General features: G+C 61.4%; 50 protein-coding genes and 1 pseudogene (2 of these 51 running past the window's edge). 16 read left to right on the forward strand and 35 right to left on the reverse strand.

What is annotated here, in order from left to right:
- The 5 genes in view from surE to IB249_RS05650 are tightly spaced (at most 54 nt apart) and all read right to left on the reverse strand, a layout consistent with a single transcriptional unit that may run on beyond the window.
- On the reverse strand, positions 1-56 hold the 5' end (the start) of the coding sequence (surE, locus tag IB249_RS05630; RefSeq protein ID WP_192302499.1) for a 5'/3'-nucleotidase SurE. The gene continues 694 nt to the left of window position 1, outside the view; the window shows 56 of its 750 coding nt (coding positions 1-56); the start codon lies at positions 54-56; the stop codon falls past the left edge of the window.
- A complete protein-coding gene (gene truD / locus IB249_RS05635) occupies positions 44-1,102 on the reverse strand; it encodes a tRNA pseudouridine(13) synthase TruD (protein WP_192302500.1) in 1,059 nt (352 codons plus the stop codon). The genes surE and truD overlap by 13 nt, the downstream gene beginning before the upstream one ends.
- On the reverse strand, positions 1,099-1,572 hold the full coding sequence (gene ispF / locus IB249_RS05640) for a 2-C-methyl-D-erythritol 2,4-cyclodiphosphate synthase (RefSeq protein WP_192302501.1): 474 nt from the start codon (positions 1,570-1,572) through the stop codon (positions 1,099-1,101). Before ispF ends, truD begins: the two co-directional genes overlap by 4 nt.
- A gap of 54 nt (positions 1,573-1,626) precedes the next feature.
- Entirely contained in the window at positions 1,627-2,472 is an 846-nt protein-coding gene (fghA, locus tag IB249_RS05645) for an S-formylglutathione hydrolase (protein ID WP_192302502.1), read from the reverse strand.
- 8 nt (positions 2,473-2,480) lie between these two features.
- Positions 2,481-3,593, reverse strand: a complete 1,113-nt coding sequence (locus tag IB249_RS05650; RefSeq protein ID WP_192302503.1) for an S-(hydroxymethyl)glutathione dehydrogenase/class III alcohol dehydrogenase — start codon at positions 3,591-3,593, stop codon at positions 2,481-2,483.
- 106 nt (positions 3,594-3,699) lie between these two features.
- Between IB249_RS05650 and IB249_RS05655 the strand changes: the two genes are divergently transcribed.
- Entirely contained in the window at positions 3,700-4,596 is an 897-nt protein-coding gene (locus IB249_RS05655) for a LysR substrate-binding domain-containing protein (RefSeq protein ID WP_192302504.1), read from the forward strand.
- Between the two features lie 119 nt (positions 4,597-4,715).
- Here the strand turns inward: IB249_RS05655 and ispD are convergent, their stop codons facing one another.
- The 23 genes from ispD to rpsB all read right to left on the reverse strand — a co-directional run bounded on the left by ispD (position 4,716) and on the right by rpsB (position 30,896).
- On the reverse strand, positions 4,716-5,423 hold the full coding sequence (gene ispD / locus IB249_RS05660; protein ID WP_192302505.1) for a 2-C-methyl-D-erythritol 4-phosphate cytidylyltransferase: 708 nt from the start codon (positions 5,421-5,423) through the stop codon (positions 4,716-4,718).
- Entirely contained in the window at positions 5,420-5,698 is a 279-nt protein-coding gene (gene ftsB / locus IB249_RS05665; RefSeq protein ID WP_008028992.1) for a cell division protein FtsB, read from the reverse strand. Before ftsB ends, ispD begins: the two co-directional genes overlap by 4 nt.
- A 170-nt stretch (positions 5,699-5,868) precedes the next feature.
- Complete coding sequence (eno, locus tag IB249_RS05670) at positions 5,869-7,158, reverse strand: phosphopyruvate hydratase (protein WP_192302506.1); 1,290 nt, start codon at positions 7,156-7,158, stop codon at positions 5,869-5,871.
- A gap of 157 nt (positions 7,159-7,315) precedes the next feature.
- The gene (gene kdsA, locus IB249_RS05675; protein WP_192302507.1) at positions 7,316-8,161 is read right to left on the reverse strand and encodes a 3-deoxy-8-phosphooctulonate synthase; all 846 of its coding nucleotides are present in this window, start codon (positions 8,159-8,161) and stop codon (positions 7,316-7,318) included.
- A 5-nt stretch (positions 8,162-8,166) separates the two neighbouring features.
- Positions 8,167-9,798 (reverse strand): CTP synthase, encoded by a 1,632-nt coding sequence (locus IB249_RS05680; RefSeq protein WP_192302508.1) that lies wholly within the window; start codon positions 9,796-9,798, stop codon positions 8,167-8,169.
- Positions 9,799-10,072: 274 nt separating this feature from the next.
- Positions 10,073-11,401 (reverse strand): tRNA lysidine(34) synthetase TilS, encoded by a 1,329-nt coding sequence (gene tilS, locus IB249_RS05685; protein ID WP_192302509.1) that lies wholly within the window; start codon positions 11,399-11,401, stop codon positions 10,073-10,075.
- A 138-nt stretch (positions 11,402-11,539) separates the two neighbouring features.
- Positions 11,540-12,487, reverse strand: coding sequence for an acetyl-CoA carboxylase carboxyltransferase subunit alpha (locus IB249_RS05690; RefSeq protein ID WP_192302510.1), 948 nt, complete (start codon positions 12,485-12,487; stop codon positions 11,540-11,542).
- A gap of 139 nt (positions 12,488-12,626) precedes the next feature.
- Positions 12,627-16,148: a DNA polymerase III subunit alpha gene (dnaE, locus tag IB249_RS05695; protein ID WP_192302511.1), complete on the reverse strand. Its 3,522-nt coding sequence runs from the start codon at positions 16,146-16,148 to the stop codon at positions 12,627-12,629.
- 145 nt (positions 16,149-16,293) lie between these two features.
- Positions 16,294-16,920, reverse strand: coding sequence for a ribonuclease HII (gene rnhB, locus IB249_RS05700; protein WP_192302863.1), 627 nt, complete (start codon positions 16,918-16,920; stop codon positions 16,294-16,296).
- Between the two features lie 11 nt (positions 16,921-16,931).
- Positions 16,932-18,062 (reverse strand): lipid-A-disaccharide synthase, encoded by a 1,131-nt coding sequence (gene lpxB / locus IB249_RS05705; protein ID WP_192302512.1) that lies wholly within the window; start codon positions 18,060-18,062, stop codon positions 16,932-16,934.
- A gap of 2 nt (positions 18,063-18,064) precedes the next feature.
- A complete protein-coding gene (gene lpxA / locus IB249_RS05710; protein WP_192302513.1) occupies positions 18,065-18,841 on the reverse strand; it encodes an acyl-ACP--UDP-N-acetylglucosamine O-acyltransferase in 777 nt (258 codons plus the stop codon).
- Positions 18,838-19,278 carry a 3-hydroxyacyl-ACP dehydratase FabZ gene (fabZ, locus tag IB249_RS05715; RefSeq protein WP_110966659.1) on the reverse strand — a complete coding sequence of 147 codons (441 nt, stop codon included), beginning with the start codon at positions 19,276-19,278 and terminating at the stop codon, positions 18,838-18,840. Before fabZ ends, lpxA begins: the two co-directional genes overlap by 4 nt.
- Positions 19,279-19,386: 108 nt before the next feature.
- The gene (gene lpxD / locus IB249_RS05720; RefSeq protein WP_192302514.1) at positions 19,387-20,442 is read right to left on the reverse strand and encodes a UDP-3-O-(3-hydroxymyristoyl)glucosamine N-acyltransferase; all 1,056 of its coding nucleotides are present in this window, start codon (positions 20,440-20,442) and stop codon (positions 19,387-19,389) included.
- Between the two features lie 2 nt (positions 20,443-20,444).
- Positions 20,445-20,948, reverse strand: a complete 504-nt coding sequence (locus IB249_RS05725) for an OmpH family outer membrane protein (protein WP_008000031.1) — start codon at positions 20,946-20,948, stop codon at positions 20,445-20,447.
- Positions 20,949-20,992: 44 nt separating this feature from the next.
- The gene (bamA, locus tag IB249_RS05730; RefSeq protein ID WP_192302515.1) at positions 20,993-23,368 is read right to left on the reverse strand and encodes an outer membrane protein assembly factor BamA; all 2,376 of its coding nucleotides are present in this window, start codon (positions 23,366-23,368) and stop codon (positions 20,993-20,995) included.
- A gap of 74 nt (positions 23,369-23,442) precedes the next feature.
- Positions 23,443-24,795 carry a sigma E protease regulator RseP gene (gene rseP / locus IB249_RS05735; RefSeq protein WP_192302516.1) on the reverse strand — a complete coding sequence of 451 codons (1,353 nt, stop codon included), beginning with the start codon at positions 24,793-24,795 and terminating at the stop codon, positions 23,443-23,445.
- Between the two features lie 41 nt (positions 24,796-24,836).
- Positions 24,837-26,027, reverse strand: coding sequence for a 1-deoxy-D-xylulose-5-phosphate reductoisomerase (gene ispC, locus IB249_RS05740; protein WP_192302517.1), 1,191 nt, complete (start codon positions 26,025-26,027; stop codon positions 24,837-24,839).
- A complete protein-coding gene (locus IB249_RS05745) occupies positions 26,024-26,830 on the reverse strand; it encodes a phosphatidate cytidylyltransferase (protein WP_192302518.1) in 807 nt (268 codons plus the stop codon). Before IB249_RS05745 ends, ispC begins: the two co-directional genes overlap by 4 nt.
- The gene (gene uppS, locus IB249_RS05750) at positions 26,830-27,585 is read right to left on the reverse strand and encodes a polyprenyl diphosphate synthase (RefSeq protein ID WP_192302519.1); all 756 of its coding nucleotides are present in this window, start codon (positions 27,583-27,585) and stop codon (positions 26,830-26,832) included. The genes IB249_RS05745 and uppS overlap by 1 nt, the downstream gene beginning before the upstream one ends.
- A 13-nt stretch (positions 27,586-27,598) precedes the next feature.
- A complete protein-coding gene (gene frr / locus IB249_RS05755; protein WP_192302520.1) occupies positions 27,599-28,156 on the reverse strand; it encodes a ribosome recycling factor in 558 nt (185 codons plus the stop codon).
- Positions 28,153-28,896, reverse strand: a complete 744-nt coding sequence (gene pyrH / locus IB249_RS05760; protein WP_192302521.1) for a UMP kinase — start codon at positions 28,894-28,896, stop codon at positions 28,153-28,155. Before pyrH ends, frr begins: the two co-directional genes overlap by 4 nt.
- Before the next feature lie 208 nt (positions 28,897-29,104).
- Positions 29,105-29,968, reverse strand: coding sequence for a translation elongation factor Ts (tsf, locus tag IB249_RS05765; RefSeq protein ID WP_192302522.1), 864 nt, complete (start codon positions 29,966-29,968; stop codon positions 29,105-29,107).
- A 190-nt stretch (positions 29,969-30,158) separates the two neighbouring features.
- A complete protein-coding gene (gene rpsB / locus IB249_RS05770) occupies positions 30,159-30,896 on the reverse strand; it encodes a 30S ribosomal protein S2 (protein ID WP_192302523.1) in 738 nt (245 codons plus the stop codon).
- A 373-nt stretch (positions 30,897-31,269) separates the two neighbouring features.
- Between rpsB and map the strand changes: the two genes are divergently transcribed.
- From map to dapC, 3 genes are all read left to right on the forward strand, one after another.
- Positions 31,270-32,052, forward strand: a complete 783-nt coding sequence (map, locus tag IB249_RS05775; protein ID WP_192302524.1) for a type I methionyl aminopeptidase — start codon at positions 31,270-31,272, stop codon at positions 32,050-32,052.
- Positions 32,053-32,111: 59 nt separating this feature from the next.
- The gene (locus tag IB249_RS05780) at positions 32,112-34,814 is read left to right on the forward strand and encodes a [protein-PII] uridylyltransferase (protein WP_192302525.1); all 2,703 of its coding nucleotides are present in this window, start codon (positions 32,112-32,114) and stop codon (positions 34,812-34,814) included.
- A gap of 148 nt (positions 34,815-34,962) precedes the next feature.
- Positions 34,963-36,162 carry a succinyldiaminopimelate transaminase gene (dapC, locus tag IB249_RS05785; RefSeq protein ID WP_192302526.1) on the forward strand — a complete coding sequence of 400 codons (1,200 nt, stop codon included), beginning with the start codon at positions 34,963-34,965 and terminating at the stop codon, positions 36,160-36,162.
- Between the two features lie 48 nt (positions 36,163-36,210).
- On the opposite strand, the gene IB249_RS05790 is transcribed toward dapC, so the two are convergent.
- On the reverse strand, positions 36,211-37,842 hold the full coding sequence (locus IB249_RS05790; protein ID WP_192302527.1) for a Na+/H+ antiporter: 1,632 nt from the start codon (positions 37,840-37,842) through the stop codon (positions 36,211-36,213).
- Positions 37,843-38,054: 212 nt separating this feature from the next.
- On the opposite strand from IB249_RS05790, the gene IB249_RS05795 reads away from it, so the two are divergent.
- The 4 genes from IB249_RS05795 to IB249_RS05810 all read left to right on the forward strand — a co-directional run bounded on the left by IB249_RS05795 (position 38,055) and on the right by IB249_RS05810 (position 41,221).
- Positions 38,055-38,417 (forward strand): ArsC family reductase, encoded by a 363-nt coding sequence (locus tag IB249_RS05795; RefSeq protein WP_225606816.1) that lies wholly within the window; start codon positions 38,055-38,057, stop codon positions 38,415-38,417.
- A 33-nt stretch (positions 38,418-38,450) separates the two neighbouring features.
- On the forward strand, positions 38,451-39,485 hold the full coding sequence (gene dapD / locus IB249_RS05800) for a 2,3,4,5-tetrahydropyridine-2,6-dicarboxylate N-succinyltransferase (protein ID WP_192302528.1): 1,035 nt from the start codon (positions 38,451-38,453) through the stop codon (positions 39,483-39,485).
- Positions 39,486-39,614: 129 nt separating this feature from the next.
- A complete protein-coding gene (locus tag IB249_RS05805; protein ID WP_192302529.1) occupies positions 39,615-40,820 on the forward strand; it encodes an aminotransferase class V-fold PLP-dependent enzyme in 1,206 nt (401 codons plus the stop codon).
- On the forward strand, positions 40,817-41,221 hold the full coding sequence (locus IB249_RS05810; RefSeq protein WP_192302530.1) for a SufE family protein: 405 nt from the start codon (positions 40,817-40,819) through the stop codon (positions 41,219-41,221). The genes IB249_RS05805 and IB249_RS05810 overlap by 4 nt, the downstream gene beginning before the upstream one ends.
- A 90-nt stretch (positions 41,222-41,311) precedes the next feature.
- On the opposite strand, the gene tcdA is transcribed toward IB249_RS05810, so the two are convergent.
- The gene (gene tcdA, locus IB249_RS05815; RefSeq protein WP_192302531.1) at positions 41,312-42,124 is read right to left on the reverse strand and encodes a tRNA cyclic N6-threonylcarbamoyladenosine(37) synthase TcdA; all 813 of its coding nucleotides are present in this window, start codon (positions 42,122-42,124) and stop codon (positions 41,312-41,314) included.
- Positions 42,125-42,350: 226 nt separating this feature from the next.
- Between tcdA and IB249_RS05820 the strand changes: the two genes are divergently transcribed.
- The 4 genes from IB249_RS05820 to IB249_RS05835 all read left to right on the forward strand — a co-directional run bounded on the left by IB249_RS05820 (position 42,351) and on the right by IB249_RS05835 (position 47,563).
- Positions 42,351-44,942, forward strand: a complete 2,592-nt coding sequence (locus IB249_RS05820) for a glycosyltransferase (protein ID WP_192302532.1) — start codon at positions 42,351-42,353, stop codon at positions 44,940-44,942.
- Between the two features lie 209 nt (positions 44,943-45,151).
- Positions 45,152-46,303 (forward strand): succinyl-diaminopimelate desuccinylase, encoded by a 1,152-nt coding sequence (gene dapE / locus IB249_RS05825; RefSeq protein WP_192302533.1) that lies wholly within the window; start codon positions 45,152-45,154, stop codon positions 46,301-46,303.
- Positions 46,303-47,112: a putative RNA methyltransferase gene (locus IB249_RS05830; protein ID WP_192302534.1), complete on the forward strand. Its 810-nt coding sequence runs from the start codon at positions 46,303-46,305 to the stop codon at positions 47,110-47,112. The genes dapE and IB249_RS05830 overlap by 1 nt, the downstream gene beginning before the upstream one ends.
- Before the next feature lie 73 nt (positions 47,113-47,185).
- Positions 47,186-47,563: a hypothetical protein gene (locus IB249_RS05835; RefSeq protein WP_192302535.1), complete on the forward strand. Its 378-nt coding sequence runs from the start codon at positions 47,186-47,188 to the stop codon at positions 47,561-47,563.
- A 68-nt stretch (positions 47,564-47,631) separates the two neighbouring features.
- Here IB249_RS05835 and IB249_RS05840 read toward each other — a convergent pair whose 3' ends face one another.
- Complete coding sequence (locus IB249_RS05840) at positions 47,632-47,841, reverse strand: cold shock domain-containing protein (RefSeq protein WP_192302536.1); 210 nt, start codon at positions 47,839-47,841, stop codon at positions 47,632-47,634.
- 240 nt (positions 47,842-48,081) lie between these two features.
- Here IB249_RS05840 and plsB point away from each other — a divergent pair, with 240 nt between their 5' ends.
- The 3 genes from plsB (at position 48,082) to IB249_RS05855 (ending at position 51,826) form a co-directional block, all read left to right on the forward strand.
- Positions 48,082-50,583: a glycerol-3-phosphate 1-O-acyltransferase PlsB gene (plsB, locus tag IB249_RS05845; protein ID WP_192302537.1), complete on the forward strand. Its 2,502-nt coding sequence runs from the start codon at positions 48,082-48,084 to the stop codon at positions 50,581-50,583.
- A 129-nt stretch (positions 50,584-50,712) separates the two neighbouring features.
- A complete protein-coding gene (locus tag IB249_RS05850; protein ID WP_192302538.1) occupies positions 50,713-51,111 on the forward strand; it encodes a YbaY family lipoprotein in 399 nt (132 codons plus the stop codon).
- A 25-nt stretch (positions 51,112-51,136) separates the two neighbouring features.
- A complete protein-coding gene (locus IB249_RS05855) occupies positions 51,137-51,826 on the forward strand; it encodes a DUF4197 domain-containing protein (protein ID WP_192302539.1) in 690 nt (229 codons plus the stop codon).
- A gap of 96 nt (positions 51,827-51,922) precedes the next feature.
- On the opposite strand, the pseudogene IB249_RS29710 reads toward IB249_RS05855, so the two are convergent.
- The 3 genes and pseudogenes from IB249_RS29710 to IB249_RS05865 form a co-directional block, all read right to left on the reverse strand.
- A pseudogene (locus tag IB249_RS29710) lies at positions 51,923-52,084 on the reverse strand (Fic family protein); the annotation flags it as partial.
- A 31-nt stretch (positions 52,085-52,115) separates the two neighbouring features.
- Positions 52,116-55,181, reverse strand: coding sequence for an efflux RND transporter permease subunit (locus tag IB249_RS05860; RefSeq protein WP_192302540.1), 3,066 nt, complete (start codon positions 55,179-55,181; stop codon positions 52,116-52,118).
- Between the two features lie 6 nt (positions 55,182-55,187).
- On the reverse strand, positions 55,188-56,288 hold the full coding sequence (locus tag IB249_RS05865; protein WP_192302541.1) for an efflux RND transporter periplasmic adaptor subunit: 1,101 nt from the start codon (positions 56,286-56,288) through the stop codon (positions 55,188-55,190).
- A gap of 94 nt (positions 56,289-56,382) precedes the next feature.
- Here IB249_RS05865 and IB249_RS05870 point away from each other — a divergent pair, with 94 nt between their 5' ends.
- Positions 56,383-57,027, forward strand: coding sequence for a TetR/AcrR family transcriptional regulator (locus IB249_RS05870; protein WP_192302542.1), 645 nt, complete (start codon positions 56,383-56,385; stop codon positions 57,025-57,027).
- A gap of 79 nt (positions 57,028-57,106) precedes the next feature.
- Here IB249_RS05870 and IB249_RS05875 read toward each other — a convergent pair whose 3' ends face one another.
- Positions 57,107-57,671 carry the 3' portion of a class I SAM-dependent methyltransferase gene (locus IB249_RS05875; protein WP_192302543.1) on the reverse strand. It continues 218 nt past the right edge of the window, so the window shows 565 of its 783 coding nt (coding positions 219-783); its start codon lies beyond the right edge, outside the window; it ends in the stop codon at positions 57,107-57,109.

Genomic DNA, 57,671 nt, shown 5'->3' on the forward strand with positions numbered 1-57,671 from the left:
AGCGCGGCGAGACCGGGTGCGGTTACCCCATCGTCGTTAGAAATCAGAATACGCATGGGCTGTCCGTCTGCCCTCCCGGCACCAGATCGACGAGTTCACGCACCAATACGGTGGCGAAGCATCCGGCCGGCAGGACGAATTCCAGTTGCAGAATGTCAGGCTCGGGATAATGCCACGTCAACCCGCCAATGGGCAGCCGCAGGATGCGACGTTCGTGGCTCATACCAGCGTTAATCAACCAATCGCGCAGATCCGCTTCGCGCGCCGCGACGGCTTGTTCCAGTTCATGGACAGCGCCCGTCGCCGGCGAGTCACCTTCGCCCCACTGTGGGCCGGTCGGGTGCAGGTCGAGAATGGCCAGGCGCGGGTCGCTGCACTCGGCTTCACCGGCCGGAAAGAAACTGCGGCTGTCGGTGAACGCCAGCAGGTCGCCAACCTGCGCCTGCTGCCAGGTGCCATCGACCACCCGCGCCGCCAGCACCTGGTTGAACAGAAAACTGCGGGCTGCCGAGAGCAGGCGCGAACGGACGTTGCGCTGCTCCGGCAACGCCTTGCGCGCCGCCCAGGCACGGGCGTCGACCACGTTGCCGCCGTCGAAGCCAAACCGCTGGGCACCGAAGTAATTGGGAATGCCCTGTTTGGCGATCCGTTGCAGGCGCTCTTCAAGGGCGGCCTTGTCGCCAGCGAATTGCGTCAGGCGCAAGGTAAAGCCGTTGGCCGAATGCGCGCCGCGCTGCAGCTTGCGTTTGTGCCGGCGGGTCGTGAGAACTTTCAGGGTATCGTTTTCGGCCGCCGACAAATCAGGGTCGGCCTTGCCCGGCAGTTGCACGCTGAACCATTGGCGCGTCAGCGCCTGACGGTCCTTGAGCCCGGCGTAGCTGACCGTACGCAAGGGCACACCGGCCGCCTTGGCAATGCGCCGTGCCGCCTCTTCGGTGTTCAGGCCGCGCTTTTCCACCCAGATCCACAGGTGTTCACCGTCACCGCTGAGGGGAATGTCGAGGACTTCATCGACCTGGAAATCCTCGGCGATGGCTTTCAACACCGCGGTGCCCAAGGCGTCGCCATAGGCCCGCGGGCCGAGCAATTGCAGTTCGTTCATGCGCGCAGCAACAAGGCAACGGAGTGCACGGCAATGCCCTCCTCACGACCGACGAAGCCGAGTTTTTCAGTGGTGGTCGCCTTCACGTTCACTTGATCCAGCTCGACTTGAAGGTCTGCCGCAATCAGGGCGCGCATCGATTCGATATGCGGGGCCATTTTCGGCGCCTGGGCGACGATGGTGTTGTCGACGTTGCCCACCTTCCAGCCCTTGGCCTGGACCAATGCGACAACGTGCCGCAACAGCACGCGGCTGTCGGCCCCCTTGAAGGTCGGATCGGTGTCGGGGAAATGCTTGCCGATATCGCCCAGCGCCGCGGCGCCGAGCAAGGCATCGCTCAAGGCGTGCAGCAGGACGTCACCGTCGGAGTGAGCGAGCAGACCGAAGCCGTGTGCGATACGCACGCCGCCCAGTGTAATGAAATCGCCTTCAGCGAAACGGTGCACATCATAGCCGTGGCCAATACGCATAAAAAAAACGCCCCGATTTTTGTCAGGGCGTGATTCTACCTGCTTTGTCAGACATTAGGCGCCTAGAGCGCGCCCATGATGTTGCAAGTGGTCGTCGATGAAACTGGCGATGAAGAAATAGCTGTGGTCGTAGCCCGGTTGCAGGCGCAGCGTCAGCGGATGTCCAGCCAGCTTCGCCGCCTGCTGGAGGGCTTCAGGCTTGAGCTGGGTGGCCAGGAAATCGTCGCGATCGCCCTGGTCGACCAGCAGTGGCAGCTTCTCGTCGGCTTCGGCAATCAACGCACAGGCATCCCATTCACGCCACTTCGAGCGGTCTTCACCCAGGTAGCGGGAAAAGGCCTTCTGGCCCCAGGGACAATCCATCGGATTATTGATCGGCGAGAACGCCGATACCGACCGATAACGCCCCGGATTGCGCAACGCACACACCAACGCGCCGTGGCCGCCCATGGAGTGGCCGCTGATCCCGCGCTTGTCGGAGGCCGGGAAATGGGCCTCGACCAGCGCCGGCAATTCCTGCACGACATAGTCGTGCATCCGATAGTGGCGCGACCAGGGTTCCTGCGTGGCATTCAGATAGAACCCGGCGCCCAGGCCAAAGTCCCAGGCGCCGTCCGGATCACCCGGCACATCGGCGCCACGCGGACTGGTGTCCGGCGCGACGATGATCAGGCCCAGTTCGGCCGCCATGCGCATGGCGCCGGCCTTCTGCATGAAGTTTTCGTCAGTGCAGGTCAGCCCCGACAACCAGTACAACACCGGCAGTTTGCCGCCCTGCTCCGCTTGCGGAGGCAGGTACACGGCAAACACCATGTCGCAGCCGAGGATTTCCGAGCGATGGCGATAACGCTTGTGCCAGCCGCCGAAGCTTTTCTGGCAGGAGATATTTTCCAGGCTCATGGCAAACCTCAGAAATGGATGACGGTACGGATGCTTTTTCCTTCGTGCATCAGGTCGAACGCCTTGTTGATATCTTCCAGGCCCATGGTGTGGGTAATGAAGGTATCCAGCGGGATCTCGCCGGTTTCGGCCATCTCCACGTAGCTAGGCAATTCGGTACGGCCACGCACGCCGCCGAACGCCGATCCGCGCCAGACGCGACCGGTCACCAGCTGGAACGGACGGGTGGAAATCTCCTGGCCAGCACCGGCCACGCCGATGATCACCGACTCGCCCCACCCCTTGTGGCAGCACTCGAGCGCGGCGCGCATCAATTGGACATTGCCGATGCACTCGAAGGAAAAGTCGACGCCGCCGTCAGTCATGTCGACGATGACTTCCTGGATCGGACGGTCGAAGTCCTTGGGGTTTACACAATCGGTTGCACCCAGTTGTTTGGCGATTTCGAACTTGGCTGGGTTGATGTCGATGGCGATGATACGCGCCGCCTTGGCCTTGACCGCGCCGATCACGGCCGACAGACCGATGCCGCCGAGGCCGAAAATGGCCACGGTGTCACCGGGTTTCACCTTGGCGGTGTTCAATACCGCACCGATGCCGGTAGTGACGCCGCAGCCCAGCAGGCAGACCTTTTCCAGGGGCGCTTCCTTGGCAATCTTGGCCACGGAAATTTCCGGCAGCACGGTGTATTCGGAGAAGGTCGACGTGCCCATGTAATGGAAAATCGTCTCACCCTTGTAGGAAAAACGCGAAGTGCCATCCGGCATCAAGCCTTTGCCCTGGGTGGAACGAATCGCTTGGCACAGGTTGGTTTTGCCCGACAGGCAGAATTTGCATTGACGGCATTCCGGGGTGTACAGCGGAATCACATGGTCGCCAACGGCGACGGAGGTCACGCCCTCGCCAATGGCCTCGACCACCGCGCCACCTTCATGGCCGAGAATAGACGGGAAGATGCCTTCAGGATCAGCACCGGACAGGGTGTAGGCATCGGTATGGCAGACACCGGAGGCCACGACACGCAGCAACACCTCACCGGCCTTGGGCAGGGCGACATCGACTTCAACGATTTCAAGGGGCTTCTTGGCCTCGAAGGCAACAGCGGCGCGCGACTTGATCATGGGAATTCTCCAACGAATAAAAACGAGACAGGGAGTGTAATACAGCGCATCACAGTGAATAATCAGGACAAAAGCAAAACATTATTGCCACACAGGGACAATCCCAATGTCTGAGAATCGCTGGGAGGGCATAGACGAGTTCGTTGCCGTTGCCGAATGCAGCCAGTTCACGGCGGCGGCGCAAAGACTGGGCGTGTCTTCCTCCCATATCAGCCGCCAGATCGTACGCCTCGAAGAGCGCCTGCAAACACGACTGCTGTATCGCAGCACCCGCCGGGTCACGCTGACCGAGGCCGGGCAAACCTTCCTGCAGCACTGCCAGCGCTTGCAGGATGGGCGCGAAGAAGCGCTGCGCGCGGTCGGCGACCTGACCAGCGAGCCCAAGGGCATGCTGCGCATGACTTGCGCCGTGGCCTATGGCGAACGCTTCATCGTTCCCTTGGTGACGCGGTTCATGGGGCTCTATCCGCAACTGCGCATCGACATCGAGCTGAGCAATCGCCAGCTCGATCTTGTGCATGAAGGGCTGGACCTGGCGATCCGCCTCGGTCGATTACAGGACTCGCGACTGGTGGCGATGCGACTGGCGCCGCGGCGCATGTATCTGTGCGCCTCGCCGTCCTACGTGGAACGCTATGGCCGTCCGCACAGCCTGTCGGAATTAAGCCGCCACAACTGTTTGATCGGCAGTTCGGACCTCTGGCAACTGGAACAGAACGGTCGGGAGTTTTCCCAGCGTGTACAGGGAAACTGGCGCTGCAACAGTGGGCAAGCCGTACTGGATGCGGCCCTGCAGGGTGTGGGCTTGTGTCAGTTGCCAGACTACTACGTGCTCGAACACCTCAAGAGCGGCGCGCTGATTCCGCTGCTCGAAGCGCATCAACCCCCCAACACGGCAGTTTGGGCGCTGTACCCGCAGCAACGACACCTGTCGCCGAAGGTGCGCAAGCTGGTGGATTACTTGAAGGAGGGGTTGGCCGAGCGACCGGAGTATCGAACTTGAAAAACGGCGTGTCCGCAAAACATCCGTTGCCGCAACACCGCTATCGCGAGCAGGCTCGCCCCCACAGGTCAGCACAAGCGAGCCTGCTCGCGATGACGATGGAAAAGCACAAAAGGCATTCAGCGGCGATTGGCCCAACGCTGGCGCAACCACTCCAGGTCTTCGGGACGAGTGACCTTGAGGTTATCGGAACGGCCTTCGATCAGGCGCGGTGCCTGCCCTGCCCATTCCATGGCCGACGCCTCATCGGTGATCACCGCGTCTGCCACCAGACTGTCGGCCAAGGCCCGATGCAACGCGCCCAGACGAAACATCTGCGGCGTATACGCTTGCCAGATCACACTGCGATCCACGGTTTCAACCACGCGACCCTGCTTGTCGACGCGCTTGAGCGTATCGCGAGCGGGAACCGCCAGCAGACCACCGACCGGATCTTCAGACAGTTCGAACAACAACTTGTCCAGGTCATCCCGGCTCAGATTGGGCCGCGCCGCATCGTGCACCAGCACCCAGTCCTCATCGTCGGCCCCCAGGGCATGCAGATGCAGCAAGGCGTTGAGCACTGACCCGGAACGCTCGGCGCCGCCCTCGACGCGTTGAATGCGCGAATCGCCGGCACACGCCAGGTTGGGCCAGTAAGGATCGTCAACAGCAAGACTGACCACCAGCCCCTTGAGGGCAGGATGATCGAGAAAACAGCCGAGGCTGTGTTCGAGAATGGTGCGCCCGCCCAATTGCAGATATTGCTTGGGACGGTCTGCGGCCATACGGGCACCGACGCCCGCGGCAGGAATCACGGCCCAGAAGGCCGGCAACGCGGTGTTCATTGGGCCAACTGGTAAAGGGTTTCACCGTCCTTGACCATGCCCAGCTCATGGCGAGCCCGCTCTTCAACGGTCTCCATGCCCTTTTTCAACTCACTGACTTCGGCGTCCATCACCCGATTGCGCTCCAGCAATCCTTCGTTCTCAGCGTGCTGATCCGCGATCTGCTGAGTCAGCTCGGCCACTTGCGCCAGGCTGCCATTACCCACCCACAGGCGGTATTGCAGGCCAGCCAGCAGCAAAAGCAGGACGAGGAACAACCAATTGGGACTGCGCATCGAATATCGGGTATCCAGTGAAAAAAGACAGCCATGCCAAAACTGTGAACGGCTGATAGCACGAAGCCTGGAAGAACCAGGCTTGTGCTCTCAAGGCATCAGATTAGTGGTAAATCCATCGCTGTCGCGATTTTTCCGACACAATCCGCTGCTTTTTTATCAGCCAACGATCAGCCGCGGAACTCGCTGCGGCCATTGTATTTGGCTTTGCCGTTCAACTGCTCTTCGATACGCAGCAGTTGGTTGTACTTGGAAACGCGATCGGAACGGCACAGCGAGCCGGTCTTGATCTGGCCAGCCGACGTGCCCACGGCCAGGTCGGCAATGGTCGAATCTTCGGTTTCGCCGGAGCGGTGCGAGATCACGGCAGTGTAACCCGCAGCCTTGGCCATCTGAATGGCTTCCAGGGTTTCGGTCAGGGTGCCGATCTGGTTGAACTTGATCAGGATCGAGTTGGCGATCTTCTTGTCGATGCCTTCTTTCAGGATCTTGGTATTGGTCACGAACAGGTCGTCGCCAACCAACTGGGTCTTCTCGCCGATCTTGTCGGTGAGGATCTTCCAGCCAGCCCAATCGGACTCGTCCAGGCCGTCTTCGATGGAGATGATCGGGTAACGCTCGGTCAGGCCCTTGAGGTAGTCGGCGAAACCTTCAGCGGTGAACACCTGGCCTTCGCCGGACAGGTTGTACTTGCCGTCTTCGTAGAATTCGCTGGCAGCGCAGTCCAGGGCCAGGGTCACGTCGGTGCCCAGCGTGTAACCGGCGTTGGCCACGGCTTCGGAGATCACTTTCAACGCGTCTTCGTTGGACGCCAGGTTAGGCGCAAAACCACCTTCGTCACCCACCGCTGTGCTCAGGCCACGGGCCTTCAGCACGGCTTTGAGGTGATGGAAAATCTCGGTGCCCATGCGCAGGCCTTCCGAGAAGGACTTGGCGCCCACCGGCTGAACCATGAATTCCTGGATGTCGACGTTGTTATCGGCGTGCTCGCCACCGTTGATGATGTTCATCATCGGAACCGGCATCGAGTAGACACCCGGGGTGCCGTTCAGGTTGGCGATGTGCGCGTACAGGGGCAGGTCCTGGTCCTGTGCTGCTGCCTTGGCCGCAGCCAGGGAGACGGCGAGGATCGCGTTGGCGCCCAGGGTGGCTTTGTTGTCGGTACCGTCGAGCTTGATCATCGCCAGGTCCAGTGCTTTCTGGTCGCTTGGATCGGTGCCTTTCAACAGGTCGCGGATCGGGCCGTTGATGTTGGCAACGGCTTTCAGGACGCCTTTGCCCAGGTAACGGCTCTTGTCGCCATCACGCAGCTCGAGCGCTTCGCGCGAGCCAGTGGAAGCACCGGACGGCGCACAGGCGCTGCCGATGATGCCGTTGTCGAGAAGCACGTCCGCTTCGACGGTGGGGTTGCCACGGGAGTCGAGAACTTCACGACCTTTGATGTCGACGATTTTAGCCATTGTTGTAACCACTCCAAAGTTGACGAAAACGACGCAGCTAGAGGAAAACTCTTATCGTCGGCAAGTGAGGTGCAGCGGGGCAGACTTGCGGACGATAAAGCCCAGGCCCGAGGGCCTGAGCGACAAATCGTGCGGTACTTTACCGGAGAAATGAGGATTACGCGGTTTCTACCGTCGGAAAACTCTTCACCAGTTCGTCCAAAGCCTTGAGCTGGGCCAGGAATGGCTCCAGTTTGTCCAGACGCAAGGCGCAAGGACCGTCGCATTTGGCGTTGTCCGGGTCAGGATGCGCCTCGAGGAACAGGCCTGCCAGCGACTGACTCATGCCGGCCTTGGCCAGGTCGGTGACCTGGGCACGACGACCGCCAGCGGAATCGGAGCGACCACCGGGCATTTGCAGCGAGTGGGTCACGTCGAAGAACACCGGGTATTCGAACTGCTTCATGATGCCGAAGCCAAGCATATCGACGACCAGGTTGTTGTAGCCAAAGCTCGAACCGCGCTCGCAGAGGATCAACTGATCGTTACCCGCTTCCACGCATTTGTTCAGGATGTGTTTCATTTCCTGAGGGGCAAGGAACTGGGCTTTCTTGATGTTGATCACCGCGCCGGTCCTGGCCATCGCGACCACCAGGTCGGTCTGGCGCGACAGGAAAGCCGGTAACTGGATGATGTCGCAGACTTCAGCGACGGCCGCCGCCTGTTCTGGCTCGTGGACGTCGGTGATGATCGGCACGCCGAAGGCTTGCTTGATGTCCTGGAAAATCCGCATGCCCTCTTCCAGGCCGGGGCCACGGTAAGAGGTCACGGAGGAGCGGTTGGCCTTGTCGAAGCTGGCCTTGAACACGTAAGGGATACCGAGCTTGGCGGTCACCTTCACGTACTCTTCGCAGACCTGCATCGCCATGTCGCGGCTTTCCAGCACGTTCATGCCACCGAACAGCACCATTGGCTTGTCGTTGGCAATCTCGATATCGCCTACACGGATGATCTTCTGCGCCATAAGGTTCAAGCCTTCTTCTGGTGTTGAGCCAAAGCTGCCTTGACGAAACCGCTGAACAACGGATGACCGTCACGTGGCGTCGAGGTGAACTCGGGGTGGAACTGGCAAGCGACGAACCATGGATGATCCGGGGCTTCGACCACTTCAACCAGTGCGCCGTCGCCGGAACGGCCGGAGATTTTCAGCCCGGCTTCCATGATTTGCGGCAGCAGGTTGTTGTTCACTTCGTAGCGGTGACGGTGACGCTCGACGATCACGTCCTTGCCGTAGCAGTCGTGAACCTTGGAGCCGGCTTCGAGCAGGCAGTCCTGTGCGCCGAGGCGCATGGTGCCGCCCAGGTCGGACGATTCGGTACGGGTTTCGACGGCGCCGGTGGCGTCTTCCCACTCGGTGATCAGGCCCACGACCGGATGGCCGCTGGCACGATCGAACTCGGTGGAGTTGGCGTCTTTCCAGCCCATGACGTTACGGGCGAACTCGATGACCGCCACTTGCATGCCCAGGCAGATGCCCAGGTACGGCACCTTGTTTTCACGAGCGTATTGAACGGCAGTGATCTTGCCTTCCACGCCGCGCAGGCCGAACCCGCCCGGAACCAGGATTGCGTCGACACCTTCGAGCAGCGCGGTGCCCTGGTTTTCGATGTCTTCGGAATCGATGTAGCGCAGGTTGACCTTGGTACGGTTGCTGATACCGGCGTGACTCATTGCCTCGATCAGCGACTTGTAGGCGTCCAGCAGCTCCATGTACTTGCCGACCATCGCGATGGTGACTTCGTGCTCCGGGTTGAGCTTGGCGTCGACCACGGCGTCCCACTCGGACAGGTCGGCACCGCCACATTGCAGGCCGAAACGCTCGACGACGAAATCATCCAGGCCCTGGGAGTGCAGGATGCCCGGGATCTTGTAGATGGTGTCGGCGTCTTCCAGTGCGATCACCGCACGTTCTTCAACGTTGGTGAACTGCGCGATCTTGCGACGCGAGGAAACGTCGATCGGATGATCGGAGCGGCAGACCAGCACGTCAGGTTGCAGGCCGATGGAACGCAGTTCCTTGACCGAGTGCTGGGTAGGCTTGGTTTTGGTTTCGCCGGCGGTGGCGATGTAAGGCACCAGGGTCAGGTGCATCAGCATCGCGCGCTTGGCGCCGACTTCGAAACGCAACTGGCGGATGGCCTCGAGGAACGGTTGGGATTCGATGTCACCCACGGTGCCACCGATCTCGACCATCGCCACGTCAGCATCGCCGGCACCCTTGATGATGCGGCGCTTGATTTCGTCGGTGATGTGCGGAATGACCTGGATGGTCGCACCCAGGTAGTCACCACGGCGCTCTTTGCGCAGCACGTGCTCGTAGACACGGCCAGTGGTGAAGTTGTTGTTCTGGGTCATGGTCGTGCGGATGAACCGCTCGTAGTGGCCCAGGTCCAGGTCGGTCTCGGCGCCGTCGTGGGTGACGAACACTTCGCCGTGCTGGAACGGGCTCATGGTGCCCGGGTCGACGTTGATGTACGGGTCCAGCTTGAGCATGGTGACCTTAAGCCCCCGCGCCTCCAGGATGGCCGCCAATGATGCCGATGCAATGCCTTTCCCCAATGAAGAAACAACACCGCCCGTGACGAATATGTAGCGCGTCATGAAAAACCCTAGAAGTCTGCGTTAAAGCGGTCCGAGCCGCCGGGGAAAGCGAAGGAAGGCCGAAGCCCCCGATCACCTGCATTAATCACAGTGCACCTTTCAAAAAAACCGCCGCGTTGGGACAGACCGTGAGATGAAACTCCGGTTCGTTGCTCGCTACACATTTTTTGGAATCGCCCAGCAAAGACTGCTTGGTAATCGGCAACTCCTGCAATTCAGGCGAATCCACAGAAGTTGTATCAAGAAGGGAGCGTAGTCTACCGGAAAGCCCCTTTCAGCTCAAACCTTGATCTTCGCCAGGTGGCTGCCATTGCAAATGCCAGCCTTCCCGGACATTGCCATTCAAGCCTTGCAGGTTGGCCACCGCCAGCAACTGCTCGCCCTGATAGAGCAGCGGCAATCTGCCACGGATAAAACCCGGAACGCCCCGCTCGTTGAGCAGACGCTTGAGATCCCGATGCCCGCGCTCGGGCAGATGCAGGCGCTCGCCTCCCTCGCGATAGCGGATCTGCAGCGGTCCATCCGGGGCTTGCCCCGTGAGCGTCAGCACCCCGTTATCCGCCAGCGCCAGAGGCTTCGAGGGATCGGCCCAGTGCCCGACAGCGGACGGCGAGCGCAACCAGGCACCGGACAACCACCAGACTCGCCCGGCAGACCGATGCAGCTCACCGTCGGCCAATCGCCAGACTGGCCGGGCATCGCCGGTGGCATCGCGCAGATCGATCCAACCTGACCAATGGTCGCTGTCCGGCAACCGCGTCAACGGCGCGAGCCAGTGGCTCACGGCATTGCGCTGACGGGCGTCGGACAGCGACACCAGCCGAGACACGTCAAGCGACGGCACACCGAGCCAATCGAACCCGCTGACCGTGCGGACTGGCGCCAGGTCAATCTGTGCCAACTCATCCAGCAGCCCCTGGGCTTCGTTCAGGTGCATAGCGCTGCGGGCCATGCTCGCCACGGCTTGAGGCCAGCGTTCGAGCATGACGGGAAGCACCTGGTGGCGCAGGAAGTTACGGGAGAACTGCCGGTCCTGGTTGGAAGGGTCCTCGATCCAGCTCAGCTGATGTTCGAGCGCGTAGGCCTGCAACTCGGCACGTGTGACGTCGAGCAGCGGTCGCAGCAGATGCCCCAGGCCCAATGCGCGCTGCTGCGGCATCCCCGACAACCCCCTCACCCCCGCCCCCCGCAGCAGGCGGAACAACAGGGTTTCGGCCTGATCGTCACGGTGCTGGCCAGTTAGCAGCACCTCGTTGACCCGAATCGCCTCGATGAACGCGCCATAGCGCGCTTCACGGGCCGCACGCTCGAGACTGGCACCGGGCCGGACCTGCACGCGCACCACTTGAAACGCCACCCCCAGCGCATCACAGACCGACTGGCAGTGCGCCGGCCACGCATCCGCTGCCGGCTGCAATCCATGGTGCACATGGATGGCCTTCAGCGGCGGCAAGGACAGGGTTTGGCTCAGGCGGGCGAGCAGGTGCAGCAGGACAGTGGAGTCGAGGCCACCGGAGAAGGCGATGTGCCAGGCCACGGCGTTACGCCATGGGGCAAGATTTTGCAGAAGCCGGGTTGGCAGATCAGCTTTAGAAGGTTTCATCGCGTTGCTCGCATCCCCTGGAACCTCATATGGGAGCGAGCCTGCTCGCGAAGACGGCTTAACCTTCAACGAACAGGCTGAGTGTTACACCGCTTTCGCGAGCAAGCCCGCTCCCAAAGGGGCGAAGCCGGGGTCGGATTACAGACCGTAGCTCATCAGACGCTCGTAACGACGCGTCAGCAGCGCTTCGTTATCGAACTTCTTCAGCATCGCCAATTGCGAGGTCAGTTCGGCACGGATCAGGGCAGCAGCGGCGGCAGGATCGCGGTGAGCGCCGCCCAGTGGCTCGCCAATGACCTTGTCAACGATACCCAGGCCTTTGAGGCGCTCGGCGGTGATGCCCATGGCTTCGGCGGCATCCGGTGCTTTTTCCGCGGTCTTCCACAGAATCGAAGCACAACCTTCCGGCGAAATCACCGCATAGGTCGAGTACTGCAACATGTTCAACTGGTCGCAGACACCGATGGCCAGCGCACCACCGGAACCACCCTCACCGATCACGGTGGCAATGATTGGGGTTTTCAGACGGGCCATGACGCGCAGGTTCCAGGCAATCGCTTCGCTCTGGTTGCGCTCTTCAGCGTCGATCCCGGGATAAGCGCCCGGGGTGTCGATGAAGGTCAGGATCGGCATTTTGAAACGTTCGGCCATTTCCATCAGGCGGCACGCCTTGCGGTAGCCTTCCGGACGCGGCATGCCGAAGTTGCGGCGCACCTTCTCGCGCACTTCACGGCCTTTCTGGTGGCCGATGATCATCACCGGCTGGTCATCCAGACGGGCTACGCCGCCGACGATGGCGGCGTCGTCGGAGAAGTGACGGTCGCCGTGCAGCTCATCGAACTCGGTGAAGATGTGTTCGATGTAGTCCAGGGTGTATGGACGCTTCGGATGACGCGCCAGACGCGCGATCTGCCAGCTGGTCAGCTTGCCGAAGATGTCTTCGGTCAAGGTTTTGCTCTTGTCCTGCAGGCGGGAGATCTCATCGCCGATATTCAGCGAATTGTCGTTACCGACCAAGCGCAACTCTTCGATCTTGGCTTGCAGGTCGGCGATCGGCTGTTCGAAATCTAGAAAATTCGGGTTCATAGGCGTCCGTCTTGGGTCGACCACCAAGAGAGCTTGGGCCGGCCGGTTGTCTATTCGCGCCCTACCTTAAGGGAGAGGCGCGTTCAGGTCGAGATTAAAAATTCAGGTCAAGGTCAGGGCAAACTGATGGCACTGGCCGTCAACGGTATTGGAGGAAGACGTTGTCTCGCCCGAACTGGTCACGCAGGGCTTGAATCAACGCGTCCGCCGGATCGATTCGCCAGCCTTCGCCGAACTGCAACAGCGCCTTCGCATCCGGGCTGGTGTACTCCATGGTGATCGGGCAAGCACCGCGGTGACGCTTGAACAGGTCACCCAACCAGCGTAGCTGATCGCCCTTGAGGTCCTGGGTCTGGACTTTCAGACGCAGGCTCTCGGCCAGGTTGGTGCGGGCATCTTCCATGCTCATCACCCGCTTGACCCGCAGCCGCAAGCCTCCGGAGAAGTCGTCGTTGCTGACTTCGCCCTCGACCACCACCATCGCGTCGGTCTGCAACAACGCCTGGGCGGAGTGAAACGCATCGGCAAACAGCGACGCCTCAATGCGCCCCGAGCGGTCATCCAGGGTGATGAACCCCATCTTGTCGCCCTTTTTGTTCTTCATCACCCGCAGGGCGATGATCATGCCGGCAACGGTCTGGGTATCGCGTGCCGGCTTCAGGTCGATGATGCGCTGGCGGGCGAAACGGCGGATCTCGCCTTCGTACTCATCGATCGGGTGCCCGGTCAGGTACAGGCCCAGCGTGTCCTTCTCGCCTTTGAGCCGCTCCTTGAGGGTCAGTTCCTTGGCCTTGCGATGATTGGCGTAGACGTCGGCATCTTCTTCGACGAACACACCGCCAAACAGGTCCGCATGGCCGCTGTCGTGGGTCCGGGCGGTTTGTTCCGCGGCCTTGATCGCCTCTTCCATGGCCGCCAGCAGGACGGCCCGGTTACGATCGATGTTGGCTTGGTAGGCTTTGGGTTCGTCGTGGAAATACGGCCCCAGGCGATCCAGCGCGCCGCTGCGGATCAAGCCGTCAAGGGTACGTTTATTGATGCGCTTGAGGTCGACACGGGCGCAGAAATCGAAGAGGTCCTTGAACGGGCCGTCCACCCGCGCTTCGGTGATCGCCTCGACAGGGCCCTCGCCCACCCCCTTGATCGCGCCCAGGCCATAGATGATCCGGCCCTCGTCGTTCACGGTGAACTTGAACTCCGACGCATTCACGTCCGGCGCATCGAGGCGCAACTTCATGCTGCGCACTTCTTCGATCAAGGTCACGACCTTGTCGGTGTTGTGCATATCCGCCGAGAGGACCGCCGCCATGAATGGCGCCGGGTGGTGCGTCTTCAGCCACGCGGTCTGGTACGACACCAGGCCATAAGCGGCGGAGTGGGATTTGTTGAAGCCGTAACCGGCGAATTTTTCCACCAGGTCGAAGATGTTACCGGCCAGGTCGGGGTCGATGTTGTTGGTGGCGCAACCTTCAATGAAACCACCGCGTTGCTTGGCCATTTCCTCGGGTTTTTTCTTGCCCATGGCCCGGCGCAGCATGTCCGCACCGCCCAGGGTGTAGCCAGCCATGACCTGGGCGATCTGCATCACCTGTTCCTGATAAAGGATGATGCCGTAGGTCGGCGCCAATACCGGCTTGAGGCCTTCGTACTGGTAGTCCGAGTGCGGGTAGGCCAACTCGGCGCGCCCGTGCTTGCGGTTGATGAAGTCGTCCACCATGCCCGATTGCAGCGGGCCGGGACGGAACAGCGCCACCAGAGCGATGAGGTCTTCCAGGCAGTCGGGCTTGAGCTTCTTGATCAGCTCCTTCATGCCCCGGGATTCAAGCTGGAACACCGCAGTGGTTTCGGCTTTCTGCAGCAGCTCGTAGGTTTTCTTGTCATCCAGCGGGATGAAATCGATGTTCAGGTCATCCAGGCCTTTCTTGGCCTGCTCACGGTTGATGGTTTCCATCGCCCATTTGATGATGGTCAGGGTTCGCAGGCCGAGGAAGTCGAACTTCACCAGGCCGGCAGCCTCGACGTCATCCTTGTCGAACTGGGTCACCAGGCCGCCGCCCTCTTCATCACAGGCGATCGGCGAGAAGTCGGTGAGCTTGGTCGGTGCGATGACCACACCACCGGCGTGCTTGCCGGTACCACGGCACACGCCCTCGAGCTTGAGCGCCATGTCCCAGATTTCCTTGGCGTCCTCATCGACCTTGAGGAAATCGCGCAGGATTTCTTCCTGCTCGTAGGCCTTCTCCAGGGTCATGCCGACTTCAAAGGGAATCATCTTCGACAGGCGATCGGCCAGGCCGTAGGACTTGCCCTGCACCCGCGCCACGTCGCGCACCACCGCCTTGGCGGCCATGGTGCCGAAGGTGATGATCTGGCTCACGGCGTCTCGGCCGTAGGCATCGGCCACGTACTCGATCACCCGGTCGCGACCGTCCATGCAGAAGTCGACGTCGAAGTCGGGCATGGAAACCCGTTCCGGGTTGAGGAAACGTTCGAACAGCAGGTCATAGGCCAGCGGATCGAGGTCGGTGATCTTCAGTACATAGGCCACCAGCGAGCCGGCACCCGACCCCCGGCCCGGGCCAACCGGCACGCCGTTGTTCTTGGCCCACTTGATGAAGTCCATAACGATCAGGAAGTAACCGGGGAACCCCATCTGGATGATGATATCCAGCTCGAACTTCAGGCGATCGAGGTAGACCTGGCGCTTCTCTTCGTAATTGGGGGTGGTGTCTTTGGGCCACAACACCGCCAGCCGCTCTTCAAGGCCTTCGTGGGAAACGTGACGCAGGTAGTCGTCGATCCCCATGCCATTGGGGGTCGGAAAGTCCGGCAGGAAGTGTTTGCCCAGCTTCACGTCGATATTGCAGCGCTTGGCAATCTCGACGGTATTTTCCAGCGCCTCGGGAATGTCGCTGAACAGCTCGGCCATTTCCTCGGCGCTCTTGAGGTATTGCTGGTCGCTGTAGTTCTTCGAGCGCCGCGGGTCGTCGAGCGCACGCCCCTCGCCGATGCACACACGGGTTTCGTGCGCTTCGAAGTCGCCCTGCTTGATGAAACGCACGTCGTTGGTCGCCACCAGAGGCGCGCCGAGCTTGTCGGCCAGGGCCACGGCACCGTGCACATGCTCTTCATCGTTAGGGCGATTGGTGCGCTGGATTTCCAGATAGAACCGGTCCTCGAACACCGCCATCCACTCGCGCGCCAGCGTTTCGGCTTCGTCCGGGTTACCGCCGAGCATGGCCAGGCCGATCTCACCCTCTTTCGCCGCCGACAGCATGATCAGGCCTTCATTGGCTTCGGCCACCCACTCGCGTTCGATGACGACCGAACCGTTGCGCTGGCCATGGAGAAAGCCACGGGAGATCAGCTCGGTCAGATTGCGATAGCCTTTGGGATTCATCACCAGCAGGCTGATCCGGCTCAGCGGTCCATCCGAATCCTTGTTCGACAGCCACAGGTCGGCGCCGCAGATCGGCTTGATCCCGGCACCCATGGCGTTTTTATAGAATTTGACCAGGGAACACATGTTGTTCTGGTCGGTCACCGCGACGGCAGGCATGCCCATGCCGACCAGGGTCTTGACCAGCGGCTTGATCCGCACCAGACCATCGACCAGGGAAAATTCAGTGTGCAGGCGTAGATGAACGAATGAAGCCGGCATAGTGATCCTGTCTGTAAACGAAAAACAACAAGGCGCGGATTGTACCGTAATGAGGTTGGCCAGAGGTGGTGGGTTGGATTGGCAATGGGATGGGGTGAATATCCGTTACCGCAGCAACGGATAATCACGCCAAACGCAAACGCAACTAAACCTCAACCAGGCCCACGCGCGCTTCATACGCCATCCGCACCGGCGCAAACGAGCGACGGTGAATCGGCGTAGGCCCCAGGCGGGCCAGCGCTTCCAGATGAACGGGGGTCGGGTAGCCCTTGTGGCCACCGATGCCGTACCCGGGGTATATCAGCTCGAACGCCGCCATTTCACGGTCGCGGCTGACCTTGGCCAGGATCGACGCTGCCGCAATAGCGGGCACCTTGGCATCTCCCTGCACCACCGCTTCGGCGCGCATGGGCAGTCTGGGGCAGCGGTTGCCGTCGATCATCGCCAGTTTTGGCTGAATATGCAGGCCTTCGACCGCGCGCTGCATGGCCAGCATGGTGGCGTGGAGGATGTTCAACTCGTCGATCTCTTCGACCTCGGCGCGGGCAATGCACCAGCTCAAGGCCTTCTCGCAGATCTCGTCGAAGAGTTTTTCGCGGCGCGCTTCGGTGAGTTTCTTCGAATCGTTCAGGCCCAGGATCGGGCGATTCGGATCAAGAATCACCGCTGCCGTGACCACGGCACCGCAGAGCGGGCCGCGACCGACTTCGTCGACACCGGCCACCAGGTCTTCGACTTCAGCGACCAGGGTGAAATCCAGGCCCATTTGCATGCTTGTCTTGCTCATTGTCCCTGACCGATCAGCTTCAGCACTGCATCCGCAGCCTGGTTGGAGGCATCCAGACGCAACGTCCGGTGAATCTGGTCAAAACCGCGTGTCTGTTCTTCGCCACCTTCGATCAGCGGCGACAGCGTCTGGGCCAGCGCTTCGACCGTCGCATCGTCCTGCAGCAACTCCGGCACCAGCAGGCGCTGGGCCAGCAGGTTCGGCAACGAGACGTAGGGGCTCTTGACCATACGTTTGAGAATCCAGAACGTGAGGGGCGCCAGACGATAGGCGACGACCATCGGACGTTTGTACAACAACGCTTCCAGGGTAGCCGTTCCGGAGGCTATCAGCACCGCGTCGCAGGCCGCCAGTGCCAGATGGGACTTGCCGTCGAGCAGGGTCAGGGGCAAATCGCGGCCGACCAGCAACTCTTCAAGCTGTCGGCGACGCTCCGGACTGGCACACGGCATCACGAACCGTACGCCCGGACGCATGGCGCGCAGGCGCTGGGCGGTGTCGAGGAACAAGGCGCCCAGACGCCCCACTTCACCGCCGCGACTGCCCGGCATCAGCGCAACCAAGGGGCCATCAGGCAAACCCAGTTCGGCCCGTGCTGCGGCGCGATCGGCTTCCAGCGGGATCGCATCGGCCAGTGAATGCCCGACAAACCGCACCGGCACGCCCTTCTCTTCATAGAACTTCGCTTCGAAGGGGAACAGCGTCAGCATCAGGTCGCAGCCTTCGCGAATCTTCAGCACCCGCTTCTGTCGCCACGCCCACACCGACGGGCTGACGTAATGCACGGTCTTGATCCCGGCCTGGCGCAGCTTGAGTTCGATATTGAGGTTGAAGTCCGGCGCATCGATCCCGATGAACACATCAGGCTTGGCGGCGATCAGGTCGGCGATCAGTTGCTTGCGGCGCTTGAGCAGCTCGCGCAGCCGGCCGAGCACTTCGACCAGGCCCATGACCGACAGGCGCTCCATCGGAAAGTACGAAGCCAGGCCTTCGGCCTGCATCAGCGGACCGCCGACACCGATGAACTCGACCGCCGGGTGTTGGGCCTTGAGCGCACGCATGAGACCGGCGCCCAGAATGTCGCCGGAAGCCTCACCGGCCACCAGCGCAATACGCAGATTAGCCATGGTTAACGGGTGATGCCGCGAGTCGAAGACTGGATCGAATCGCGGAACACGGCGACTTCGGGAAACTGCGTCGAAGGCTCGGCCAGTTCGGCAAGCGCCTGCTCAACCGTCAGGCCCTGGCGGTACACCACCTTGTAGGCGCGACGCAGGGCATGAATGGCGTCTTCGCTGAAACCACGACGGCGCATGCCTTCGAAGTTCATGCTGCGCGCTTCAGCCGGGTTACCGAACACCGTGACGTACGCTGGAACGTCCTTGCCGATGGCGGTGCCCATGCCGGAAAAGCTGTGGGCGCCGATATGGCAATACTGGTGAACCAGGGTGAAGCCGGACAGGATCGCCCAGTCTTCGACGTGCACATGGCCGGCCAGCGCGGTGTTGTTGACCAGGATGCAGTGATTGCCGATGACGCTGTCGTGGCCGATGTGGGCATAGGCCATGATCAGGTTGTGATCGCCCAGGGTGGTTTCCGAACGGTCCTGGACGGTCCCGCGGTGAATCGTCACGCCTTCGCGAATGACATTGTGGTCACCGATCACCAGGCGGGTTTCCTCGCCCTTGTATTTCAGATCGGGTGTGTCTTCACCCACCGACGAAAACTGGTAGATGCGATTGTGCTTACCGATTCGGGTTGGGCCCTTGAGAATTACATGCGGCCCGATCACTGTCCCCTCGCCGATTTCCACACCTGCGCCGATGATCGACCAAGGGCCAACCTCGACGCCGTCGGCCAGGACGGCCGTCGGATCGATGATTGCACGAGGGTCAATCAAACTCATAGCTTGCGTTCCGCGCAGATGATTTCAGCGGAGCAGACCGGCTTGCCATCGACCGAAGCCTGGCATTCGAACTTCCAGATCTGGCGCTTGCAGCTGATGAACTTGGCTTCGAGGATCAACTGATCACCCGGCAACACAGGCTGGCGGAAACGCAGTTTGTCGGAGCCAACGAAGTAGTAGAGGGTGCCATCGGCCGGTTTCACGTCGAGCATCTTGAAACCCAGGATCCCGGCCGCCTGCGCCATCGCCTCGATGATCAGCACGCCCGGCATGATTGGATGCGCCGGGAAATGGCCATTGAAGAATGGTTCGTTGATGCTGACATTCTTGTAGGCGCGAATGCGCTTCTCTTCCACATCCAGATCCACGACCCGGTCCACCAGCAGGAACGGGTAACGGTGAGGCAGGTATTCGCGAATCTCGTTGATGTCCATCATATCGGGGGGAAGCCTATGTAAAGATTGGGAACGCGCGATCGACGCGCATTCCTCTAGCAAATCAAGGAGGCAGTCTAGCGGCCGGACACACTTGATGTGGAAAGGGTATCAGCCATCTGATGAAGCATTACCGTCAGGGGTCACGTCCCCTGTACGCTTTTCCAGTTGTCGCAGCCGGCGCGCGATGTCATCGAGCTGACGGATACGTGCCGCGCTTTTGCGCCATTCGGCAGCCGGTTGCATGGCCGTACCGGAAGAATAGGAGCCCGGCTCGGTAATCGAGTGAGTCACCATGGTCATCCCGGTGATGAAAACCTTGTCGCAAATTTCGATATGCCCAACCAGGCCTACACCGCCGGCGAGCATGCAATGCTTGCCGATCTTGGTGCTGCCCGAAATACCCACGCACGCCGCCATGGCGGTGTGATCGCCGATCTGCACGTTGTGGGCAATCTGAATCTGATTGTCGAGCTTGACGCCATTACCGATGAGCGTATCGGCCAGCGCGCCGCGGTCGATGGCGGTATTCACGCCAATCTCCACATCGTCGCCCACCAGAACGCCACCAATCTGGGCGATTTTCTGCCAGATGCCCTTTTCGTTGGCAAAACCGAAACCTTCGCCCCCCAGCACCGCGCCCGACTGGATCACCACGCGTTTGCCGATGCGTACGTCATGATAAAGGGTGACTTTCGGGGCCAGCCAGCCGCCCTCGCCCACTTCGCTGCGCGCACCGATGAAGCAATGCGCGCCGATGCTCACGCCGGCACCGATGCGCGCTGCGCTTTCGATGACGGCGAATGCACCAATGCTTGCCGTCGGATCGACCACCGCATCCGCCGCCACGACCGCTGTCGGGTGAATACCGGCAACCGCCTTGGGCTTGGGATCGAACAGATGGGAAATACGGGCATAAGCCAGGTAAGGGTCGGGCACGACCAGCGCATCACCGGCAAAACCTTCTGCATCAGCGGGCTTCAGCAACAGCGCTGCGGCCCGGCTGCCAGCCAGGTATTTACGGTATTGGGGATTTGCCAGAAAGCTCAACTGAGCTGGGCCAGCCTCTTGCAAAGTGGCTAGCCCAGTAATTTCCTTCTCTGCGTCGCCACGCAGGGTGGCGCCGAGGAACTCGGCCAACTGGCCGAGTTTTATGGTCGCTGTCATGATTACTTCAGCTGATTCATGCGCTCGATAACCTGGCGAGTGATGTCATATTGAGGTTTGACATCGATCACTGCGCCACGCTCGAAGACCAGGTCATAAGCACCTTTCTTGATCACCTCTTCCACAGCGCTGTCCAGTTTCGGCTTGAGCTGCTTCAGCATTTCACGGTCAGCAACGGCTTTGGCTTCGTTCAGTTCCTTGGACTGGAACTGGAAGTCGCGTGCTTTCTGCTTGAACTCGAGTTCCAGGCGCTCACGCTCGCCCTGCTGCATCTTGTCACCGCCCGCCATCAGGCGGTCCTGGATGCCCTTGGCGCTGCTTTCCAGCGTCTTGAGCTTGGTCAGTTGCGGACCAAACTTCTTCTCGGCATCCACGGCATATTTCTTGGCCGCATCGGATTCCAGCAGCGCCATCTGATAGTTCAGAACAGCGATTTTCATGTCGGCAAAAGCCGGACCTGCTACCAGTACGGAAGCCAGTAGAACCAGTTGAGTCAACTTACGCACGATGCACTCCTACAAATCCGTTGTCGTTATCTAGGGTCAGACGCTTAGAACGTCTGGCCGAGGGAGAATTGGAACACTTGAGTTTCAGCTTCATCCGGTTTCTTGATCGGCATGGCCAACGCAAAACTCAATGGACCCAGTGCAGTGACCCAGGTCACCCCCACACCGACAGAGCTGGCCATGTTGCTCAAGCTGATGTCGTTGCACTTGGTATTGGACGACGTACCGTTGGCATTGGTGGTGTCCTTGCACTGCGAGTCGAAAACGTTACCCACGTCCCAGAATACCGAGGTACGCAGGGAACGTTGATCCTTGACGAACGGCAGAGGGAACAGCACCTCCACACCGCCCTGGATCAGGACGTTACCACCGAACGGCAGCGGATCCTGGTCCGGGTCAAGCGCCGTGCCCGGGTTGTTGCCCCGGCTCGGCGTACTGCGAGGACCCAGGGTGCTGTCCTTGAAGCCACGAACCGAGTTGAAACCACCAGCATAGTAGTTTTCATAGAACGGCAAGCCATCGGTCGAACCGTAACCGTCGCCATAACCCAGTTCGGTGTGCAGGCGCATGGTGTAGTTTTCGGTCAGCGGCTGGAACAGCTGGCCGCGGTAGTCGAGTTTGAAGAACGACAGGTCGCTGCCAGGCGTCGTGCTTTCCAGCACCAGGCTTTGGGAGTGACCACGGGTCGCCAGCACACCTTTGTTCAGGGTCGATTCGGACCAGCCGGCCGACGCCTTGAAGTTCAGGTAGTTGTCGCCTTCCTTGTTAACGAAATCGAAAATCTCGTCAACGGTGTACAGGCCGGTCTTGATCTTGTCCTGTTGCACGGTCAGGCCGAAGGTCAGGCGCGACGTTTCGCTGATCGGGTAACCCACGCTTGCGCCTGCACCCAGGCTGTCAACCGCATAGCTGGCCACGTCGACGTCGAGGTCTTTGTAGTCAGTGGTGCGATAGAACGCGTTGTAGCCCAGGCTGACGCCGTCTGCAGTCCAGTAGGGGTCGACATAACCGAAGTTATAGCGGCTCTGGTATTCACTGCGGGTCAAGCCGATGCTGACCTTGTTACCCGTACCCAGGAAGTTGTTCTGGGTGATCGAACCACCGAGGATCAGACCGGCGCTCTGGGCAAAACCCACGCTGGCAGTGATCGAACCGGAAGCCTGCTCTTCAACGCTGTAGTTCACATCGACCTGGTCATCGACACCTGGAACAGCCGGCGTCTCGACGTTGACTTCCTTGAAGAAGCCCAGGCGTTCAAGACGGGTCTTGGACTGGTCGATCAGGTAGGTCGAAGCCCAGCCACCTTCCATCTGGCGCATTTCACGACGCAGCACTTCGTCTTCGGACTTGGTGTTGCCACGGAAGTTGATGCGGTTGACGTAGGCGCGCTTGCCCGGATCGACGGCGAAGGTGATGTCGACGGTGTGATCGTCATCGTGAGGCTGAGGCACGCCGTTGACGTTGGCGAAGGTGTAGCCCTCGTTACCCAGGCGGCGGGTGATCAGCTCGGACGTGGTGGTCATCAGCTTGCGCGAGAACACCTGGCCTTTCTGCACCAGCAACAACGACTTGACCTGGTCCTCAGGCACCTTCAGGTCACCGCTCAGCTTGACGTCGCGAACGGTGTATTTCTCGCCTTCGGTGACGTTGACAGTGATGTAGACGTGCTTCTTGTCCGGGGTGATGGACACCTGGGTCGAGGCGATATCCATGTTGATATAGCCGCGGTCCAGGTAATAGGAACGCAGGCGTTCCAGGTCACCGGAGAGTTTTTCACGGGCGTACTTGTCATCGTTCTTGAAGAACGACAGCCAGTTGGTGGTCTTGAGCTCGAACAGGTCGATCAGGTCTTCATCGGGGAAGACGGTATTACCCACCACGTTGATGTGCTGGATAGCGGCCACGGTACCTTCGTTGATGTTGACCTTGAGGCCGACACGGTTACGCGGCTGCGGCACCACTTCGGTGTCGACGGTCGCCGAATAGCGGCCCTGGGCGACATATTGACGCTGCAGCTCGTTGCGCACGCCTTCAAGGGTGGCGCGCTGGAAGATCTCGCCTTCGGCCAGGCCGGATTGCTTCAGGCCTTTCATCAGGTCTTCAGTGGAAATCGCCTTGTTGCCTTCGATTTCGATACTGGCGACCGACGGGCGCTCGACGACCGTGATGACCAGGACGTTGCCATCGCGACCCAGCTGGATATCTTGAAAGAACCCGGTTTTGAACAGCGCACGAGTGGATTCCACCAGGCGACGATCATCCGCCTGTTCACCGACGTTCAGCGGCAACGCACCAAAGACGCTACCCGCGGAGACCCGCTGGAGGCCATTGACGCGAATATCAGAGATGGTGAAGGACTCGGCGTGAACTTCGGCGATCATCAATACGGAGAGAACCGCAGTTAGCAGCAGACGTTTCATGAAGTCCTTTCTTATTCCAACTGGCAATAAACAAACTGCCGCAAAATGCGGCAGATTCGCAATTCAGCGAAGTGTTACAGACGACCCAAATCATTGACCAGAGCGAGCAACATCACCCCGACCACCAAACTGATGCCGATCTGTATCCCCCAACCCTGCACCCGATCCGACAAGGGACGACCACGCGCCCACTCGATCAGATAGAACAGCAAATGCCCCCCATCCAGTACAGGAATGGGCAACAAATTCAGAACCCCCAGGCTAATACTCAGATAAGCAAGGAAATTCAGGAAATCAGCGACGCCCGACTGGGCAGAAGCGCCCGCCACTTTAGCAATGGTTATCGGTCCACTCAAGTTTTTTACCGAGAGCTCGCCGAACAACATTTTCTTGAGCGAATCGAGAGTCAGGATGCTCATGGTCCAGGTGCGTCGAGCACCCTCGCCGATCGCAGCCAAAGGCCCGAAGCTGACTTCGCGGACCATTTCCGGCGGCCAGTCCACGGCTTTCACCCCGGCGCCCAGGTAACCACTCGGTGCCTTGCTCTCGCCGCGAGCCGCCAAGGTCACAGGGACGTCGATTTGAGCACCATCGCGCTCGACGCGCAGCAGGATTTTGGTATCCGGATGCATACGAACGGTATCGACCACCTGCTGCCAGTCATCGACCGCCTTGCCATCGAGCGCCAGCAGGCGATCGCCGGTTTTCAGGCCGGACGCCTGCGCCGGGCCTTTCGGGTCGATTTCGGCCAGTACCGGCGGAAGCGCCGGACGCCAAGGGCGGATACCCAGCGAGCGAATAGGGTCCGGCTCGTCGGCCCCCTTGAGCCAGCGGTCCAGAGCCAGTTCACGTGGCGAATCCGCCGTTGAACCCGGCTCACGGACCAGCACCTGCAGCGAACCGCTCTCACCGAGACGACGTACCAGCTGCAGGTTCACCGCCCCCCAGCCCGAGGTCGGCTCGCCATCGATGGCAACGATCTCCTGACCCGCGCTCAAGCCAGCCTTGGCGGCAATGCTGCCGGACTCGACGGCGCCAATGACCGGACGCACCTGCTCGCTGCCCAGCATCGCGAGCACCCAGAAAAAAACCAGGGCCAGCAGAAAGTTGGCAATGGGCCCGGCGGAAACGATGGCGATACGCTGACGGACGGATTTGCGATTGAAGGATTGATCGAGCTGATCGACGGGCACTTCGCCTTCGCGCTCGTCGAGCATCTTGACGTACCCACCCAACGGGATCGCGGCCACGACGAACTCGGTCCCCTGCTTGTCGTGCCAGCGCAGCAACGGCATGCCGAAGCCAACGGAGAAACGCAGCACCTTGACCCCACAGCGACGCGCGACCCAGAAATGGCCGAACTCGTGGAAGGTGACCAGCACGCCCAGGGCTACCAGGGTGCCGACAATCATATAGAGCGCGCTCATCTATTTTCTCCGCAATCCTATCCAGTGCCGCCAGGCGACACTCACCGCCCGTGACGACTCAACCACTGGCTGGCCAGAACCCGCGCTTTCGCGTCGGCCGTGAACACCGCCTCGAGATCATCCACCGCAACCACCGGTTCGAGATTCAACACTTCCTCGATGATACTCGCGATTTCCAGATAGCGAACCCGCCCGTCGAGAAACGCCGCCACTGCCACTTCATTGGCGGCGTTCAGCATGGCCGGTGCACTGTTGCCGGCCTCGGCTGCCTGACGCGCCAGGCGCAGGCAGGGGAAACGATCTTCGTCGGGCGCTTCGAAGTCCAGGCGCGCCACGGCGAACAGGTCCAGCGGCGCAACACCTGAATCGATGCGTTCCGGCCACGCCAGGGCGTTGGCGATCGGCGTGCGCATGTCAGGGTTGCCCAACTGGGCCAGCACCGAACCATCGACATAGTCCACCAGCGAATGAATCACGCTCTGCGGGTGAATCACCACTTCGACCTGGGATGGCCTGGCGTCGAACAGCCAGCAGGCCTCGATCAGTTCGAGCCCCTTGTTCATCATGCTCGCCGAGTCCACCGAGATCTTGCGCCCCATCGACCAGGTCGGGTGGGCACAGGCCTGATCGGGGGACACATCGGACAATTGCGCCAAGGGTGTCTGCCGGAACGGCCCACCGGAAGCGGTCAGCAAAATCCGCCGCACCCCAACCTGCCCCAGGCCACGGGAAAAATCCTGCGGCATGCATTGAAAAATCGCGTTGTGCTCGCTATCGATCGGCAGCAGCACCGACCCGCTTTTACGCACGGCATGCATGAACAGCGCGCCGGACATGACCAGCGCTTCCTTGTTGGCCAGGAGGATCTTCTTGCCCGCCTCCACCGCCGCCAGGGTCGGGCGCAGGCCCGCCGCACCGACGATGGCCGCCATCACCGTATCGACTTCAGGATCGGAAGCGACCTGGCACAGGCCCTCCTCCCCCACCAGAACCCGCGTGGCCAGCCCCGCCGCACGCAGGCTCTCCTGCAGGACCTGGGCGGCATTCTGCTCCGGCACCACGGCAAACCGCGGGGCATGACGGACGCACAGTGCCTGCAGCTCGCTCAGTCGGGCGAAGCCGCTCAAGGCAAACACCTGATAACGCTCGGGATGACGGGCAATAACGTCCAGCGTGCTCAGGCCGATCGAGCCGGTCGCACCCAGGACAGTGATTTGCTGAGGGCTGCTCATGGCGCGGTCATCCACAACAGTACGGCGAAGACAGGGATCGCAGCCGTCAGGCTGTCGATGCGATCGAGCACGCCGCCGTGACCCGGCAGCAGATTGCTGCTGTCCTTGATCCCGGACTGGCGCTTGAACATGCTTTCGGTGAGATCACCCACCACCGAGATAAAGACAATGACAGCGGCACCGATCAGACCGATCAGCACCTGGGCGAAGCTCCAGTCACGCGCGAAACCGACGACGGCGGTGATCACCAGGCTCAACGCCAGACCACCGTACACGCCCTCCCAGCTCTTGCCAGGGCTGACCTGAGGGGCGAGCTTGCGCTTGCCGAAGGCGCGGCCGGAAAAATAGGCGCCGATGTCGGCCCCCCAGACCAGCACCATCACCGCCATGATCAACCAGTTGCCCAGGGGCTCCTGTTTGATCTGGACCAGACCTTGCCAGGCCGGCAACAGGATCAGCAGGCCGATCACCAGCTTGCAGGCGGCACTGGACCAATGCTCGCTGGAGCGCGGGTAAGTCAGCACCAGGTACGTTGCCACGGCCCACCACAGCACCGAAGCGCCCAGCACCCAGGGCGCCAACCCCGGCAGGATGTACATCACAAACAGCATCAGCGCGACCACCGCCGCGTAGCCGACGCGCATCGATTGAGCGGTGAAACCCGCCAGACGCGCCCATTCCCAGGCACCCAGCGTCACGACCAGCCCGATGAACAGCGCAAAGCCGGAGCCCTGGAGCAGGAAAAACCCGCACAGGGCGATCGGCAGCAGGATCAGCGCGGTGATGATTCGTTGTTTAAGCATTAAACCCGGGCCCCAGCCTCGACCTGCTCGCTCGTTTTACCGAAGCGACGCTGGCGAGAAGCGAAATCGGCCAGCGCGTTGCGCATGGCGTCGTGTTTGAAGTCCGGCCAGAACAGGTCGGAGAAGTACAACTCGGCATAAGCCAGCTGCCACAGCAGGAAGTTACTGATGCGATGCTCGCCACCGGTGCGGATGCACAGGTCCGGCAACGGCAGGTCACCGGTCGCCAGGCAGGTTTGCAGCAACTGCGGCGTGATGTCCTCCGGACGCAGGTGACCGGCCTGGACTTCACGCGCCAGACGCTGCGCCGCCTGGGCGATATCCCACTGGCCGCCGTAGTTGGCGGCGATCTGCAGGACAAAGCGGTTGGCGCCCGCCGTCATGGCCTCAGCCTCGCGCATGGCGGCCTGAAGCTCCGGATGAAAGCGCGAGCGGTCGCCAATGATGCGCAGGCTGATGTTGTTGTCATTCAGGCGCTTGGCCTCGCGACGCAAGGCCTTGAAGAACAGGTCCATCAACGCGCTGACTTCATCGGCCGGGCGCTGCCAGTTCTCACTGGAGAACGCGAACAGGGTCAATACCTCGACCTTGGCCTCGGCACACACCTCAATCACCGCACGAACGGCATCCACCCCCGCTTTATGCCCGGCGACACCCGGCATAAAGCGTTTTTTCGCCCAGCGATTATTACCATCCATGATGATCGCGACATGGCGCGGCACCGTGGGCGGCGCAACCTGCTTGTTCTTTTCCATGAAAAAGCGACCCTTAGACGGCCATCAGGTCTTTTTCTTTCTGCGCCAGATTGGCGTCGATGATAGCCACGTGCTTTTTGGTCAGTTCGTCGATCTCGCCGATGGCGCGACGCTCTTCGTCTTCACTGATTTCCTTTTCCTTGACCAGATCCTTGAGCTGGCTGTTAGCGTCGCGACGGATGTTGCGCACCGCCACACGGGCGTCTTCGGCCACATCGCGAGCCTGCTTGGTGAAGCCTTTGCGGGTTTCCTCGGTCAGGGCCGGCATGGAAATCAGCAGCAGCTCGCCCAGGTTGGTCGGGTTGAGGTTCAGGCCTGCGCTACCGATGGCCTTGTCCACAGCACCGAGCATGTTGCGCTCAAAGGCGACGACCTGCAGGGTCCGGGCGTCCTTGACGGTGATGTTCGCCACTTGCTTGATCGGGGTGTCGGCGCCGTAGTAAGGCACCATCACACCTTCCAGAATGCTCGGGTGCGCCTGGCCGGTACGGATGCGACCGAAGTTGTGGGCCAGGGACTCGACCGACTTCTGCATGCGCTCTTGAGCGTCTTTCTTGATTTCGTTGATCATTGTTGAACTTCCTCGATCAGGGTGCCTTCGGCGCCGCCATGCACGATATTCAGCAGGGCGCCGGGTTTGTTCATGTTAAATACGCGCAACGGCATGTTGTGGTCGCGGCACAGGCAAATAGCCGTCAGATCCATCACGCCCAGCTTGCGATCCAGTACTTCATCGTAGGTCAGATGATCGAACTTCTCGGCATGCGGGTCCTTGAATGGATCGGCAGTGTAGACGCCATCGACCTTGGTCGCCTTCAACACCACATCGGCATCGATTTCGATCGCGCGCAGGCAAGCCGCAGAATCCGTGGTGAAGAACGGATTGCCGGTACCGGCCGCGAAAATCACGACTTCCTTGGAATTGAGGTGACGCATGGCTTTGCGACGGTCGTAATGGTCGGTCACGCCCACCATTGAAATGGCCGACATCACGATGGCCGAGATATTGGCACGTTCCAGCGCGTCGCGCATGGCCAAGGCGTTCATCACAGTGGCCAGCATGCCCATGTGGTCACCCGTGACCCGGTCCATGCCCGCTGCGCTCAGTGCAGCGCCACGGAACAGGTTGCCACCACCGATCACCAGACCGACCTGAACGCCGATGCCGACCAGTTGGCCGACTTCCAGCGCCATGCGATCCAGAACTTTCGGATCGATCCCGAACTCTTCCGAGCCCATCAGGGCCTCGCCGCTAAGCTTGAGTAGAATGCGTTTATAGCGAGCCTGATAACCACTGCCCTGCTGAGCCATTGCGAATCTCTCCTGCGGCGTATTGAAAATTCTTTGCGAGCTGTTTACAGCTGGCTGTTTACTCTTGTTGGCGCTGCTTCAGCGCCATCGGAACATGGCTTTGTAAGCCAGTTCCAAAGGGAAACCAATTAAAATTTGGCTCCCCATCTGAAAAGAGGCTGCGCGCGTGAGCGGGCAGCCTCTTCTGGGCGACAGTTGAAAAACCGTCTTACTGCTTGGCAGCAGCCAGCTGTGCGGCAACTTCTTCAGCGAAGTTGTCGACTGGCTTCTCGATGCCTTCGCCAACCTTGAAGTAGGTGAAGGAAACGATTTCAGCACCGGCTTTCTTGGCCAGAGCGCCGACGGTGATTTCAGGGTTCATCACGAAGGCTTGCTCAACCAAGCTGGCTTCGGCCAGGAACTTGGTGATACGACCAGCGATCATCTTCTCGACGATTTCAGCTGGCTTGCCTTTCATCTTGTCTTCGTTCAGCTGCAGGAAGACACCCTTCTCGCGCTCGATGGCTTCTGGCGAAACCTGCGAAGGCAACAGGAACTCTGGGTTGCTGGCCGCCACGTGCATGGCGATTTCCTTGGCCAGTTGGACGTCGCCGCCCTTCAGGACAACGGCAACACCGATCTTGTTACCGTGCAGGTAGGTGCCAACCACGTCGCCTTCAACGCGAACCAGGCGACGGATGTTGACGTTCTCGCCAACTTTGGCCACCAGGGCTTCACGGGCCGATTCCTGAGCGGCGATCAGCGGAGCTGCGTCGGTCAGTTTGTCAGCGAAGGCTTTTTCCACGCTGGCAGCAACGAAGTTCTTGAAGTCGTCTTGCAGGGCCAGGAAGTCGGTCTGCGAGTTGACTTCCAGCAGCACGGCTGCCTTGTCGTCAGCCTTGATGGCGATAGCGCCTTCAGCGGCAACGTTGCCGGCCTTTTTAGCAGCCTTGATAGCGCCCGAAGCGCGCATGTCATCAATGGCTTTTTCGATGTCGCCGCCAGCCTTTTCCAGGGCCTTCTTGCAATCCATCATGCCTTCGCCGGTACGTTCGCGCAGTTCTTTAACCAGCGCCGCAGTAATTGCTGCCATTTCAAATTCCTCTTGGATAGGTTTTCAACCATTCCACCCGATCGAACGGGCGTTCAATTCTTCCCGAACCACCGTTGCTGGCTGCCACACGTTACCAATAAGGCAGCGGGCGCCGACAAACGGTTTTCGAGGTGGCAAAAAGGGGGCCAAGCCCCCTTTTTGCTTACTGAGTCAACGCCAGGGGCGTCAATTACTCAGCTGCAGCTGCCGGAGCTTCTTCAACGAAAACTTCGGTGCCGCCGGAAACGTTGTTGCGACCACGGATAACAGCGTCAGCCATCGAACCCATGTACAGCTGGATGGCGCGAATGGCGTCATCGTTGCCTGGGATGATGTAGTCAACGCCTTCCGGGCTGCTGTTGGTATCGACTACGCCGATAACCGGGATGCCCAGCTTGTTGGCTTCGGTGATCGCGATGCGCTCGTGATCAACGTCGATAACGAACAGAGCGTCTGGCAGACCGCCCATGTCCTTGATACCGCCCAGCGAACGATCCAGCTTCTCAAGATCGCGAGTGCGCATCAGCGCTTCTTTCTTGGTCAGCTTGGCGAAGGTACCGTCTTCGGCTTGCACTTCAAGGTCACGCAGACGCTTGATGGAAGCACGGATGGTTTTGAAGTTGGTCAGCATGCCGCCCAACCAGCGGTGATCGACGTACGGCGAACCGCAACGTGCTGCTTCTTCAGCAACGATCTTGCCAGCGGAACGCTTGGTGCCGACGAACAGAATCTTGTTTTTGCCCTGGGCCAGGCGCTCTACGAACGTCAGAGCGTCGTTGAACATTGGCAGGGTTTTTTCAAGGTTGATGATGTGGATCTTGTTACGCGCGCCGAAAATGTATTTACCCATTTTCGGGTTCCAGTAACGGGTCTGGTGACCGAAGTGCACACCGGCCTTCAGCATATCGCGCATGTTGACTTGGGACATGATAGTTCCTTAATAAGTCGGGTTTGGCCTCCACGTATCCCAATGACCAACCAGCAGCATCAGCTGAAGGCACCCAGGTCATCGTGTCGACACGTGTGTGGATTTAAGCCTTTCGGGGTATCCCCGGAAAGCGGCGCATTTTATACCACAAGGCTTGCAAAAACGGAACCCGGATTGTTGATTCCTGGTGCACACCCTCTCGCAGGCCCTTGGAAACGCACGGGAATGCGCCTATCTATAGAGAGAAGCGATGCACAGACGCTCAGGTTTGCGCCGATGGTCTGTTAGAATCGCGTTTTTCAGGGCGGCGAAGTTCCATCGCACACTGCCCATTCCGTGTTAGCAAGCGCCATCGAGCGCAGAGAGAGCCTGTATGACCGTCACCCTCAAAACCCCGGAGGACATCGCCAAAATGCGTGTCGCCGGCAAACTGGCCGCCGATGTGCTGGAAATGATTGCTGAACATGTCAAGCCGGGCGTGACCACCGAAGAACTGGACCGCATCTGCCACGACTACATCGTCAATGTGCAGCAAGCCATTCCTGCCCCGCTCAACTACAAGGGCTACCCGAAGTCGATCTGCACGTCGATCAACCATGTGGTCTGCCACGGCATTCCCAACGAGAAGCCGCTGAAGGATGGCGACACGCTGAACATCGACGTGACCGTCATCAAGGACGGCTACCACGGCGATACCAGCCGCATGTTCCACGTCGGCACCGTGCCGGTGTGGGCCGAGCGCCTGTCGCAAGTCACCCAGGAATGCATGTACAAGGCCATCGAGATCGTTAAACCCGGCTGCCGCCTGGGCGACATCGGTGAAATCATCCAGAAGCACGCGGAAAAGAACGGCTTCTCGGTGGTCCGCGAGTTCTGCGGCCACGGCATTGGCAAGGTGTTCCACGAAGAGCCGCAGATCCTGCACTACGGCCGTGCCGGCACCGGCATGGAACTGCAAGCCGGCATGACCTTCACCATCGAGCCGATGATCAACCAGGGCAAGGCCGACACCAAGGTGCTGGGCGATGGCTGGACCGCGATCACCAAGGACCGCAAGCTGTCGGCGCAGTGGGAGCACACCCTGGTGGTGACCGAAACAGGCTACGAGATCTTCACCTTGCGCAGCGATGACACCATCCCGCGCGTCTCGGCCTGATCCGAACTGCATTGCTCCCATGCTCAATAGACAGCCTTTATAGAAAGGAAAGCCAATCGATGCCGCAGGTGGACCCCGAACTCTTCGACCGTGGCCAGTTCCAGGCTGAACTGGCCTTGAAGGCCAGCCCCATCGCGGCATTCAAGAAGGCCATCCGCCAGGCCCGCGAGGTGCTCGACGGGCGCTTTCGCGCAGGCCGGGAGATTCGCCGGCTGATCGAGGATCGTGCCTGGTTCGTCGACAACATCCTGCAAAAGGCCTGGGAGCAATTCGACTGGAGCGAAGACGCTGATATCGCGCTGGTCGCAGTGGGCGGCTACGGGCGCGGCGAGTTGCACCCTTACTCGGACATCGACCTGCTGATCCTGCTGGACAGCGCCGACCACGAAGTTTTCCGCGATTCCATCGAGCGCTTCCTGACCCTGTTGTGGGACATCGGCCTGGAAGTCGGCCAGAGCGTGCGCTCCGTCGACGAATGCGCCGTGGAGGCCCGCGCCGACCTGACGGTCATCACCAACCTGATGGAAAGCCGCACGATTGCCGGCCCTGAACGCTTGCGCCAGCGCATGCTGGATGTCACCAGCACCGCGCACATGTGGCCAAGCAAGGAATTTTTCCTGGCCAAGCGGGCCGAGCAGAAGGCCCGCCACCACAAGTACAACGACACCGAGTACAACCTGGAACCCAACGTCAAAGGTTCACCGGGCGGGCTGCGGGACATCCAGACCATCCTGTGGGTGGCCCGTCGCCAATACGGCACCCTGAACCTGCGGGCACTGGCCGGCGAAGGTTTCCTGGTGGAAAGCGAAAACGCCTTGCTGGCCTCTTCCCAGGAGTTCCTCTGGAAAGTGCGTTACGCGTTGCACATGCTCGCCGGCCGCGCCGAAGATCGCCTGCTGTTCGATCACCAGCGCGCCATTGCCAAGCTGTTGGGGTTCGAAGGCGACGACGCCAAGCAGGCCGTCGAAAACTTCATGCAGCAGTATTACCGGGTGGTGATGAGCATCGCCCAGCTCAGCGACCTGATCATCCAGCACTTCGAGGAAGTGATTCTCGCCCCGGAAGACGAGGCACCGCCACAACCGATCAATTCGCGTTTCCAACTGCATGACGGCTACATCGAGGCACGCAACGACAACGTGTTCCGGCGCACGCCGTTCGCCATGCTGGAAATCTTCGTGTTGATGGCCCAGCAGCCGGAAATCAAGGGCGTGCGCGCCGACACCATTCGCCTGCTGCGGGAAAACCGTCACCTGATCGACGATGATTTTCGCAACGATATTCGCAACACCAGCCTGTTCATCGAGCTGTTCAAGTGCAAGATCGGGATCCACCGCAACCTGCGGCGGATGAACCGTTACGGCATTCTCGGGCGCTACCTGCCGGAGTTCGGCTTTATCGTCGGGCAGATGCAGCACGACCTGTTCCACATCTATACGGTCGACGCGCACACCCTGAACCTGATCAAACACCTGCGCAAGTTGCAGTACACCCAGGTTTCGGAAAAATTCCCGCTGGCCAGCAAGCTCATGGGCAAGCTGCCCAAGCCCGAGCTGATCTACCTCGCCGGCCTGTACCACGACATCGGCAAGGGCCGGCACGGCGATCACTCGGAGATCGGCGCGGTGGATGCCGAGGCCTTTTGCCAGCGCCACCAACTGCCGGTCTGGGACAGCCGCCTGATCGTCTGGCTGGTGCAAAATCACCTGGTGATGTCGACCACCGCCCAGCGCAAAGACTTGTCCGATCCGCAGGTGATCCACGACTTTGCCCAGATCGTCGGTGACGAAACCCATCTCGACTACCTGTACGTGCTGACCGTCGCCGACATCAACGCCACCAACCCGACGCTGTGGAACTCCTGGCGCGCCAGTCTGTTGCGCCAGCTCTACACCGAGACCAAGCGCGCCTTGCGTCGCGGCCTGGAAAACCCGGTGGACCGCGAGGAGCAGATTCGCCAGACCCAGAGCGCCGCTCTGGACATCCTGGTACGCGGCGGCACCGATCCGGACGATGTCGAGCAGTTGTGGGCGCAGTTGGGTGACGACTATTTCCTGCGCCACACGGCGGGCGACGTCGCCTGGCACACCGATGCGATCCTGCAACAGCCGGCCGACGGCGGTCCGCTGGTGCTGATCAAGGAAACCACCCAGCGCGAGTTCGAGGGCGGTACGCAGATCTTCATCTATGCGCCGGACCAGCACGACTTCTTCGCCGTGACCGTGGCCGCGATGGACCAGTTGAACCTGAACATCCACGATGCCCGGGTCATCACCTCGACCAGCCAGTTCACCCTCGACACCTACATCGTGCTCGACACCGACGGCGACTCGATCGGCGACAATCCGGCGCGGGTCAAACAGATCCGCGACGGTTTGACCGAAGCCCTGCGCAACCCGGACGACTACCCGACGATCATCCAGCGGCGGGTGCCACGCCAGCTCAAGCATTTCGCCTTCGCGCCCCAGGTGACGATCCACAACGATGCCCAGCGTCCGGTCACGGTGCTGGAACTCAGCGCGCCGGATCGCCCAGGCCTGCTGGCCCGGATCGGCACGATTTTCCTCGAATTCGACCTGTCGCTGCAGAACGCCAAGATTGCGACCCTGGGCGAACGGGTGGAAGACGTGTTCTTCATCACCGACGCCCACAATCAGCCGCTGTCCGATCCATTGCTGTGCAGCCGCTTGCAGGACGCGATCGTCGAGCAACTGAGCGTCAATCAGGAACCCGATATCAAACTGTCGCGCATCAGTATCTGAATCAATAAAAGCCCTCCCCTCTCTGTAGGAGCGAGCTTGCTCGCGAAGGTGGCCCAGACGACACGGGTGATCTGATACCCCGCGTCATCGTTGACGACCATCGCGAGCAAGCTCGCTCCTGCGGAGGAGGGACCGAACGAGAAATACCATGAACAACGCCTTGTCCCAGTTGCAACCCTACCCGTTCGAGAAACTCCGCGCCCTGCTCGGCAGCGTCACGCCCAACCCGGACAAGCGCCCGATCGCCCTGTCCATCGGCGAGCCGAAGCACCGTTCGCCGAGCTTCGTCGCTGAAGCCCTGGCCAGCAACCTGGAAAAAATGGCGGTGTACCCGACCACCCTCGGCATCCCGGAGTTGCGCGAAGCCATCGCTGCCTGGTGCGAGCGCCGCTTCAACGTTCCCGGCGGTTGGCTCGACCCCGCACGCAACGTGCTGCCGGTCAACGGCACCCGTGAGGCGTTGTTCGCCTTCACCCAGACCGTGGTCAATCGTGGCGACGACGCACTGGTGGTCAGTCCGAACCCGTTCTATCAAATCTACGAAGGGGCTGCGTTTCTCGCCGGGGCCAAGCCGCATTACCTGCCGTGCCTGGACGAGAACGGCTTCAACCCGGATTTCGACGCGGTATCCCCGGACATCTGGAAGCGCTGCCAGATCCTGTTCCTGTGCTCGCCGGGCAACCCGACCGGCGCACTGATCCCGATCGACACCCTGAAGAAACTGATCGCCCTGGCCGACGAACATGACTTCGTGATTGCCGCGGACGAGTGCTACAGCGAGCTGTATTTCGACGAACAAACCCCGCCGCCGGGCCTGCTCAGCGCCTGCGCGGAACTGGGTCGCCAGGACTTCAAGCGTTGCGTGGTGTTCCACAGCCTGTCCAAGCGCTCCAACCTGCCAGGCCTGCGCTCCGGCTTTGTCGCGGGCGACGCCGAGGTGCTCAAGGGCTTCCTGCTGTATCGCACCTACCACGGCTGCGCGATGCCGGTTCAAACGCAACTGGCCAGCGTTGCTGCCTGGAATGACGAAGTGCATGTGCGCGCCAACCGTGCGCTGTACCGCGAGAAGTTCGACGCCGTGCTGGCAATCCTCAGCCCGGTGCTGGACGTGCAGCGTCCGGACGGCAGCTTCTACCTGTGGCCGAACGTCGCCGGTGACGACGCAGCCTTCTGCCGCGATTTGTTCGAACAGGAGCACGTCACCGTCGTGCCGGGTTCCTATCTGTCGCGGGACGTCGATGGCGTCAATCCGGGGGCCGGTCGCGTGCGCATGGCCCTGGTTGCGCCGCTGGCCGAGTGCGTCGAGGCCGCTGAACGCATTCGCGACTTCATTCAGCGTCGCCAGTAACGCGCGCCCGCCCCTGCAGGAGCGAGCTTGCTCCTGCAGGGGTGGCGGTCATCTCACCTGACCCAGCTTGGCCTCACTCAAGTCCAGCTCCGCCAGTACCTCGCGCAACACGTCATCGCCGATCTGATGGTGACGGCTCAGCCGGTACAACTCCAGGCGCTGCGCCCGCAACGCATTCAAGCGCAGGCGCCGCTCCAGCAAGTCCATCTGAAACGCCAACGCCTGGGCTTCCGCCGAATCGTTGAACACCTCCAGCTGATGCCGATACTCGGACATGATCCGCGCCTTCAGTTCAGCGGCCAACGCTGCCTCCGCCGCGTCCTGGGGCTTGGCCTCCTCGGCTTCGAGCGCATGAATCGCCGCTTCGGCGGTTTTGCGCCAGGCGTCGCGCACTTCGTTGCGACGCTGGTCATCCGGGCTCTTCTCGATGCCGCGCAGCAACAGGGGCAAGGCAATGCAGGCTGCGATCAATGACAGCAGGATGACCCCCGCCGCGATGAAGATCAGCAGGTCGCGTTCGGGAAATGCCGCGCCCGCCATCAACATCGGCACCGACAACACACCCGCCAGCGTCACCGCCCCGCGCACACCACCGACCGTCAGCAACCAGCACGAACGCGCGGTCGGCACGCTGACCATTTCGCCCTTGCCGCGCCAACGCCGCAGCCAGCCCGACAAGCGCCAGATGCTCTGCACCCAGACAAACCGCAATACCAGCAGCACCAGGAAAATCGCGACAACGTCGAAGCACCGATAGAGAAGGGTCGGCCACACCGAAGCTTCGTTGCTGACCACGGCTTTGATGATGTCCGGCAGTTGCAGGCCGAGCAGCAGGAAAATCAGGCCGTTGAAGGCGAATTCCAGCAACGACCAGACGCTGCGGTTGAGCAATCGGGTGCTGGTCTGGCGCGGCAGCAGGTCAAGCCAGCTCTGCATCATCCCCGCCGCCACGGCCGACAGAATGCCCGATGCGCCCAGTCGTTCGGCCACTACATAAGCGGCAAACGGCAGAAGCAGCATGAACACCACGTGAGTCGCCGGATCATCCCAGCCACGTGCGATCATCCACGAGCGCAGACGGCCGACCAACCAGCTCAGCGCCACCCCGACGGCGAGACCGCCGACGGCCACCAGCACGAACGTGACACTGGCGTCGGTCAGCGAAAACACCCCCGTCAGCGCCGCCGCCAGGGCGAACTTGAACGTCACCAGGCCCGAGGCATCGTTCATCAACGCCTCGCCCTGCAGCATATGCATCAACGGCGTCGGCAAGCGGCTCTGGGCAATCGCCGACACGGCCACGGCATCCGTCGGCGACAACACCGCCGCCAGGGCAAAGGCCACCGGCAGCGGAATCGTCGGCAACAGCCAATGAATGAAGTAACCGGCGCCCACCACGGTAAACAGCACCAGGCCAACGGCCAGGGTCAGGATCGGCCCGCGCAGACGCCAGAATTCACGCTTGGGCATGCGCCAGCCGTCGGAGAACAGCAACGGTGGCAGGAACAGGAAGAGAAACAATTCCGGGTCCAGCGCCACATGCAACCCCAGGGTCGGCCATGCCAACAGGGCGCCAGCGGCGATCTGCACCAGCGGCAGGGGCAACGGAATCACCCGTCCGACCAGGCGGGAAACGCTGACCAGCATTAACAGGATCAGGACGGTGTAAGCGGTTTGCATAAAGCGGGATTCCTGGACAATCGACAGCGTTGAAGTGCCATATTAGCGGCTTAGACTAAGGTCTGACCGTTACACCAATGTCGCAGGTTATCGCGTGAACGCCCCTTGAACGGTGGGAGCGGAGGCAAATCCACCTGGACCGCCGCGAAACCGTCCGGTCATGGCATAATCCTTCACCTTTTTTCTCCAGCACCTGTAAAGGGGGCAATTCCTTGACCGTTTCAAGTAAAACGTTGCACCTTTTCGGCATCAAGGCCTGCGACACCATGAAAAAGGCGCGCACCTGGCTCGATGAACACGCTGTCAGCTATGACTTTCATGATTACAAGACGGCCGGAATCGACCGTGAACACCTGAGCCAATGGTGTGATGAGCACGGCTGGCAAGTGGTGTTGAACCGTGCAGGCACGACCTTTCGCAAGCTCGACGACGAACGCAAAGCCGATCTCGACCAGTCGAAAGCCATCGAACTGATGCTCGCTCAACCCTCGATGATCAAGCGCCCGGTGCTCGATCTCGGTGACCGAACCCTGATTGGCTTCAAGCCAGATATCTACGCGGCAGCGCTCAAGTAAGCCTGCCCGTTCAATTTCGTTAGAGGTATTTACATGTCCACTACCCCATTCAGCCTGGCCTTTGGTGTCGGCACCCAAAACCGTCAAGGCGCCTGGCTGGAAGTGTTTTACGCCCAGCCACTGCTCAACCCTTCGGCGGACCTGATTGCGGCCATCGCACCGGTCCTGGGCTACACCGACGGCAACCAGGCCATCACCTTCACCACCGCCCAGGCCTCGCAGCTGGCTGACGCCGTCAAGGGCGTCGACGCGGCGCAGGCAGCCCTGCTGACCCGCCTGGCCGAGAGCCACAAGCCGCTGGTCGCGACCATCCTCGCCGAAGACGCGCCGCTGACCTCCACGCCCGAGGCTTACCTCAAGCTGCACCTGCTCTCCCACCGCCTGGTCAAGCCGCACGGCCTGAACTTGGCCGGCGTGTTCCCGCTGTTGCCGAACGTGGCATGGACCAGCCAGGGCGCGATCGACCTCGCCGAACTGGCCGAGCACCAGCTCGAAGCCCGCCTGCGCGGTGAGCTGCTGGAAGTGTTCTCGGTGGACAAGTTCCCGAAAATGACCGACTACGTGGTCCCCGCCGGCGTGCGCATCGCTGACGCGGCGCGTCTGCGTCTGGGCGCCTACGTGGGCGAAGGCACCACCGTGATGCACGAAGGCTTCATCAACTTCAACGCCGGCACCGAAGGCCCGGGCATGATCGAAGGCCGCGTCTCCGCAGGCGTGTTCGTCGGCAAGGGTTCGGACCTGGGCGGCGGCTGCTCGACCATGGGCACCCTGTCCGGTGGCGGCAACATCGTGATCAAGGTCGGTGAAGGCTGCCTGATCGGCGCCAACGCCGGTATCGGTATCCCGTTGGGCGACCGCAACACCGTGGAATCGGGCCTGTACGTCACCGCCGGTACCAAAGTGGCGCTGCTGGACGAGAAGAACCAACTGGTCAAAGTGGTGAAGGCTCGTGAGTTGGCCGGTCAGACCGACCTGCTGTTCCGCCGCAATTCGGAAACCGGCGCCGTGGAATGCAAGACCCACAAATCGGCGATCGAACTGAACGAAGCGCTGCACGCTCACAACTAAGCGCCGTATGCCCCGATAATGTGGGAGCCAGCCTGCTCGCGATGATCTCCTCGAGACCGTCATCGCGAGCGGGCTCGCTGCCACAGGGTTTGGCGTTCACCCCGCCCATGTTCGACAGGGCCCGATAGCATGATGATTCTCTCCCCCTGGCGCGCCGACTTTCCGGCCATCGCCGCCCTGCAACGGCAAGACCAGACCTACCTGGACAACGCCGCCACCACGCAAAAACCTCAAGCCCTGCTGGATGCCCTGGCGCATTACTACGCCAATGGCGCGGCCAACGTGCATCGCGCGCAGCACTTGCCCGGCGCACATGCCACCCAGGCCTTCGAAGACAGCCGCAGCAAGGTCGCCCAGTGGCTCAATGCCGGCGATGTCGGGCAGATCATCTTTACCCACGGCGCGACCTCCGCGCTGAATCTCCTGGCCTATGGCCTGGAGCACCTGTTCAACCCGGGCGATGAAATTGTCGTCAGCGCGCTGGAGCACCACGCCAACTTGCTGCCCTGGCAGCAACTGGCCCGGCGTCGCGAGGTGAAACTGGTCATCCTGCCGCTGGATGACGATGGCTTGATCGACCTGGATGCCGCCGCCTCGTTGATCGGCCCGCAGACCCGTTTGCTGGCGGTCAGTCAGCTGTCCAACGTGCTCGGCGCCTGGCAGCCGTTGCCAACCCTGCTGGCGATGGCCAGGGCACAGGGCGCGCTGACGGTGGTCGATGGCGCTCAGGGCGTAGTCCATGGCCGCCACGACGTGCAGGCCATGGGTTGCGACTTCTATGTGTTCTCCAGCCACAAGCTCTATGGCCCCGATGGCCTGGGCGTGCTGTTCGCTCGCCATGAAGGGCTCGAACACCTGCGCCATTGGCAGTTCGGCGGTGAAATGGTGCTGGATGCCGACTACCAGCACGCACGCTTTCGCCCTGCCCCGCTGGGGTTCGAAGCGGGCACGCCGGCGGTTTCGAGTGTGATCGGTCTGGGCGCGACGCTGGATTACCTTGCCGGCCTCGACCCACACGCCGTCTCGGCCCATGAAGCGGCGCTGCATGACCGCCTGGTGAAAGGCCTTGAAGCGCGTGACGGGGTTCGTCTGCTGGGCAAGCCGCAACTGGCACTGGCGAGTTTCGTCGTCGAGGGTGTGCATAACGCGGACCTCGCCCATTTACTGACGGAACAGGGGATCGCGGTGCGCGCCGGTCACCATTGCGCCATGCCGTTGCTCAAAAGCTTCGAACTGGCAGGGGCCATCCGTGTGTCCCTGGCGCTGTACAACGATTCCGAAGACCTCGAGCGCTTTTTCCAGGCACTGGATCAGTCACTGGAGCTGCTGCGATGAGCCTGCCTGCGGACGCCGGGGCAGCGCTGGACACCTTCCGCAATGCGGCGAGCTGGGAACAGCGGGCACGCTTGCTGATGCAATGGGGCGAACGCCTGCCGGCCCTGAGCGACGAGCAAAAGGTCGACGCCAATCGCGTGCACGGTTGTGAAAGCCGAGTGTGGCTGGTGGGGTCGCTGCACGACGGTCACTGGCAGTTTGCTGCCAGCAGCGATGCGCGGCTGATCCGCGGCCTGGTGGCGTTGCTGCTGGCGCGGGTCAACGGCTTGTCGGCGGAGGAGTTGCGCCAGGTGGATTTGCCTGACTGGTTCAACCAACTGGGGCTGAGCCGGCAGCTGTCGCCTTCGCGCAGTAACGGCTTGAATGCGGTGCTCCAGCGGATGAACGAGTTGGCCGGCTAACCGCCATCGCGAGCAGGCTCGCTTCCACAGGAGCCCGCATTCCAACGGTGGGAGCGAGCCTGCTCGCGATGAGGGTTTCAGCGGCAAGCGCTAAACCTGAGGCTTCACCCGATCCGCCGGCCGCCGCACCCCTGCCACGATCTTGTCCACCGCCTTGGTCGCCGCGACCATGCCGAACGTCGCCGTCACCATCATCACTGCGCCAAATCCACCCGCGCAGTCCAGCTTCACGCCATCGCCGACAAAGCTCTTCTGCAGGCAAATACTGCCATCGGGCTTGGGGTAACGCAGTTGCTCGGTCGAGAACACGCACGGCACGCTGTAATGACGGGTCACGGTGCGCGAGAAGCCGTAGTCGCGGCGCAGGGTCGAACGCACTTTCGAGGCCAGTGGGTCGTTGAACGTACGGTTCAGGTCGCAGACTTGAATCAGCGTCGGGTCAATCTGCCCGCCGGCCCCGCCCGTGGTGATGATCTGAATCTTGCGGCGCTTGCACCAGGCGATCAGCGCCGCCTTGGCGTTGACGCTGTCGATGCAGTCGATCACACAATCGATGCTCGGCGTGATGTAGTCGGCCATGGTCTCGCGGGTAACGAAATCTGCCACCGCATGGACCGTGCAATCCGGGTTGATCCCGCGCAGGCGCTCGGCCATGACCTCGACCTTGGGCTTGCCGACGGTGCTGTCCAGCGCATGCAACTGCCGGTTGGCGTTGCTGACGCAGACGTCGTCGAGGTCGAACAGCGAGATTTCGCCGACACCACACCGGGCGATGGCTTCCGCCGCCCAGGAACCGACGCCACCGACGCCAACGATCGCCACATGGGCCGCGCGCAACCGCTCAAGACCGTCGACGCCATACAAACGGGCGATGCCTGCAAACCGTGGATCTTCTGTGCTCATGACCTTTACCCCAAAAACCGGCGCGCATTATGGACGAGCCGGGCGCAAGTTTTAAGCATCCCGCTGTAAGTGTAAGAACTTAAGCGAAAGTTAACTGCCCAATATCAGGCAATTTCCTGTCTGATGTACGCTCAGTGAATTGCCGGTGTAGGATGCGCGCCCCTGCGCTTGGACAGCCGAACGCCAATCGTCCTTCGTTCCACAGCCTCCGGAACCTGAAATAGCTATGTCATCGCGTAAATTTGGACTCAACCTGGTCGTGGTGCTCGCCATCGCGGCTCTGTTTACCGGCTTCTGGGCGCTGATCAATCGCCCGGTCAGCGCCCCCAACTGGCCTGAGCAGATCTCCGGGTTTTCCTACTCGCCGTTCCAGCAAGGCCAGTACCCGCAGAAAGAGCAGTACCCAACCGACGACCAGATGCGGCGCGACCTGGAGATCATGAGCAAGCTGACGGACAACATCCGGACTTACTCGGTCGATGGCACCCTGCAAGACATCCCCAAGTTGGCAGAGGAATTCGGCCTGCGGGTGACCCTCGGCATCTGGATCAGTCCGGACCAGGAACGCAACGAGCGCGAGATCACCCGCGCCATCGAAATCGCCAACTCCTCGCGCAGCGTAGTGCGCGTCGTGGTGGGTAACGAGGCGATATTCCGCAAGGAAATTACCGCGGAGCAACTCAGCGTGCTCCTCGATCGCGTGCGCGCAGCCGTGAAAGTGCCGGTCACCACATCCGAGCAATGGCACGTCTGGGAAGAGCACCCGGAACTGGCCAGACACGTCGACCTGATTGCCGCCCACGTCCTGCCCTACTGGGAATTCATTCCGGTGGACAAGGCCGGTCAGTTCGTGCTCGACCGCGCCCGCGACCTGAAGAAGCTGTTCCCGAAAAAACCGCTGCTGTTGTCCGAAGTCGGCTGGCCGAGCAACGGCCGCATGCGCGGTGGCGCCGATGCGTCGCCGGCGGACCAGGCGATCTACCTGCGCACCCTGGTCAACAAACTCAACCGCCAGGGCTTCAACTACTTCGTGATCGAAGCCTTCGACCAGCCCTGGAAAGCCAGCGACGAAGGCTCGGTCGGCGCTTACTGGGGCGTGTTCAACGCCGCACGCCAGCAGAAATTCAACTTTGAAGGCCCGGTGGTGGCGATTCCGCAATGGCGCGTGCTGGCCATCGGCTCGGTGGTGCTGGCGCTGCTGTCGCTGACCCTGCTGATGATCGACGGCTCGGCCCTGCGCCAGCGTGGCCGCACCTTCCTGACGTTCATCGCGTTCCTGTGCGGTTCGGTCCTGGTGTGGATCGGCTACGACTACAGCCAGCAATACAGCACCTGGTTCAGCCTGACGGTGGGTTTCCTGCTGGCCCTCGGTGCACTCGGGGTGTTTATCGTACTGCTGACCGAGGCCCATGAACTGGCCGAGGCGGTATGGATTCACAAGCGGCGTCGGGAGTTTCTGCCGGTGGTCGGTGATTCGAGTTACCGACCGAAAGTCTCGATCCACGTCCCGTGTTACAACGAGCCACCGGAGATGGTCAAACAGACCCTCAATGCCTTGGCCAACCTCGACTATCCGGACTTCGAAGTCCTGATCATCGACAACAACACCAAGGACCCGGCCGTCTGGGAACCGGTGCGCGACTATTGCGAAACCCTCGGCCCACGGTTCAAGTTCTTCCACGTGGCCCCCCTGGCCGGTTTCAAGGGCGGCGCGCTGAACTACCTGATCCCGCACACGGCCAAGGACGCCGAAGTGATTGCGGTGATCGACTCGGACTACTGCGTCGACCCGAACTGGCTCAAGCACATGGTGCCGCACTTCGCCGACCCGAAAATCGCCGTGGTGCAGTCGCCACAGGATTATCGCGACCAGAACGAAAGCACCTTCAAGAAGCTGTGCTACGCCGAATACAAAGGGTTTTTCCACATCGGCATGGTCACCCGCAACGACCGTGACGCGATCATCCAGCACGGCACCATGACCATGACCCGGCGCTCGGTGCTCGAAGAGCTGGGCTGGGCCGATTGGTGCATCTGCGAAGATGCCGAGCTGGGACTGCGGGTGTTCGAGAAAGGCCTGTCGGCGGCGTACTACCACACCAGCTACGGCAAGGGCCTGATGCCCGACACCTTCATCGACTTCAAGAAACAGCGTTTCCGCTGGGCCTATGGCGCGATCCAGATCATCAAGCGCCACACCGCCAGCCTGCTGCGCGGCAAGGACACCGAGCTGACCCGTGGCCAGCGTTATCACTTCCTCGCCGGCTGGCTGCCCTGGGTCGCGGACGGCATGAACATCTTCTTCACCGTGGGCGCGTTGCTGTGGTCGGCGGCGATGATCATCGTGCCGCAGCGGGTCGACCCGCCGTTGCTGATTTTCGCAATCCCGCCCCTGGCGCTGTTCGTGTTCAAGGTCGGCAAGATCATCTTCCTTTACCGTCGTGCCGTGGGCGTGAACCTCAAGGACGCGTTCTGCGCCGCGCTGGCCGGGCTGGCGTTGTCGCACACCATCGCCAAGGCGGTGTTGTACGGGTTCTTCACCAGCAGCATTCCGTTTTTCCGTACGCCCAAGAATGCCGACAACCACGGCTTCTGGGTGGCGATTTCGGAGGCCCGTGAAGAGGTGTTCATCATGCTGCTGTTGTGGGGCGCGGCACTGGGGATCTTCCTGGTGAACGGGCTGCCGAGCAACGACATGCGCTTCTGGGTCACCATGCTGCTGGTGCAGTCGCTGCCCTATGTGGCGGCGCTGATCATGGCGTTCCTGTCGTCGCTGCCGAAACCGGCGGCAGAGGTCGAGGTCGCACCGGCAGTCTAAATCTTTGCCGAAGGACTAAACGGCGGCCAAGGGCCGCCGTTTTGCTTTAAGATAACCGCCATTTTGCGGGGCTTGCTGCCCGATGGCCTGACCCAATACCTGTGGGAGCGAGCCTGCTCGCGAAGCGTCCGTCACATTCAACCTCCAGGTTGACTGTAAAACCTTCGCGAGCACGCTCGCTCTCACATTTACAGTTTCCGGAGTTTTCCATGACGGCCCACGCCGACCTTTCGCCGACCCTCCAACTCGCTATCGACCTGATCCGCCGCCCGTCCGTGACGCCGGTCGACGCCGACTGCCAGAAGCAGATGATGCAGCGCTTGGGCGATGCCGGTTTCCAACTGGAACCGATGCGCATCGAAGATGTGGATAACTTCTGGGCCACCCACGGCCGGCACGACGGTCCGGTCCTGTGCTTCGCCGGTCACACCGACGTGGTGCCGACCGGTCCGGTGGCCGCCTGGCAGATCGAGCCGTTCAACGCCGTCATCGATGAACACGGCATGCTCTGCGGCCGTGGCGCGGCCGACATGAAAGGCAGCCTGGCCTCCATGACCGTGGCCGCCGAGCGTTTCGTCGCCGACTACCCGGACCACAAGGGCAAGGTCGCCTTCCTGATCACCAGCGACGAAGAAGGCCCGGCACACCATGGCACCAAGGCTGTGGTTGAACGCCTGGTCGCCCGCCAGGAGCGCCTGGACTGGTGCATCGTCGGTGAACCGTCGAGCACCACACTGGTGGGCGACGTCGTCAAGAACGGCCGTCGCGGCTCCCTCGGCGCCAAACTGACCGTGCACGGCGTGCAAGGCCACGTGGCGTATCCGCACCTGGCGAAAAACCCGATCCACCTGGCCGCACCGGCCCTGGCCGAACTGGCCGCCGAGCACTGGGACCATGGCAACGACTTCTTCCCGCCGACCAGCTTCCAGATTTCCAACGTGAATTCCGGCACCGGCGCGACCAACGTGATCCCGGGTGATCTGGTGGCGGTGTTCAACTTCCGCTTCTCCACCGAATCCACTGTCGACGGCCTGCAAAAGCGCGTCGCCGACATCCTCGACAAGCATGGCCTGGACTGGCACATCGACTGGGCGCTGTCCGGCCTGCCGTTTCTGACCGAACCCGGCGCCCTGCTGGATGCGGTCTCGTCGAGCATCAAGGACATCACCGGGCGCGACACCCAGGCGTCCACCAGTGGCGGCACTTCCGATGGTCGTTTCATCGCCACCATGGGCACCCAGGTGGTCGAGCTGGGGCCGGTCAACGCGACGATCCACCAGGTCAACGAGCGCGTGCTGGCTGCCGACCTCGATGTGCTGACCGAAATCTACTACCAGACCCTCGTCAAGTTGCTCGCCTGATGCTCGCCTGCCCGATTTGCAGCGAACCGCTGAATGCGGTGGACAACGGCGTGGCTTGCCCCGCCGGGCATCGTTTCGACCGCGCGCGCCAGGGTTACCTGAACCTGTTGCCGGTGCAGCACAAGAACAGCCGCGACCCTGGGGATAACCTGGCCATGGTCGAAGCCCGTCGCGACTTCCTCAATGCCGGCCATTACGCGCCGGTGGCCAGGCGCCTGGCTGAACTGGCTGCGCACTACGCGCCGGCACGCTGGCTGGACATCGGTTGTGGCGAGGGTTACTACACCGCGCAGATCGCCCAGGCGTTGCCCGATGCCGATGGCTACGCCCTGGACATCTCCCGGGAAGCGGTCAAACGCGCCTGCAAGCGCAACCCGACGCTGACCTGGTTGATCGCCAGTATGGCGCGGGTGCCACTGGCGTCGGGCAGCTGCCAGTTTCTAGCCAGCGTCTTCAGCCCGCTGGACTGGCAAGAAGCCAAACGCCTGCTCAGTCGCGGCGGTGGCCTGATGAAAGTCGGCCCCACGAGCGGCCACCTGATGGAATTGCGCGAGCGCCTGTACGACGAGGTGCGCGAGTACACCGACGACAAGCACCTGGCCCTGGTGCCCGAAGGCATGGCGCTCGCCCACAGCGAACCCCTCGAGTTCACGCTCACGCTGGCCAGCGGCCAGGACCGGGCGAACCTGCTGGCCATGACCCCCCACGGCTGGCGCGCCAGTGCCGAGCGCCGGGCAGCGGTGATCGAACAGGCCGAACCGTTCGAGGTCACCGTGTCGATGCGTTACGATTACTTTGTACTTCAATAATAGGGGTCTTGAGCAACGGCTCGAGGCCAACTGAATCCGCGAATGGATTTTCAGACCCGCAGTGAGGACATCCATGCGCCAACCCGATATCGAGATTTACCTGAAAGACGCCGACGTTGACCACAAGGCCATCGCCGCCTGGCTCAGCCAGGCACTGGGCACCTGCAGCGACTGGGTCCAGAAAGGCCAGACCTACAAGTGCAAGGCCGGCAGCGTGCCCGTCACCTGGCTGCCCAAGGCCGTGGGCAAATGGAACAGCCTGTACCTGGAAAGCGACCAGACCCCGTGGGAAGACGACATCGCCTGCGCCCGCGCCGCGTTCGCCGCGCTGAACGTCGAAGTCCGCTGCGCGCCGGGCAGTTGGGTCGAGGAGGAAGGTGAAGAAACGGCCGACCGCTGGATTCGCATCAGCGCCGACGGTGAAGAAGAGATCACCTGGAAAACGGCATAAAGCGCGGTACACAACATAACATAACCTGTGGGAGCGGGCTTGCCCGCCCCCACAGCGGTTTTGTGTGATTACAGACCTACAACATCCTCAGCCTGCAACCCCTTCTGACCTTCGACCACCGCGTACTCGACCTGCTGGCCTTCAGTCAGCGAGCGGTGGCCTTCGCCACGAATCGCGCGGTAGTGCACGAACACATCCACCCCGTTTTCACGCTGAATAAAGCCGTAGCCCTTGGCATCGTTGAACCACTTCACGCTGCCGGTTTCACGTGTTGCCATCTGTTCATACTCCTTTTTTATTATCGGTCTGGCTTTTCGCAGGAAAGCCTCGGGAACATCAGCCGCACATGCTGGCCTAATGAAGGCAGCGCGACAGATCGCCGAGTATATGACACAGGTAGAAACTCTCAACAGGAGTTTACTTCGCCGCTTTTTTGCCGATTTTAGGTGAATACGGCAAACTAGGCCCGCCTCTCTCCCGAGCAAACGCTCGGTTTTATTCACTCATGCAGATGCCGTATGACCCGCTCCCCGTTCCGCCGTCTTGTGTTTGGCACCCTGCGCCGACTGCTCTACCTCTGGGTTCGCTCCGAGACCATCAACCAGTCGTCGTTCACCCTCAACCTCGACCGCAGTCGCCCCGTGTTCTACGTCCTGCAAAACCCCTCGCTGACCGACCTCGCCGTGGTCGACACCGAGTGCAGCAAGGCTGGCCTGCCCCGTCCGGTATTGCCGGTATCGGTGGGCAACCTGATGGAACCCGCCGCTTTCTTCTATCTGACCCCGGACCCCGACTGGCTCGGTCGCCAGGACAAACGCGGCGCTCCGCCGACCCTGACCCGGCTGGTCAGCGCCCTCAGCCAGAACGCCGCCGAAGACGCACAGATCATTCCGGTCAGCGTGTTCTGGGGTCAGTCGCCGGACAGCGAATCGAGCCCCTGGAAACTGCTGTTCGCCGACAGTTGGGCAGTCACCGGACGCCTGCGCCGCCTGCTCAGTATCATCGTGCTGGGGCGCAAGACCCGGGTGCAGTTCTCCGCGCCGATCCACCTGCGTGAGCTGATCGAGCACAACAAGGGTCACGAGCGCACCGTTCGCATGGCCCAGCGGGTCCTGCGCGTGCACTTCCGCAACCTGAAAGCGGCGGTGATCGGCCCCGACATTTCCCACCGCCGCAACCTGGTCAAGGGCCTGCTCAACCAGCCCCTGGTCAAGCAAGCGATCCTCGACGAGGCCGAGCGCGAGAACATCTCTGCGGAAAAAGCCAAGGCCCAGGCCCTGCGCTATGGCAACGAGATCGCCTCGGACTACACCTACACCGCGATCCGCTTTCTGGAAGTGGTGCTGAGCTGGTTCTGGAACAAGATCTACGACGGGATCAAGGTCAATCACATCGAAGGCGTGCAGGAGGTCGCCCCGGGTCACGAAGTGATCTACGTACCGTGCCATCGCAGCCACATCGACTACCTGTTGCTGTCCTACCTGCTGTTCCGCAACGGCCTGACCCCGCCGCACATCGCCGCCGGCATCAACCTCAACATGCCGGTCATCGGTAGCTTGCTGCGTCGGGGCGGCGCGTTCTTCATGCGCCGCACCTTCAAGGGCAACCCGCTGTACACCTCGGTGTTCAACGAATACCTGCACACCCTGTTCACCAAGGGCTTCCCGGTCGAATACTTCGTCGAGGGCGGGCGCTCGCGCACCGGGCGCATGCTGCAACCGAAAACCGGGATGCTGGCGATCACCCTGCGCAGCTTCCTGCGCTCCTCGCGCATGCCGATCGTGTTCGTGCCGGTGTACATCGGCTACGAGCGCGTACTGGAGGGCCGGACCTACCTCGGAGAGTTACGCGGAGCGAGCAAGAAGAAGGAGTCGATTTTCGACATCTTCAAAGTCATCGGCGCCCTCAAGCAGCGCTTCGGCCAAGTGGCCGTGAACTTCGGCGAGCCGATCAAACTCGCGGAATTCCTCGACAGCGAACAGCCGGACTGGCGCCAGCAGGAGCTCGGCCCGCAGTTCAAACCGGCCTGGCTCAACGAAACCACCAACCGCCTGGGCGAGAAAGTCGCGCAGCATCTGAACGAGGCAGCGGCGATCAACCCGGTCAACCTGGTGGCGCTGGCGTTGCTGTCCACCAGCCGCCTGGCACTGGACGACCGTGCCATGGCGCGGGTGCTGGACCTGTACCTGGCGCTGCTGCGCAAAGTCCCGTATTCGCCGCACACCACACTGCCGGAAGGCGATGGCCGGGCGCTGATCGAGCACGTCAAGGACATGGACCTGCTGTCCGAGCAGAGCGATGCACTGGGCAAGATCCTGTACCTGGACGAGCAGAACGCGGTCCTGATGACCTACTACCGCAACAACGTGCTGCACATTTTCGCGTTGCCGTCGTTGCTGGCGAGTTTCTTCCAGAGCGCCTCGCGCATGAGCCGCGAGCAGATCCTGCGCTACACCCGCGCCCTGTATCCCTACCTGCAATCGGAATTGTTCATTCGCTGGTCGTTGGAGGAACTGGATGCGGTGATCGATCAATGGCTCGAAGCATTCGTCGAGCAGGGCCTGCTGCGCTTCGAGAACGGTGTCTATCTGCGCCCCGCCCCGAGCTCGCGGCACTTCGTGCTGTTGACCCTGCTGTCGAAAAGCATCGCCCAGACCTTGCAGCGCTTCTACATGACGGTCTCCCTGCTGCTCAACAGCGGCCAGAACAGCATCAGCGCCGAAGAACTGGAAGACCTGTGTACCGTGATGGCCCAGCGCCTGTCGATCCTGCATGGCCTGAACGCCCCGGAGTTTTTCGACAAGAGCCTGTTCCGCCACTTTATCCAGACGATGCTCGACCTGGACGTGCTCAGGCGCGACGAGGCGGGCAAACTGAGCTACCACGAACTGCTCGGCGAACTGGCCGAGGGCGCGGCCAAGCGCGTGCTGCCGGCGGAGATTCGCCTGTCGATCCGCCAGGTGGCGCTGCATCGCAGCGAAGATGCAGCGGATCAACCGGTCACACCACCCGAGGCCTGACGCAAAACCTGTGGGAGTGAGCCCCGCTCGCGGGCGAAGGCGGTCTAACATTCAACATCCCTGTTGTCTGACACACCGCTTCCGCTGGCAATCGGTCTCGCTCCCACATTGTTCAAAAGGAGATTTCCTGTGAAAAAACTCTCGCTATTGGCCCTGACCGTATTCCTGGGGGCCTGCCAGTCCATGCATCCCGCCCCCAAGGCTTCATTGGAAGGCGAAGTCTTCTACCTGCAACGCATCGCCCTGCCGCCGACGGCGATCCTCAGTGTCAGCCTGCAGGACATCTCGCTCGCCGATGCCCCGGCAACCGTCATCGACGAACAGCGTGGCCCGGTCCAGGGCCAGGTGCCGCTGCCCTTTCACTTGAGCTACGACCCGGCGAAGATAGAGCCCAATCATCGTTACTCGATCAACGCGCGCATCGAAGTTGATGGCAAACTGTTGTTCATCACCACCGAAAATCACGCCGTACGACTGGACGGCTCCGATCCCCAGCCCGTCAGGGTCCGCGTTGACGCGGCCCGCTAAGTCTCTTTTGAAAAAGGAAGTTGCCATGCCCCGCCCTACCCTTCGCTTTGCCGGCCTGTGCGCAGGCTTGATGATCAGTGCCAGTGCCATGGCGCTGTCGCTCAGCGACCTGTCGCAAAAGGACGCCAGCGGCGGCCTCAAGGACGCCTTGACTCAAGGTGCACAAGTGGCCGTGAAACAACTCGGCACGCCGGGTGGGTTCAGCAACAACCCGGACGTGAAGATCGAACTGCCGGGCAAGCTGGGCAAGGTCGCCAGCAAGATGAAACAGTTCGGCATGGGCGATCAGGTCGATCAGCTGGAAACCAGCATGAACAAGGCCGCCGAAACCGCCGTGGTGCAGGCCCAGCCGATCCTCGTCGACGCGGTGAAGAAAATGACCGTCGAAGACGCCAAGGGCATTCTCAGCGGCGGCAATGATTCGGCCACTCAGTACCTGAACAAGACCAGCCGCGAACAGATCCGCGCCAAGTTCCTGCCCATCGTCAAGCAAGCCACCGACCAGGTCGGCCTGGCCAAGCAATACAACTCGTTCGCCGGTCAGGCCGCGACGCTGGGCGTAGTGGACGCCAAGAACGCCAACATCGAAAGCTACGTCACCGAGCAGGCGCTCAACGGTTTGTTCGAGATGATCGGCAAGCAGGAAGAAACCATTCGCAAGAACCCGGCGGCAGCGGCAACCAGCCTGGCGAAGAAGGTGTTCGGTACGCTCTGAAGCGGGCTACCAACCCTGCCGGAGCGGGCCTGCTCGCGATAATGGCTGCACAGGCACCTGGAGTGACTGAACGCAAGCGATCGCGAGCCGGCTCGATCACACCGCTGGCCGCAAGAAGTACACCCATTCACGACCCATCCTTCGTTTCTCGAACAGGTTCAACGCAACCAGTCCGTTCAGGGCCGCCGACGCCGTGTTGTACGAACAGTCCAGGTTTTCCTTCACATTGACGGCCGTGAATTCCTTGGCCATCCCGCTGTAGGAGCGCGCATGCTCGCTCCTACAGGTGTCAGGCCGGTTCTTTTTTGATGCGGAACCACGCGGCATACAGCGCCGGCAAGAACAGCAGGGTCAGCGCCGTGGCCACGATCAGTCCGCCCATGATGGCCACGGCCATTGGCCCGAAGAACACGCTGCGTGACAACGGAATCATCGCCAGTACCGCAGCGAGCGCGGTCAGCACGATCGGGCGGAAGCGGCGCACGGTGGCTTCGATGATTGCCTGCCAGGGTTTGAGTCCGGCGGCGATGTCCTGCTCGATCTGGTCGACCAGGATCACCGAGTTGCGCATGATCATGCCCGACAGGGCAATGGTCCCGAGCATGGCGACGAACCCGAACGGCTGGCGGAACACCATCAGGAACAGGGTCACGCCGATCAAGCCCAGGGGCGCTGTCAGAAACACCATCACCGTGCGCGAGAAGCTGCGCAGTTGCAGCATCAGCAATGTCAGCACAACGACGATGAACAGCGGCACGCCGGCCTTCACCGAGTTCTGTCCCCGGGCGGAGTCTTCCACGGTGCCGCCGACGTCCAGCAGGTAGCCGTCGGGCAATTCGGCGCGAATCGGGTCGAGCGTCGGCATGATCTGTTGCACCAGGGTCACCGGCTGTTCCTTGCCATAGATGTCTGCACGTACGGTGACATTCGGCAAGCGGTTGCGGTGCCAGATGATGCCCTCTTCAAAGCCGTATTCCAGCGTGGCGATTTGCGACAGCGCCACGCTGCGACCGTTGTCGGTAGGCACCGCCAGGCTCGGCAGCAACGACAGTTCGGTGCGCTCGTGCAAAGTGCCGCGCAGGAGGATTTCGATCAACTCGTTGTCTTCGCGGTACTGGCTGACGCTGGAGCCGGTCAGCGAGCTCTGCAGGAATTTCGACAGGTTCGCGGTGCTGACGCCCAGCGCCCGGGCACGGTCCTGGTCGATGTTCAGGTAAACGACTTTGCTCGGCTCTTCCCAGTCCAGGTGGACGTTGGCGACGTGAGGGTTCTCGCGCACCTTGGCCGCGACCTTGCGCGCCAGCGCACGAACTTGCTCGATGTGCTCGCCCGTGACCCGGAATTGCACCGGATAGCCAACCGGCGGGCCGTTTTCCAGGCGTGTCACGCGCGAACGCAGGGTCGGGAATTGTTCGTTGAGGGTTTCGATCAGCCAGGTGCGCAGGGCCTCACGGTCTTCGATGGACTTGGCCAGCACGACAAACTGGGCGAAGCTCGCCGCCGGCAGTTGCTGGTCCAGCGGCAGGTAGAAGCGTGGCGAGCCGGTGCCGACGTAGGCCACATAGTTGTCGATACCGGCGTGATCCTTGAGCAGGCCTTCAAGCCGCTTGACCTCGTCGGCGGTGTTGCTCAGCGACGCACCTTCGGCCAGTTTCAGGTCGACCATCAGTTCCAGGCGTCCGGAGGCCGGAAAGAATTGTTGCGGCACAAAGCGGAACAACACGATGGAGGCGATGAACAGCACCACGGTCAGCGCGATCACTGTTTTGCGCCAGCGCACGCACCACTCCACCAGACGCCGCACACGCTGGTAAAACGGTGTGGCGTAAGGATCGGGTTGACCTGCGCCGTGTTTCGCCGCGTGAATCTTCGCCAGGTCCGGCAGCAGTTTCTCACCCAGGTAGGGCACGAACACCACGGCAGCGATCCACGACGCCAGCAACGCGATGGTCACCACCTGGAAAATCGATCGGGTGTACTCGCCTGTTCCCGATTGCGCGGTGGCAATCGGCAGGAACCCGGCAGCCGTAATTAGCGTACCGGTGAGCATCGGGAACGCGGTGCTGGTCCAGGCGTAACTGGCGGCCTTGATCCGGTCGAAGCCCTGCTCCATTTTGATCGCCATCATCTCCACGGCGATGATCGCGTCGTCCACCAGCAACCCCAGCGCCAACACCAGCGCGCCGAGGGAAATCTTGTGCAGGCCGATGCCCAGGTAATACATGCAGGCGAAGGTCATGGCCAGCACCAGCGGGATCGCCAGCGCGACGACCATGCCGGTGCGCACCCCAAGTGAGAAAAAACTCACCAACAAAACGATGACCAGGGCTTCGACCAGGACACGGACAAACTCGCCGACACCGGTTTTCACCGCAGCAGGCTGGTCGGAAACCTTTTGCAATTGCATGCCGGCGGGGAGGTTTTTCTGGATGCGCGCGAACTCGACTTCCAATGCCTTGCCCAGCACCAGAATATCGCCACCGTCTTTCATCGCAACGGCCAGACCGATGGCGTCCTGCGACATGAAGCGCATGCGCGGCGCCGGAGGATCGTTGAAGCCACGCCGAACGTTGGCCACATCGGAGATACGGAACGTACGATCAGCGACCCGGATCGGGAAGTTCTTGATCTCCTCAACCGTCTGAAAATTCCCCGAAACCCGTAGCTGCAATCGCTCACTGCTGGTTTCGAAAAAGCCGGCGGTGGACACCGCGTTCTGTTCTTCGAGCGCCTGCTGCACCGCAGCCAGCGGCAAGCCAAGGGTGGCGAGCTTGACGTTGGAGAGCTCGATCCAGATCTTCTCGTCCTGCAGCCCGAGCAGCTCGACCTTGCCCACGTCCTTGACCCGCTGCAACTGGATCTGGATGCGGTCGGCGTAGTCCTTCAGGACCGCGTAGTCGAAGCCCTCGCCGGTCAGCGCATAGATGTTGCCGAACGTGGTGCCGAACTCATCGTTGAAAAACGGCCCCTGGATGCCCGGTGGCAGGGTGTGGCGTATGTCGCTGATCTTCTTGCGTACCTGGTACCAGAGGTCCGGAATGTCCACCGAGTGCATGGAGTCGCGGGCGATGAAGGTCACCATCGATTCGCCCGGCCGGGAGAACGATACGATGCGATCATATTCGCCCGTTTCCATCAGCTTTTTTTCAATGCGTTCGCTGACCTGGCGAGACACTTCCTCGGCGGTGGCGCCCGGCCAGTTGGTGCGGATGACCATCGCCTTGAAGGTGAACGGCGGGTCTTCGCTCTGGCCAAGCTTGGTGTAGGAGAGTGCGCCGACAACCGCGAGCAACAGCATCAGGAACAGTACGATCTGGCGATTACGCAGCGCCCATTCGGAGAGATTGAAACCCATCGGGAATTACTCCTTGTCCGCCAGATCGACCACGCGGTTGGAGCGATCCACCGGGCGCACCTGCTGCCCGTCGTGAAGCACATGGACACCGGCCGCCACCACCCAGTCACTGGCGCTCAGGCCTTCGAGCACCGGCACGCTTTTTTCACCGAATGCGCCGACCCGGACCGGGGTCTTCTTCAGAGTATTGTTCGCCCCGAGCACCCACACGTAGGTGCCACCGTTTTCGGCGGTGAGGGCCGAGAGCGGCACGGACAGCGCCACCACGTCGGCGGTCTGGATGAAGACCCGGGCGCTCTGGCCAAGCTCGGCCGGGACCTTGCCGGTGGTGAATGCGATGCGCGCGGCGAAGGTGCGGGATTTCGGATCGGCTGCCGGTGACAACTCGCGAATGCGCCCGCTGAAGCGTTGATCCGGCTGGGTCCAGAGTTCCACCGACACCGGCTGGCCGACTTTGTAGCGGCCGACATTTTGCTCCGGCAGGCTGATCGACACTTCGCGCTCGCCATCGGTGGCCAGGGTGAATACGGTCTGACCCGCGGCAACCACCTGCCCGACTTCGACCGAACGCTTGGCCACGACGCCATCCTGGGGCGCGCGCAGCACCGCGTAGCTGGCCTGGTTGTTGGAGACGTTGAATTCGGCCTTGATCTGCTTCAGGCGTGCCTCACCGGATCGGTAGAGGTTTTCGGCATTGTCGTACTGCGAACGGCTGACCAACTGACGGTCCATGAGCGTTTTGTAACGATCGCGCTCGGCCCGCACCATGTTCAGGTTGGCTTCGGCCGCCGCCACCTGGGCGCGGGTAGCTTCCAGTTGCAGGCGGACGTCCTGGGGATCGAGCTCCGCCAGCGGCTGATCGGCCTTGACCCGCTGCCCTTCCTCGACCAGTCGTCGGCTGACTTTGCCACCGATGCGGAACGCCAGATCGGGCTCGTAACGGGCACGGACCTCGCCGGGATAACTCTCCACCGCCTGCGCCGAAGGCTCTGGCTGAACCACCATGGCCGGCCGGACCGTGACCTGCGGTGCCTCTTCGTGACCACACGCAGACAGGAAAAGCGCCAGACTGACTGGCAATGCGAGGGACGAGGCATAGCGGAACATGGTGATTGACCTTTCGCTAATGGTGCTTGGAATAATTATACTGGCCAGTATGTTATTAATAGCAAACTCACCAGTCCAGTAATAAAAGCGAAGAATGTCGAACAATCTCTCAGTCTCCAATGGTCCGGGCCGCCCCAAGGATCTGGCCAAGCGCCAGGCCATCCTCGATGCGGCGAAAACCCTGTTTCTGAGCAATGGATATGCGAATACCAGCATGGATGCGGTGGCGGCCGAAGCGGGCGTGTCGAAGTTGACCGTCTATAGCCATTTCAACGACAAGGAGACGCTGTTCTCTGCGGCGGTGGTCGCCACGTGTGAAGAACAGTTGCCACCGCTGTTTTTCGAACTGCCTGACGGAATCGCCGTGGACTCCGTGCTGTTGAACATCGCCCGCGGGTTTCACCACCTGATCAACAGCAATGAGTCGGTGAACCTGCATCGCCTGATGATGGCCCTGGGCAGCCAGGACCCGAAACTCTCGCAGATCTTCTTCGAGGCAGGTCCCGAGCGCATGCTGCTGGGCATGGAGCGCCTGCTGGCCAAGGTCGATCAGAGTGGCGTGTTGAGCATCGACAAACCGCGCAATGCCGCCGAGCACTTCTTTTGCCTGCTGAAGGGCGCGGGGAATTTTCGCTTGCTGTATGGCTGTGGCGAGCCGCTGACCGGAGAGGCGGCAGAGGCGCATGTGCGCGAGGTGGTGGGGTTGTTTATGCGGGCTTATCGGCCGGTGGCGACCTGAAGATCAATCGCGAGCAGGCTCGCTCCCACACCGATCCCCTGTGGGAGCGAGCCTGCTCGCGAAGGGTGGCGACACGGTCTTAAGGCTTGAGCGCCTTCTTCGGATAAATGTCATATCGGCTGGATTTGCCGTCCAGTGCATGGCTGGGTTTGGGCCCGGCAATGCACGGTGCCTTGCGCGGGCGCTTGACCACCACACGGTGACTGGCCAGGGCCAACGCGGCTTCGAGCAAGGCCGGTGCATCCGGATCGTCCCCCACCAGCGGCCGGAACAAACGCATTTCCTTCTTCACCAGCGCGGTTTTCTCACGGTGGGGAAACATTGGGTCGAGGTAGATCACCTGCGGCGGCTCGCCTTCCCAGTTGCGCATGAGGTCGATCGAGTTGCCCTTGAGCAGGTGCATCCGCGCCACGATCGGCGCCACGTCGAAATCTTCGGCGCCCCGTGCCAGGCCATCCTCCAGCAGGGCACCAATCAATGGCTGGCGCTCGATCAGGCTCATCTCGCAGCCCAGGCTCGCCAGCACGAACGCGTCCTTGCCCAACCCGGCCGTTGCGTCCAGCACACGCGGGCGCACGCCTTGGGCAATGCCCACCGCCTTGGCGATCATCTGCCCGGTGCCGCCGCCGAACAAACGGCGATGG

Source organism: Pseudomonas sp. PDM04, assembly GCF_014851765.1.
In the GTDB taxonomy this organism is placed as follows: Bacteria; Pseudomonadota; Gammaproteobacteria; order Pseudomonadales; family Pseudomonadaceae; genus Aquipseudomonas.

Bases quoted from the DNA above. Each gene is read 5' to 3' on its own strand.
- truD (WP_192302500.1), bottom strand. From the start codon at position 1,102: ATGAACGAACTGCAATTGCTCGGCCCGCGGGCCTATGGCGACGCCTTG.
- ispF (WP_192302501.1), bottom strand. From the start codon at position 1,572: ATGCGTATTGGCCACGGCTATGATGTGCACCGTTTCGCTGAAGGCGAT.
- fghA (WP_192302502.1), bottom strand. From the start codon at position 2,472: ATGAGCCTGGAAAATATCTCCTGCCAGAAAAGCTTCGGCGGCTGGCAC.
- IB249_RS05650 (WP_192302503.1), bottom strand. From the start codon at position 3,593: ATGATCAAGTCGCGCGCCGCTGTTGCCTTCGAGGCCAAGAAGCCCCTT.
- IB249_RS05655 (WP_192302504.1), top strand. From the start codon at position 3,700: ATGTCTGAGAATCGCTGGGAGGGCATAGACGAGTTCGTTGCCGTTGCC.
- ispD (WP_192302505.1), bottom strand. From the start codon at position 5,423: ATGAACACCGCGTTGCCGGCCTTCTGGGCCGTGATTCCTGCCGCGGGC.
- ftsB (WP_008028992.1), bottom strand. From the start codon at position 5,698: ATGCGCAGTCCCAATTGGTTGTTCCTCGTCCTGCTTTTGCTGCTGGCT.
- eno (WP_192302506.1), bottom strand. From the start codon at position 7,158: ATGGCTAAAATCGTCGACATCAAAGGTCGTGAAGTTCTCGACTCCCGT.
- kdsA (WP_192302507.1), bottom strand. From the start codon at position 8,161: ATGGCGCAGAAGATCATCCGTGTAGGCGATATCGAGATTGCCAACGAC.
- IB249_RS05680 (WP_192302508.1), bottom strand. From the start codon at position 9,798: ATGACGCGCTACATATTCGTCACGGGCGGTGTTGTTTCTTCATTGGGG.
- tilS (WP_192302509.1), bottom strand. From the start codon at position 11,401: ATGAAACCTTCTAAAGCTGATCTGCCAACCCGGCTTCTGCAAAATCTT.
- IB249_RS05690 (WP_192302510.1), bottom strand. From the start codon at position 12,487: ATGAACCCGAATTTTCTAGATTTCGAACAGCCGATCGCCGACCTGCAA.
- dnaE (WP_192302511.1), bottom strand. From the start codon at position 16,148: ATGCCGGCTTCATTCGTTCATCTACGCCTGCACACTGAATTTTCCCTG.
- rnhB (WP_192302863.1), bottom strand. From the start codon at position 16,920: ATGCAAATGGGCCTGGATTTCACCCTGGTCGCTGAAGTCGAAGACCTG.
- lpxB (WP_192302512.1), bottom strand. From the start codon at position 18,062: ATGGCTAATCTGCGTATTGCGCTGGTGGCCGGTGAGGCTTCCGGCGAC.
- lpxA (WP_192302513.1), bottom strand. From the start codon at position 18,841: ATGAGTTTGATTGACCCTCGTGCAATCATCGATCCGACGGCCGTCCTG.
- fabZ (WP_110966659.1), bottom strand. From the start codon at position 19,278: ATGATGGACATCAACGAGATTCGCGAATACCTGCCTCACCGTTACCCG.
- lpxD (WP_192302514.1), bottom strand. From the start codon at position 20,442: ATGACAGCGACCATAAAACTCGGCCAGTTGGCCGAGTTCCTCGGCGCC.
- bamA (WP_192302515.1), bottom strand. From the start codon at position 23,368: ATGAAACGTCTGCTGCTAACTGCGGTTCTCTCCGTATTGATGATCGCC.
- rseP (WP_192302516.1), bottom strand. From the start codon at position 24,795: ATGAGCGCGCTCTATATGATTGTCGGCACCCTGGTAGCCCTGGGCGTG.
- ispC (WP_192302517.1), bottom strand. From the start codon at position 26,027: ATGAGCAGCCCTCAGCAAATCACTGTCCTGGGTGCGACCGGCTCGATC.
- IB249_RS05745 (WP_192302518.1), bottom strand. From the start codon at position 26,830: ATGCTTAAACAACGAATCATCACCGCGCTGATCCTGCTGCCGATCGCC.
- uppS (WP_192302519.1), bottom strand. From the start codon at position 27,585: ATGGAAAAGAACAAGCAGGTTGCGCCGCCCACGGTGCCGCGCCATGTC.
- frr (WP_192302520.1), bottom strand. From the start codon at position 28,156: ATGATCAACGAAATCAAGAAAGACGCTCAAGAGCGCATGCAGAAGTCG.
- pyrH (WP_192302521.1), bottom strand. From the start codon at position 28,896: ATGGCTCAGCAGGGCAGTGGTTATCAGGCTCGCTATAAACGCATTCTA.
- tsf (WP_192302522.1), bottom strand. From the start codon at position 29,968: ATGGCAGCAATTACTGCGGCGCTGGTTAAAGAACTGCGCGAACGTACC.
- rpsB (WP_192302523.1), bottom strand. From the start codon at position 30,896: ATGTCCCAAGTCAACATGCGCGATATGCTGAAGGCCGGTGTGCACTTC.
- map (WP_192302524.1), top strand. From the start codon at position 31,270: ATGACCGTCACCCTCAAAACCCCGGAGGACATCGCCAAAATGCGTGTC.
- IB249_RS05780 (WP_192302525.1), top strand. From the start codon at position 32,112: ATGCCGCAGGTGGACCCCGAACTCTTCGACCGTGGCCAGTTCCAGGCT.
- dapC (WP_192302526.1), top strand. From the start codon at position 34,963: ATGAACAACGCCTTGTCCCAGTTGCAACCCTACCCGTTCGAGAAACTC.
- IB249_RS05790 (WP_192302527.1), bottom strand. From the start codon at position 37,842: ATGCAAACCGCTTACACCGTCCTGATCCTGTTAATGCTGGTCAGCGTT.
- dapD (WP_192302528.1), top strand. From the start codon at position 38,451: ATGTCCACTACCCCATTCAGCCTGGCCTTTGGTGTCGGCACCCAAAAC.
- IB249_RS05805 (WP_192302529.1), top strand. From the start codon at position 39,615: ATGATGATTCTCTCCCCCTGGCGCGCCGACTTTCCGGCCATCGCCGCC.
- IB249_RS05810 (WP_192302530.1), top strand. From the start codon at position 40,817: ATGAGCCTGCCTGCGGACGCCGGGGCAGCGCTGGACACCTTCCGCAAT.
- tcdA (WP_192302531.1), bottom strand. From the start codon at position 42,124: ATGAGCACAGAAGATCCACGGTTTGCAGGCATCGCCCGTTTGTATGGC.
- IB249_RS05820 (WP_192302532.1), top strand. From the start codon at position 42,351: ATGTCATCGCGTAAATTTGGACTCAACCTGGTCGTGGTGCTCGCCATC.
- dapE (WP_192302533.1), top strand. From the start codon at position 45,152: ATGACGGCCCACGCCGACCTTTCGCCGACCCTCCAACTCGCTATCGAC.
- IB249_RS05830 (WP_192302534.1), top strand. From the start codon at position 46,303: ATGCTCGCCTGCCCGATTTGCAGCGAACCGCTGAATGCGGTGGACAAC.
- IB249_RS05835 (WP_192302535.1), top strand. From the start codon at position 47,186: ATGCGCCAACCCGATATCGAGATTTACCTGAAAGACGCCGACGTTGAC.
- IB249_RS05840 (WP_192302536.1), bottom strand. From the start codon at position 47,841: ATGGCAACACGTGAAACCGGCAGCGTGAAGTGGTTCAACGATGCCAAG.
- plsB (WP_192302537.1), top strand. From the start codon at position 48,082: ATGACCCGCTCCCCGTTCCGCCGTCTTGTGTTTGGCACCCTGCGCCGA.
- IB249_RS05855 (WP_192302539.1), top strand. From the start codon at position 51,137: ATGCCCCGCCCTACCCTTCGCTTTGCCGGCCTGTGCGCAGGCTTGATG.
- IB249_RS05860 (WP_192302540.1), bottom strand. From the start codon at position 55,181: ATGGGTTTCAATCTCTCCGAATGGGCGCTGCGTAATCGCCAGATCGTA.
- IB249_RS05865 (WP_192302541.1), bottom strand. From the start codon at position 56,288: ATGTTCCGCTATGCCTCGTCCCTCGCATTGCCAGTCAGTCTGGCGCTT.
- IB249_RS05870 (WP_192302542.1), top strand. From the start codon at position 56,383: ATGTCGAACAATCTCTCAGTCTCCAATGGTCCGGGCCGCCCCAAGGAT.